The organism is Rugamonas violacea (assembly GCF_016461825.1).
GTDB lineage: Bacteria > Pseudomonadota > Gammaproteobacteria > Burkholderiales > Burkholderiaceae_D > Rugamonas.
In genome coordinates, this window is the sequence record NZ_JAEMNU010000078.1 from 1 (window position 1) to 56,636 (window position 56,636).

The window sequence follows — 56,636 nt, forward strand, 5'->3', positions numbered from 1 at the left end:
GCGCTGCTGCCGTGGAATGTGAAGGATTTGCATACCCCGGATTTAACCAGCATTCTGCCTGGCTGAATAGGTTGGGGTTCGTGGAGCGCTTACATTGATGTTCTGAAGATCGATCAATCCTTCGTGCGCGAGCTTAACATCGACGCCGATGATGCGGCCATTGTGCGCGCTATTGTCACGCTAGCCCATAGCTTGCGGTTGCAGGTGATAGCGGAAGGCGTCGAAAACGAGGAGCAGTTTGATTTTCTCAGGACCGAAGGTTGCGACCTGATGCAAGGCTATTACTACAGTCGGCCAGTCGATACAGAACGATTTGAACAATTATTGCGGCAAGACCGGCGTCTACCGACGTAGATGCGAAGACGACCACGCGGCCGGCATCGCCGTCTCCGCCGCAATGGCTTTTTCCTGTTTCTTCATTGACTGCTTGGGGGCTTGCCACGATAACGAGGGTCGGCCGGGATTCGAAAATATCCGAAACGGCGGGGCGCGTGTAACAAGCAGGTGAGCCCTTTGGAGTGAGGAAAATGAAACCGTGGTTGACCTTGGCGTTGAAGCGGGAGCTGGTGCGCGCGCCGATGCCACGAATCGCGCCGGCCCATCCTGATCGTCAGTAATCGCGCCGGTCCGGTTTGATCTCCTGCAGGATGGTGGTGGAGATCTCCTCGATCGACTTGGCGGTCGACGACAGCCAGCGGATGCCCTCGCGCTTCATCATCATCTCGGCCTCGTTGACCTCGTAGCGGCAGTTCTCGATGGAGGCGTACTTGCTGCCGGCGCGGCGCTCGTTGCGGATCTCGGCGAGGCGTTCGGCGGTGATGGTCAGGCCGAAGATCTTGCTCTTGAACTCGTACAGCGAGGAGGGCAGGCGGCCCCGTTCGAAGTCGTCCGGGATCAGCGGGTAGTTGGCCGCCTTGATGCCGTACTGCATGGCCAGGTACAGGCTGGTCGGTGTCTTGCCCGAGCGCGACACGCCGACCAGGATCACGTCGGCCGACGACAAATTCTTGTGCGACTGGCCGTCGTCGTGGGCCAGCGAGAAGTTGATCGCCTCGATGCGGTTCTTGTATTCCTCCGAGTCGACGATGTTGTGCGAGCGGCCGATGGTGTGGGTCGACTTGACGCCCAGCTCCTGTTCCAGCGGCGCGACGAAGGTCTGGATCAGGTCCATGTGCAGGCCCTTGCAGTTGCGGATCACCGCCGACAGGTCGTTTTTGACCAGGGTCGAGAAGATGATCGGCCGCTGGCCGTCGGCGGCGAAGGCCTCGTTGATCTTGCGCGCCGCGTCGTGCGCCTTGTCGATGGTGTCGATGAAGGGCAGGCGGATCTGGCGGAAGCGCAGCTCGAACTGGGTCAGCACGGCGTGACCGAAAGTTTCGGCCGTGATACCGGTGCCATCCGATACGAAAAATACCGTGCGGGCGGCGTTGGGCAAGGGCGGACGTTGTTCTTGGGTCATGGGGGTGCCGGGTTAATCGTCAATTAAGTATTGTGAATCGTCAATTTGCGCTGCAGGCTGTAAAATGTCTGCCAACAGTAAGATTGTGCTGCACGACGCTAAGAATAACAAGATTGAATGTCGGCGCCTCGCGAGAAGATTTCTATCATCAAGTAAGGGTGTCATTATGACCAGTATTTCCAACGCAGCACTGAAGGAGCAACAAGGGCAGAAAGGCGAGGCGGTCTACGTCGCCTCGTTCGAAACCTTGCGCATGACCGATGTGGAATCGGTCGGCGGCAAGAACGCCTCCTTGGGCGAAATGATCAGCCAGCTGGCCAGCGCCGGCGTGCGCGTGCCGGGCGGTTTCGCCACCACGGCGCAGGCCTTCCGCGACTTCCTGTCGTACGGCGCCAACGGCGGCAAGCCGCTGGCCGAGCGCATCGCCGACCGCCTGGTCGGCCTGAACATCGACGACGTGCGTTCGCTGGCCCAGGCCGGCGCCGAGATCCGTCAATGGATCGTCGAGACCCCGTTCCAGCCGCGCCTGGCCACGGAAATCCAAACCTTCTACGAAAAACTGGTGGCCGATTCGAGCACCGAGATGTCGTTCGCCGTGCGTTCCTCGGCCACCGCCGAGGACTTGCCGGACGCCTCGTTCGCCGGCCAGCAGGAGACCTTCCTCAACGTGGTCGGCATCGACAACGTGCTCGACGCGATGAAGCAGGTGTTCGCCTCGCTGTACAACGACCGCGCCATTTCCTACCGCGTGCACAAGGGTTTCACCCACGCCGAGGTGGCCCTGTCGGCCGGCGTGCAGCGCATGGTCCGTTCCGACCTGGGCGCGGCCGGCGTGATGTTCACCATCGACACCGAGTCCGGCTTCAAGGACGTGGTCTTCGTCACCTCCAGCTACGGCCTGGGCGAGACGGTGGTGCAGGGCGCGGTCAACCCGGACGAGTTCTACGTCCACAAGCCGATGCTGGAAAAGGGCAAGTCGCCGGTGATCCGCCGCAACATCGGCTCCAAGCTGCTGAAGATGGAGTTCACCCACGAAGCCAAGGCCGGTCGCTCGGTGAAGACCGTCGACGTGCCGGTCGAGATGCGCAACCGCTACTCGCTGGACGACAACGAAGTGGTCGAGCTGGCCAAGTACGCCGTCATCATCGAGAACCACTACGGTCGTCCGATGGACATCGAGTGGGGCAAGGACGGCCGCGACGGCAAGCTGTACATCCTGCAGGCGCGTCCGGAGACGGTCAAGTCGCAGCAGAAGGCGACCGACGCGCAGCTGCGCTTCAAGCTGAAATCGAGCGGCACCGTGCTGACTTCGGGCCGCGCCATCGGCCAGAAGATCGGCGCCGGTCCGGTCCGCGTCATCACCGATCCGGCCGACATGGAACGCGTGCAGCCGGGCGACGTGCTGGTGGCCGACATGACCGATCCGAACTGGGAACCGGTGATGAAGCGCGCCGCCGCCATCGTCACCAACCGTGGCGGCCGCACCTGCCACGCGGCGATCATCGCGCGTGAACTGGGCGTGCCCGCCGTGGTCGGTTGCGGCAACGCCACCGACATCCTCAAGGACGGCACCTTCGTCACCGTCTCCTGCGCCGAAGGCGACGAGGGCAAGATCTACGACGGCCTGCTGGAAACGGAAGTGTCCGAAGTGGCGCGTGGCGAACTGCCGCCGCTGCCGGTCAAGATCATGCTCAACGTCGGCAATCCGCAACTGGCCTTCGACTTCCAGTCGGTGCCCAACGGCGGCGTCGGCCTGGCGCGTCTCGAGTTCATCATCAACAACAACATCGGCGTGCATCCGAAGGCGATCCTGGAATACCCGAACATCGACGCCGACCTGAAAAAGGCGGTCGAATCGGTGGCCCGCGGCCACGCCTCGCCGAAGGCCTTCTACATCGACAAGCTGGCCGAGGGCATCGCCACCATCGCGGCGGCCTTCTGGCCCAAGCCGGTGATCGTGCGCCTGTCCGACTTCAAGTCGAACGAGTACAAGAAGCTGATCGGCGGTTCGCGCTACGAGCCGGACGAGGAAAATCCGATGTTGGGCTTCCGTGGCGCGGCGCGCTACCTGTCGCCGGACTTCGCCGAGTCCTTCGAGATGGAATGCCTGGCCATGAAGCGCGTGCGCAACGACATGGGCCTGACCAACGTCGAGATCATGGTGCCGTTCGTGCGTACCCTGGGCCAGGCCGAGAAAGTGGTCGACCTGCTGGCCAAGAACGGCCTGAAGCGCGGTGAAAACGGCCTGCGCCTGATCATGATGTGCGAAGTGCCGTCGAACGCCATCCTGGCCGACCAGTTCCTGCAGTACTTCGACGGTTTCTCGATCGGTTCGAACGACCTGACCCAGCTGACCCTGGGCCTGGACCGCGATTCCGGCATGGCGTTGCTGGCGGCCGACTTCGACGAGCGCGACCCGGCGGTCAAGGCGCTGTTGTCGATGGCGATCAAGGCTTGCCGCGCGCAGGGCAAGTACATCGGCATCTGCGGCCAGGGCCCGTCGGACCATCCCGACTTCGCCGAATGGCTGATGGGCGAGGGCATCGAGTCGATGTCCTTGAACCCGGACTCGGTCATCGACACCTGGCAGAAACTGGCCGCGTTGCAGCAGAAATAAGGTGCCAAACAGATATTGCCAAGTAAGAAATGGTGGGAATCGAACAAGAAGCGGTTGACGCGGGCGGGATTTGCGTTAGACTGCTTACATAGTGTCGACCAATAAAAACACCATCAATACTGACCAAATCGCAGTGAAAACCCTCGTCGCCCGTTGCGGGCAGCGGGGGTTTTTGTTTTTTAAAAGCGCATGTGTGCGCGCATCGAAGGAGGCATCATGGCGGACTGGATGACATGGCTGGTGGCGGCGGGCGTGATCGTGATTTTCGAACTGTTCACCGGCACCTTTTATTTGCTGATGATCGGCATAGGCGTGGCCTGTGGCGGCCTGGCCGCGCTGGCCGGGCTGCAAGCGCCCGGCCAGACGCTGGTGGCGGCCGTGGTCGGCGTGCTGGCCACCGGCCTGCTGTGGCGCAGCAAGTACGGCCGGCCCGAGCGCGGCGACCCGGCGCGCGATCCCAACGTCAACATGGACATCGGCCAGACCGTGCACGTCGCCGAGTGGCTGGACGGCACGGCGCGGGTGATGTATCGCGGCGCCATGTGGGATGTCGACCTGGCGCCAGGCACCCAGCCGGCGCCCGGCCAGTTCACCATCCGCGAGGTGCGCGGCAGCCGCCTGGTGGTGGCCGCCTGAGGGCGGCCCGCCGGCGGCGCCGTGCCGAGATATCGGCAATACCGTTTTCAACCTGGAGAGTACGCAATGGAAATTAGTTTAGGTAACGTCACATTCATCCTGTTCATCCTGGCCCTGGTGTTCGTGTTCAAGACCATCAACGTGGTGCCGCAGCAGCACGCCTGGGTGGTGGAGCGGCTGGGTAAATACCATGCCACGCTGGGCCCGGGCCTGAACATCGTGGTCCCCTTCGTCGACCGCATCGCCTACAAGCACATATTGAAGGAGATTCCGCTGGACGTGCCGCCGCAGGTCTGCATCACCAAGGACAACACCCAGTTGCAGGTCGACGGCATCCTGTATTTCCAGATCACCGACGCCAAGCGCGCCTCCTACGGCTCGTCGAACTACATCGCCGCCATCACCCAGCTGGCGCAGACCACCTTGCGTTCGGTGATCGGCCGCATGGAGCTGGACAAGACCTTCGAGGAGCGCGACCACATCAACACCGCCATCGTCAACGCGATCGACGAGTCGGCCGCCAACTGGGGCGTCAAGGTGCTGCGCTACGAGATCAAGGACTTGACTCCGCCGAAGGAGATCCTGCACGCGATGCAGGCGCAGATCACCGCCGAGCGCGAGAAGCGCGCGCTGATCGCCGCCTCGGAAGGGCGCAAGCAGGAGCAGATCAACATCGCCAGCGGCGAGCGCGAGGCCTCGATCGCCCGTTCCGAGGGCGAGAAGCAGGCGGCCATCAACCGCGCCGAGGGACAGGCCGCCGCCATCGTCGCGCTGGCCGACGCCACCGCCGCCGCGCTGCGCGAAGTGGGCGCGGCGATCCAGTCGCCGGGCGGCGCCGACGCGGTCAACTTGAAAGTGGCCGAGCAGTACGTGGGCGCCTTCGCCAACCTGGCCAAGACCAACAACTCGATCATCATCCCGGCCAACCTGGGCGAGATGAGCGGGCTGATCGCCACCGCGCTGCAAGTGGTCAAAACGCAAAAATAGGCAGTGAAATAGGCAGTGAAATAAGCAGTGAAATAAGCAGTGAAATAAGCAGTGCAACGCGACAAGGAGGCAAGATGTCCAAGTTATCGCAGGGTGGGGCGAACGCCGGCGCGTCCGGCGGGTCCAAACGCTACTGGTTCGGCGCCAAAACCTATGGCTGGGGCTGGGGTCTGCCGCTGGTGTGGCAGGGCTGGGCGGTGCTGCTTGGTTACATCGCGCTGATGCTGCTGGGCTGCGTGCTGTTCAATCCGGCACGCTCGGTGCTTTCGTTCCTGCTGTATGTGGGGGTGCTCAACGTGCTGTTGCTGGCGATCTGCTGGCGCACCGGCGAACCGCCGGTGTGGCGTTGGGGTCATAAAAAATAAAGGCGGCAATGCCGCCATCAACAAGGAGTGAACTATGGGAACCTGGGCAGTGGACGCCTTTGGCAACGACTACGCGCTGGACTGGGCGGAGGACCTGCGGGAGACAAAAAACCTGGAGGCGGTGGAGAGCACCCTCGACAATGTGCTCGACAACGGCGGCGCCTATCTGGAGGCGCCGTTCGCCGCGGAGGCGCTGGTGGCGATCGAGGTGATCGCCCGTCTGCAGGGCCACTGGGGCCTGCGCAGCGAGGAGAGTGCGGCGCTCGACGCCTGGGTCGAACAACGGCCGCAGAAGGCGCGGCCGGACTTGGCGGCGAAGGCGCACCAGGTGATCGAGCGCATCCTGGCCGAGCAGTCCGAGCTGCGCGAGTTGTGGACCGACAGCGAGCACTATGCCGACTGGACGGCTGCGGTGGCGGAGTTGAAGGGCCGGGTCAGTGTCGGTTGAGTAAGCAGCCAAGCAAGGAGCAGTGGTGAGCACGACCTTATACAGCGCCTCGGTGCCGGTGTTCGAGCACTATTTGTACTGCCTGCGGCAGACCTTGGACGTGGCCGAGAACCACCAGCGGCGCACCGGCAAGCCGGTGTTGCACGCTGCGCTGGCCGAAAACATGTTCGGCTTCGCCCAGCAGGTGACCATCGCCTGCGGCTTCACGCTGCGCGCCTGCTGTCCCTTGCTGGGCATCGAGGTGCCGGCGCTGGCCGGCGGCGACCAGGACTGGCCGGCGCTGAGCGCACGCATCGACGCCACGCTGGCCTTCCTGGGCCAGGTGCCGGCCGACCCAATCAACGCGGGCGAGGCGCTGGACGTGCAAACCACGGCCGGCCTGGCGACGCGCCGCTTTGTCGGGCGCGACTTCGTGCTTGCTTACGCGCTGCCGAATTTCTTCTTCCATTTGGTGACGGCGTACGCCATCCTGCGCAGCCAGGGCGTGCCCCTTGGCAAGCAGGACTTCGACGGCTACCACGAATATCCCGCCGGCTTCAGCTTCCCCGCCTAGGCCGGCCGCTGCGCTCCGGGCAAGGGCCGATCAGGCCAGCCAGCCCTGGCCGACGGCCAGCAGCACGCCGCCGACGATCAGCGCGGCCCAGAAGGGCGAGCGCGGCCAGGCGATCACACCGAGCAGCGCAATGGGAATCAGATAGCCGCCGATGATGCTGAAGAGGTGAAGGTCGCCGGCCCGCGCGGCGTTCACGGCGAGATGGCCAACCAGCATCAGCAGCGGTCCGAAGATGGTGAACCAGAAGCCGACGCGCCGCGTGTCGTTGTGGTGGAATTGGCCGACCAGGCCGTCCCGCAGGGTCTCCAGGAAGGCTTGCCGGAAACGCAGCAGCCCCATCAAAATGTGCCCCACACCCAGCGCCAGTACCGCCCAGGCCGAGGTGGCCATCCAATTGATTTGCATCGTTTTCCCCATCGTAAATTTTCCATCGTAAATTCCATCGTGGAACAGATAATTCGCTCACCATACCTTGAGGTATGGTTGGAGTCTCGCACTGCCGCTTGCGTTTGTCAATACCGTACGGTATGGTGGCGTATGGATCAACGATTAAATCGCCAGGCTTGGCTCGACGCCGGCCTGGCCACATTAGGTGCGCAGGGCCAGGAAGGCTTGACGATCATGGGCATCGCCCGCCAACTGGGCGTGACCAAGGGCAGCTTCTACTGGCATTTCGCGGACATGCCGAGCTTTAAGGCCGCCTTGCTGGAAGAGTGGGAGCGGTGCGACACAGACGGGCTGATCGACTTCGCCGGCTGGCGCGAAGTCGATGCGCACGAGCGCCTGCGCGAATTGTTGAGCGCCACGGTGGCGGGCAAGTCGCCGCTGGGACGGGCCATCCGCAGCTGGTCGCAGCACGACGTCATGGCGCGCGAAGTCCAGCAGCGGGTCGACCAGAAACGGCTGGCGTATGTGGGCGGGCTGCTGCAGCAACTGGGCTGGGGGGCGGACGACGCGGCGGCGCTGGCGCGCTGGGTGTATTACGCCGTGATCGGTTACTTCAACATGGACGGTCCGCCCATCGACGACAGGGAGATGGCGCTGTATCTGGGCACCCTGATTCCGCCGAAATAGCTGCCGCGCCTATCCAAGCAAGGCCAGCGTGTTGGCCAGGTAGTTGAAATAGCCGTGCCGCACCGTGCCGGCAAACAGCTGCCCCAGCGGCCGGTTCCGCTGGTCGAGCAGAATCGATCCGGAGTCGCCCAGCGCGCCCATGGGGCCGGTGATGATCTGGTCGAGGAAGACGGTGTCGCGGCCGAGCTGGCCGAATTGCCAGTAGTCTATCTTCACGCTGCTGTGCACCGCGACGATCCTGCCGGCCGTCTTGCCCGAGGCGCTGCCGCTCATGCAGACCAGTTGCCCCGGCACGATCTCGTGCGGCGGCGCCGGCGCGCCAAGGAGGCCGAGTCCGATGATTTCCCGGCTTCCGGCGTTGCCCGCGACGATGCGGGCGGCCGCGCTATCGACATAGTTGAGCCCGCCAAAACGGAGCGGGACATACATGGCCAGCACGCCGATTTTGGTCCGCGGCAGTCCATGCGCCTGAGCGGCGGCCGGAGCGAGGATGGGGTCGCCCAAGCGGGCCTGATTGTATAGGGCGAGCACGTGGTTGCAGCTGATGAACAGCTCGGGCGTGCCGCCGACCTTGCCCGCGCTGCGCAGGCAGCAGCCCAGCGTGCCGTACTGGCTGGCCTGGTGCGCCGCGCTCATGCCGCCGCGCAGGACGGCGCCGTATTCGATGGCGGCGCCTGGCGGCGGTTCGGTGCGCGGAGGGACGAGCATCGGCGCCTGCGGCCGCAGCGCCTCCTCGACGTCGGTGGGATAGATTTTTCCGCCCAGCCGTATGCGGGCGGGCAGTGCCTGGCCGCTGTGAAGCAGCCTTGCGGGCATTTTTCGCCGCACCAGGAAGGTGACGCAGAGCTCGTCCGATGCGATGCCGCCCACCGTTTTCAGGCCGATGCCGAAACCGCTCACGTCGGCCCGGGCGAGGTAGGCGTCCATCGCGCCGGCCAGGGCGAACTTGAGGTCGGCCATCATGATCGAGGTTCCATCTGGATGCTCCGTTGAGGTCCATCGCCGGCGGCGGATGTCGTGCGCGGCAGGGGGCGCCTGGCGGCCAGCGTTCTAGCCGGGCTTTGTGCCGACGCAGCAGAGCATGTTCACCGCCGCATAAAACCGCCCCTGTTGTTCGCTGTGCGCCAAGGCGGCGAACCAGTACGCGGCGTCGAGCGGGGCAAGCCAGCCGTGGCGCTGGGCTAGACTGGCGGCGTCCTTGAGCAGCAGGCGAACGGCGCCGCCGGCCAGGCGCACCGTCGCGCCGACGAGGCGGATGTCGGCCAGGCCGTGGCCGGCGAACAAATCGGCCAGGCCCCTGGCCGCGTAGGGGTTGGCGATGGTCTGTAAATGGCATGCCGTCAGCAGCCGTTCCAGGCCGGCGTCCGCGCAATGCACGCTGAAGGAGGGCCAGTCGGTGTCGATATACACCAGCCGTCCACCGGGCTTGGTGGCGCGCATGGCCTCGGCGAACGCCCGCAGCGCCATGACGGGCGCCAAGTGCTGCAGGAGACGTTCGCAGCGGCAACCGTCGAGCGACTGGTCGTCGAAGGGCAGGGCGCAGGCGTCGCCGTGCAGATGCCGCAGCTGGGCGGCGATATCGGCGCCGGCGGCGCGGGCGTCGGCGGCGCGCAATTGTGCCGCGTCGGCGTCCAGGCCGAACACGCGGCCCTTGTCGTTCAGCCGCAGGGCGATGGGGACGGTGTCCAAGCCGGGGCCGCAGCCGATGTCGGCATACGTTCCGCCGGCATCGCCGATCAGCGCGTCGTAGGAGCGCTGTTTGATGTGCTGTATATCGGGATTGTCGGCGGCCTCGTCCAAATAGCGGCTGGAAAAGATGCGGTTCACTGGAGGTCTCCCGTCTAGGCGGCCCAGACCTGCCACGCGCCACCGGCCGGCGTCGCCGCGTCGTCCGCCGCCGTCTCGTCGGCCATGGCCAAGCTTGGCATCGGCATGGCCGCCGCGCCGGCCCAGACGCCGGCCCAGACACCGGTGAGCGGCGGCATGGTGCATTGGCCGAGATCGGTAATCAGCGGCCCCAGCGGCGAGAGGTCGCTGCGGGTCAGGCGTTGCGGCCCCGCGTACGGGCCGACCGGCGCCATGATGGCGCCGGCGGCGGCGGCCTGGCGGGAGAACTCGTCCTGTATCCACGGGATGGCAAACGGAATCACGATGCGGTCGAAGGGGGCCAACTCCGGCCAGCCCAGCCGTCCGTCGGCGAATTTTTGCCGGATGTTGTCGAGGCCGAGTTCACGAAAGGCGTCCGAACTCAGCCACAGCTTGGCGGGATCGAGTTCGACCGTATAGACGCGCTCGACCAGCAATCCCAGCAGCGCGCTCAGGTAGCCGGACTCGGTGCCGTACTCCAGCACGCTCTGCGCCGTCTCCAGTTTCAGATTGTCGAGCATGACGGCGATGGTGCGCGGCGACGGCACATATTGCGTCGGCCCCCACAGATCCATCATCGCGTAGCCCAGGCGCCACAGGCCGGGCGGGGCGAAGGCGTGGCGCGGCACCACGGCCATGGCCGCCAGGGTCGCCGCCGAATGACCCTCGGCGCGCAGCGAGGCGAGCATTTGCTGGCGCGCCTCGGGCAGGTCCGGCAGTCCGCGTTTTTCCAGGTAGCGCAGGCAATTCAGCTCTTTCATGGTGCTCCCCTTATTTGGATGCCTGCCGGTAGGCGGCCGCGAAGACGCGCTGCGCGGCGCCGCCGCCGTGTGGGCAGAGCAGGCGGACGATGGTGTCGAGGGTGTGGGCGACGCGCGCGGCGGCCTGCACATCCCGCTGGTGAAGCGCGGCGTAGTGGCGGCGCAGGGTCAGGATCTCATCGGTGCTGAGCTGGATGTGATGGCGGATGTGTTCGATGTCCGCGTCGACGAAGACGCCGGTTTCAAGATCGGCGAATTCGGCGGCCAGGGTGACGTTGTTTTCCACCAAGCTATACACCCAGGCGCCGTTGCGGCGGATGCCGGGGTAGTGGTAGTCATGCAGGAAACGCTGTTGCTTGAACAGGCCCAGCTGCCGGCCCAGCTGGCGCGAAAACCAGTGGCTATAGGTCCAGAGCCGGTCCGGATCGAGCCGGCCGTCGTCGTCGGCGTCGGCGCGGACGGCGCGCAGCGTGGCGACCGTGCGCGCCAGCAGCGGGGCGGCGGCCTGTTGGATGATCGCCAGGCGGATCTGCCGAATCAGCGCATGGGCACCGCTGGCGTGTATGTCGCCCAGCAAGGCCGGCAGATCGAGTTCGGCGGGGCCGTAGTGCTCGAAAGCGCGGGCCAGGGCGCAGCGCAGCACGTCGCCGCGCGGCAGCGTCGCGCCGAGGCGCCGGTCGGCCTCGGCCAACACATACTGCAGGGCGAGCAAGCCGTGCCGCGCACTGTGCAGCGCGCAGGCGATGGGGTCCAATTGTTTCACCCGAACCAGCGAGCGGAAGGCCCGCAACAGGACGGCGGGCGCCGACACGCTGCCGTCCGGCATGTCGATCGGCCGGCCCGGCAGTTTCAGGGTGGCAACGGCGAGACTGGTGCGACAGCCGGCATCGCTCAGGCGTTCGGCGCAATCTTTTCGGTACAGGGCGCGGGTCAGGGACAGGCGGCCGTCCAGGCGCCGCCCGACGTTGACGAAGCCGGCCGCGCCATACGGTGTCAGACCGGTGCCGGTGAGCAGGAAGTCGGCGGCGGCCGGCCAGCCGGGCGGCGTGTCATTGCTGGAGAAAACGATGTCCGCCGCGACGCAACTGCGCCCGACGCCGGGCTCGACGAAGCGGCGCGCGGCCGGCCGCGCGCCGCTCACGTCGCCGTCGACGATGCGGCCGAGGTGTGGGCCGATCCACTCCTCGGCGCTGTGTTCCGGCTGCCGTCCTTCGGCCGTGAGCAGGCGCAGGGCGGGATGGCAATGCACCACCTGCGGTTTGTCGACCGGGTGCAACTCGACATATTCGCGCCGGTTCAGCGGCGCGGAGAGGAGCTCGTCGATGGCGGCCCCGGCCTTGCTTGCGGCCGGCGCGGGGAGGTCCGCCACGGGCGCCGGATCGGCGCGGCCGGCCTCAGCCATTGCCGCCCCGGACGGCGACGGGCGAACGGCCGAGGCCGTCAAGCCGGACGGCCGCGCCGTGCAGCGGGAAGCGCCCAAGCAGGTCGCCCAGCGTCGCTTCCAGCTGGTTGAGCGCCGCCGCGAACCTGTCCCGTTCGAGCACGGCGATGAGGTTCGGGCTGTGCGCGCGCACCTCCGGGTCCCACACCTGGTTCGGTTGGAAAAACTCATAGCCGATGCCGGCCATCAGACGGGTGCGCGGCGCGCCGGCGTAGACCATGCCGATCAGCGATTGCACGGTTGAACCGCTGGCCGCCAGCAGGAAGTGGTAGCGCAACAGGGAGTGCAGGCCGGCGCCGCCCTTGGCGTGCAGCGTGGCGCCACGGCCCAGCAGCAAGGAGGGGAATACGGCGTCGGGCAACTCGTTGCTGCAACCCATGGCCTGTTCGGCCGTCTGCGCGTCGGCGACCAGGGAGCCGCGCGTGGTCGACAGCAACTGGCCGCTGTTGCTCCTGGCGATCAGCACCGTGTTGGCGTCGTCGGCGGCGTCCCAGGCGAGCGCTGCCGGCTGCAACAGCTCGAATTCCCGGGCGGCGCGGTAGCAGCTCAGCCTTAGATTCTCGATCTCGGCGGCGTCGGCGCGGCTGGCCTGCGCTATCGTGCCTTCGTCGATGTCGATGTCAATGTGGGGGCGCGGACTGCGGCCATTCGGGGCCGGGCTGCCACGTTCTTCCGGCATGGTTGCGGGGGCCATATGCGACATATCTCCTCCAAGCGCGACGGGGGTGGCGCTGCGGCGCGCGGTGTGCGGCCGCCGGACATGTTGCCACCCCATCCGGCGATTCTGCCAGAAAGGCGCCTGCGCACAGGCCCAACTGGACGACCTTTCATCGCCATCAAGAAGCGGGCAGATTGATTCTCCCGGAGGCGACATTGTGCCTTCGCCAGGGGCGCGGCCGCGCGCCGCGGCGCAGGTGGCGAGGCGGGGCAACTTGGGAGGGGCGCGCGGCGGGGCGAACGCCGCCTTCCTTGCCGGCGGCAGGAAGGCGGCGCCGCGCCGGTGCCGCTTAGCCCAGGCCGGCCAGGTAGCGCAGGCCGCTGATGCTGGGGAAGAAGCAGTAGACGCTGCCGCGCGTGACGATGGTGCGGCCGAAGCCGTTGATCACGGTGTTGCCCGACCCCTTGGCGCCCTTGCCGGCGAAGGTGAAGGAGCTGACCGGATCGTTGACGCCGCTGAAAATGTCCTGGCCGCTGATGTTGTACACGGCGTTGCCGTCGGCCGAGCCGCCCGGCCCGGTGGCGGCCTTGACGAACTCGGCCTGGTTGTTCCACTGGCTGGTGAGGAACTCGAACTGGTTGGCGACGTTGGCGTTGATGAAGTAGCCGATCAGGCCGCGCGGGATGTTGTCGGGCTTGGCCGCGTCGTAGGCCGGGCCGTAGGGCATGGCGCGGCGCACGATGCGGTGGTGGGCGGCGTCGGTGCCGTTGACCTTGGCGTCGCGCGGATTGTTGCGGCGGATGTGCGAGCCGATCGGGCATTTCAGGCCCAGCGTGTCGTCGGTGGCGATGTCGGTGGTGACGTAGTGGAAGTTGTTGAGTTGCTCGTCGGGCAGCACCGGCCCCTGCGCCTCGGGCGCCAGCTCCAGCGGGTTGCCGTTGCGCCAGCGGCCGCAGAACTTGGCGGCGACCAACTCCGGGTCGAGGCCGGTGCTGGCGGCGTACTGCTGCAGCATGGCGTTGAAGGCGGCGACGTCCTGTTCGAGGATGCGGAAGGCGGCGTAGCTGCTGTTGGTCGACAACTGGGCCGGCGTGACGCTATAGACGCCGTTGCTCTGGTTGGCGTAGCCGAGCAGGAACTCGCCGGTGGCCACCACCTCCTGGTCGTCCGGCGCCATGCGCTTGCTGTCCGGCGCGCCCTTGACGTTGGGCTGGGCGATGCTGTCGCGGTAGTCGAAGTGGACCTTGTTGTCGGGCAGGGCGGTGGCGTCCTGGACGTACAGTTCGCGCAGGCTGCCGGCCCAGGCGGCGCGCAGCTTGGCGCTGACCGCGTCGAGCACCTGGCGCGACTCGGTGACCCAGACGCTGAGCAGCATGTGCACCTGGGCGCCGTCGCCCAGGCCGCCGAGCCAGTACTGCGGCGCGCTGCTGCCGGTGTCGCCGATGCTGTCGGCGGTGACGGGGCTGGCCGCGCCGCGCTGGAAGGCGGGGTCGAAGGTCTTCAGCTGGTCCGCGCTCAGGCCCAGCGCCGCCAGGCCGGCGCAACTGAAGCTGACGTTGAGGAAGCAGGGCGGCTTGGGTTCGACGCGCAGCGCGGTGGTGACGGCGGGCAGGCCGCCGCTGCCGTCGACCAGCGCGGCGAGCAGCGTGCGCACGCCGGCCGGGTCGCTGATGCCGAGGACGAAGTGGCGTGCCAGGTCAACGCGGTAGCCGCGCAGGATGGTGCCCTGGACGTCGGCGAAATCAATGTCAGGATCGGCCATGTTGGCTCTCCGGTGGGAATGGCTGGATGGGGGCGGGCGCCAGGGGACATCGGCTGCGCCGGTGCGGCGCCCGCGGGACGATCAGAACGCGTCAGAACGCGTCAGGACGCATCAGACGGCGGCCAGGATCTGCTGCACCGTCTGCGGGTAGGCGGCGTACAGGGTGTTGTTGGGGATGTGCTGCGAGGCGTCGTTGAGGGTGATGTAGGCCTGGAAGGCCGGCACGTTGTTGATCACCGGCGTCACTGCGGCGCCGCCGACGACGAACTTGAGCAGGGCGTCGAAGACGTCGCCCAGCTGGGTCACGAAGTCCTGAATGTAGGCGTTGAAGTCGCCGTCGTATTCGGTGACGACGCTGATGATCAGGCTGTCCGAGGTGGTCGCGCTCTTCAACTGCGGTTGCAGGTTGGCCTGCGAGCGGTCGAGCAGCAGGAAGCGGGCGAAGTGGACGGTGCCGATGTCTTCCAGGGCGGTGTCAATCTGTTTCTGCGCCTCCACCAGGGTGGCGGCGACGGCTACCAGGTTGGTGCCGGGCAGGCAGGGCATCATCAGGCTGAGCGGGCTGGTCATGATTATCCTCAAGGGTTCGTGTATCGGATCACCGACGCTACGCCTGCCGTCGGAGCCTGTCAAAAAGACCATTTCGACTGTGGCGCAAATGGCACTAATTCAATTTCGCTAGTGACTTGTGGCGTAGCACGAGGATAGTCGCTTGCGGCGGCGCCGGCGGGCGGCGGCGCGGCCACCGCCGGGCGTACTGCCCGGTGCCAGCCGGCGGGCGGCGGCGCGGACGGCAGCGTTGCTTACCCATGGGCATATGTCATGGCTTGCCGGCATGGCACTGGCTTGCGGTGCGCAAGCCGCGCCGCCGCGCTCATTGCATGTCGATGCGGCCGTACTGTCCGTGCTTCTCGTCGGTCGGTCCGGCGGTGAAGAACAGGGTGTTGCCCGGTTGGCTGTTGAGACCGTTGCCGAAGGCGATACCCCTCAGGCCGTCGACCACGATGGCGCTGCCGTCGGCCTTGCTCAGCGCGCCCTTGGCGGCGCCGGTGAGCGGATCGTAGGCGTTGATCTTGCCATCGCCGAAATTGGCCACCAGTAGCATGTTGCTGAAGCTGCCGAAGTTGGCCGGCGCCATCGCCAGGCCCCAGGGTGCGTTGAGGGCGCCGCCGACCACCAGTTGGCGGATCAGCGTGCCGCCGGTGTCGAACACGTCGACCACGCCGGCGCCGGCGCCGATGGTCTCGTCGTCACCGCTGGCAGCGCGCAGCGCGTAGGCGACGTAGACGCGGTCGCCGATGGCCTGGATGCCGAACGGCGCGTAGCCGGCCGGCAGCGTCGGGTCGACGAAGCCGCCGGGCAGGCTGACCTTGGCAAAGCTGCCGTTGAACACGTCGACGCGCTTATTGTGGAAGTCGGCCGCGTACAGGTAGTTGGCGCCGGCATAGGTGGCGATGGCCAGGCCCTTGTAGACGCTGCCGCCGGCGCCACCGTCGAACACGCTGACGGCCGCTGCCGGACTGATCGCCGGCGCCCAGGCCGAGATGATGCCGCTCTCGCCGGCGAACAGGAAGGGGCTGGCGCCGCTGATGCCGTTGGCGCTGAGACGGAAGTCGGCGCTGGCGTTGTAGACAATGCCGGTCGGCGCCGGCGGCGTGGCCACCACCAGCGACTGCGGCACGCCGTTGCCGTCGTACAGGGTGGACTTGTCGGTGCCGTTGGCGGCGACCCAGACGAAGCCCTGCGGATTGAAGGCCAGCCCCCAGCCGTTGACCAGGTTGGGGTCGGTGTGGGCGGCGGCGACGACGGCGTCGGACACCAGGCTGGTGCTGCTGAAGGCGGTCATGGTGGCGGGCGGCGTGCTGCCGGCGGGCGGCATGTAGTCGCCGCCGCCGTAGCCGCCGCCGCAGGCGAACAGGGCGATGGACAGGCCGGCGGCGAGGCCGGCCGTCAGGGTGCGGAGGGGATTGCTGAGGGTCTTCATGGCGCTTCCTTTCGACTGAGATGAGGTGTGCGTGGCCGTTGATGCCGGCGCACGGCCGAAAGGTTTCAGCGGATTGAAAAGAAACTCGCTGCGGTCTTGCGGTGCCGCACGGCTCAGAAGGAGTAGGACAGGCTCAACACCAGCGCGTTCGGTGCCGGGTCGTTGGTGTAGGAGGGCGCGGCATAGGTGGGTGCCGCATAGGCGGGCGCCGCATAGGACGGCGCCGCGGAGGAAGGGCGCTGCTGCTTGCGCGTGCGGGCCAGCCAGGCCAGTTGCAGGCTGGCGTCGCCCAGCGTGGCCTCGACGCCGAGGCGCAGGTCGGCGTTGCTGCGCTGTTGCTCGCCGGCGCCCTGCGACAAGGGCTGCAACAGGCCGAGATGGGCGATCAGCTTGAGACCATCCTGCAAAGGGTGGAAACCGTTTAGCTCGATGTAGGCGGTGCGCAACTCGCGGCCCAGGTAGCGCGGCGCCAGATAGAGGCGGGCGCTGAACCGCTCGCCGGCCAGGCCGACAAAGCCTTCCTGGTAGTCGCCGGCATGGTCGCGGCGGTAGGCGGTGGCGCTGGCGCCGGCTTCCCAGCTCCAGCCGGAGGCGAGCCGGCGCGCCAGGCCGGCGTAGGCGATGAGCTGGGCGTCGTCGCGCTCGCGCGGACGTACGCCGGCCAGTTGCGCGCCGGCATACCAGCCAGCCGCGCTGTCGTAGTTGATGACGAGCTGCGGCGCGGCGCGGCCGTCGCTGAGCGATTCGCCGCGCCAGCGGTAGTCGGAGCTGAGGGTGACGCTGGCGCTGGTCTGCGCGCTGGCGGCGCCGGCCGCCAATAGCAGCAAAGGCAGCAAGGGCAGCAAGGGCAGCAAAGGCAGCAAGGGCAGCAAGGGCAGCAAGGCGGCCGAGATCGCCAGCGACAACGGTGTCGGCAACGCCAGCGGCGGGTCGGCGCCCCATGCCACGCGCCGACCCGTGCGGCTCAGGGGTGGGAGTGGCTGCTGGCGGTGGCGGCGGTGGCGCATGAGCAGGGACAGGCGCCGGCGGCGCGGGTGATGGTGGCACAGGCGTCGATGGTAGCAGCAGCCGGGCCGGACGCGGGGTGCAGCAGGCCGTGCAATTGCGCTGGATCGGCGTCGGGGCGCAGCTCGCGCAACAGGGCCAGCATGCCGCTGACGTGGGCGGCGGCGAAGGAGTTGCCCGAGACGAAGCGCCAGCCGCCGCCCGGCGCGCTGGCGGGCACGTCGCGGCCGGGCGCCAGCAAAGGTGTGTTGCGGCCGGGCGCCAGCAAAGGCGTGTTGCGCGCGGCGGCGTGCGGCGGCTCTTGCTTTGGCGTGGACGTTGCCGCCGTCGTTGGCGTATCGTCGGTCGTGTTGCCTTTCTGCGCGACGGCGATCACGCCGGCGTGCGCGGCCGGGAAGCCGGCCGCTTCGCCCGCTGCGCCGAGCGCGCCGACCACGCTGATGCCGCGCGCCAGAGCGACGTCCAGCAGTCGGTCGAGCAGGCGGTCGGGCGGGCCGGTCAGGCTGAGGTTGATGACGCCGGCGTGGTGCAGGATGGCGTAGTTGAGCGCCTTGGCCAGTGTGAAGCTGCTGCAGTGCGCGCCGCCGCCGGGCGGCTGCCAGCAGGCGCGCAGGGCCATCAGCCGCGCCGCCGGGGCGATGCCGACGATGCCGGCGCCACCGCCGCGCGCGGCGATGATGCCGGCCACGGCGGTGCCGTGGGCCTCGGCGTTGTCGGCGTCGACGTCGGCGTCGACGAAGTTTTCCGCCAGCGCGATCTGGCCGGCCAGGTCGGGATGGTGGCGGTCGATGCCGCTGTCGACCACCGCCACCAGCACGTCGCGGCCGGTGCTGGCGCGGTGCAGCTCGGCCACGTGCCAGTAGCGTGCCGCCGGTTGCACCGGATATAGCGCGGCGAGCTGGCCGGCGCCGGGCGCTGCGGCGGCCAGTCCCTGGTACAGCGCCACCGGCTGCGCCCATTCGACGCGCGGGTCGTGCGACAGCTGGGCGGCGATGTGCTCGGCGTTGTCGCCGGCGGGGAAGGTCATCAGGTAGCAGTCCAGGCCGAGCGTCGGCATCGGCCAGTCGCCAAGCAGTGTCAGGCCGTGGCGGCGCGCCAGTTCGGTGGCGATGCGGCGGCGCGCGCTGCGGCCGCCGTCGTCGATGTAGCGGCCGCCGTAACCGGCGTCTGGACGATAGTGCGGCGCGGGCAGGCGAAGCATGACCAGCACTTGGCGCTCGGTGGCGCGGACGGCGTCGTCGCTGGCGGGCGGGGGTGGGGAGGCGGTTGCTGCGGTCGGGCTTGGTGTCGCCTCGACCTGGTCGGCGGGAGAGCCGGCCCCAGCGCCAACCCCAGCCCAAACGGCAGAGACAGCCCCAGCCCAAGCCGCAGCCGCAGCCGCAGCCGCAGCTCCGGCTCCGGCTCCGACTCCAGCTCCAGCTCCAGCTCCGACTCCGATTCCGATTCCGACTCCGCCTCCTATTCCGGCAATGGATGGCGGCAACAGCAGCGCGGCCACCAACGCGAGGAGGGCGCTGCTCACGGCAACTCTCCCACCGCCAGCGGTTCGGCCAGCACCACGGCCGCCTCGGCGCGCAGGCGGGCGCGGGCGCGCTGCGGGTCGGGAACGGCCAGCAGATAGGCATCCGTCACCGTCGGGCCGTCGACGACGCGGGCTTGGTTGACGCGGAGCAGGCGGCGCAGTTCCTTCTCGGCCGTATCCGGTTTGAAGACGACGACGAGGTTGGCAGCGCCGCCGTCGGTGTTGCCGAGCAGGCGGTAGGCCGGCGGCGCGGCGGGGCGCTCGGCGAGCAGCACGACCAGGCCGGCGATCATGGCGAACTGGGCGGCCAATGCCCACGAGGCCCATGGCGCTTGTCGGGTGAATAGAACGCGCCACCATGCCGCTGTGCGCCATCGTGCCGGCGCCATCGTTGCCGCCGTTGCCTCCTTTGGCGCCGTTGCCGGCGCGGCTGGCGCGGCCGGCGCGCGGAAGTCGAGTTGCGGCAGCAGGCGGGCCAGCGCTGCGGCCATGTCGGGCTGGCGGGACTCGTCCAGTCCAGCAGTGGCGCGCTCCGGCGAGTCGGCGCCGTCGGTGTTGGCGCCGCCGGTATTGTCGCCGTCTGGCGGGGCCGAAGCGTCATCGGACTGAAGGGTGCCTCGATGCCCATGCCCAAGTGCGGTGGCAAGCCGCCCGGCTCCGGCTGGCGCGGGTGTCGCCGGCACGGCGACGCTTGTCGCGGCACGCAACTGCCGCTCCAGCTCGACGTCGCGCCGGCATTCCTCGCAGCCGCGCAGATGCTGGTCGACCAGCGCCGCCTGCTCCGCCGTCAACTGGCCGGCGACGAACCACGGCAGCAATGCCTGCGCGCGTTGGTGGGCCTGCGCGTCCGGCCGGGCGAGGCTTGCGTTCATGGCTGTTGCTCCTTCAGTTCGCTCATCGCGCCGGCCAACAGCTCCTTCAGCTTGCGGCGGGCGTGGAACATGCGTGTCTTGACCGTGTTGAGCGGGCAATCGACTATCGCGGCGATGTCCTGGTAGGCCATGTCGTGATAGTAGGTCAGCAGCACTACGATGCGTTGCTGCATGGGCAACTGGGCCAGCGCCTCCTCCAGCGTGTGTTGCAACTGACGCTGGCTCAATTGCCGCTCCGGCTCCAAGGCCGGCGGCGCCGGGCAGGCGTCCGCCTCCGCCTCGACCGGCTCGTCGCGCAGCCGCAGGCCCTTCAAGGCCTTGCGGTAGGCGATGGCGAAGATCCAGGTCGACAGCTTGCAACTGCCGTCATAGCGCGGCGCCGTCTGCCACACCACCAGCATGGTGTCGTTGACCACCTCCTCGATCAGGGCGGCGCTGCGCGTCATGCGGCCGAGGAAACGGCTCAGGCGGGGGAAGTAGGCGCGGTACAGGGTCTCGAAGGCGCGCCTGTCCCCGGCCATGATGCGGCCCAACAGCTCCACCTCATCCAGGTTGGCGCCGGACGCGCAGGCGTCGCGGCCCTGTCCCTCGCGCATCGCCGACCTCCATGTCTGGCGCGACCGTGCGGCTGCCGTCGCTTGTTTCCGGTGAATACCTTGCTGGAGCAAAATGGTTCAAGGCCGGACGCAAAAAATCGGTCGCCGCCGCGTCATGCTAGCACCGGCCGGACCGGCGTCGCGCTCCGAGTCGGCATCCGCGCCGGAACACGCTGTTGATTCATGGTGTTTAAGGCCACCTCGAAAAAACCACCAAATTGTCGTTCCGCCGATGCGGAATGACGGTTTTTCGAGGTGCCCTTAAGCGGCACCTTTTGCCGACCCCAAAGACCATATCCACAACATAGTTCATGGGTAATGAGGCGAGCATGGCGACACGGTGACGTCCTAGGGCACGCTGCATGAGCTGATCGAACCATTCTATCCGAAGGTGGTCGACGCTGGCCGGCCGCCGATTGTTCGGCGCAGCGGTGCTTGGCCTCTCATATCTTGCGGATGTCCTATGCTGGCAGTTGATCGCTCATGTCGGATTGAACATGGCAATTTGGATAAAAGACGAATGGATCAGCGCTTTGCCAGGTGTTAGCATGACGGCCTATGAGCGACATCGACCATTCCGAGCATATCGACGAACACCTGGCGCCGCTGGCGGACTTCCTGCAACGGCATGCCCGCGTGTTGGCGCTGACCGGCGCCGGCATGAGCACGGCCTCCGGCATCCCCGACTATCGCGACAAGGACGGCGTGCGGCGCGGCCGCCTGCCGGTGCAGGGGCCGGAGTTCCGCCGCTCCGAGGCGGTGCGCCGGCGCTACTGGGCGCGCAGCATGGTCGGCTGGCCGACGCTGGCGCGGGCGGCGCCGAACGCCGGCCATCTGGCGCTGGCGGCGTTGGAGCAGGGCGGCGCGCTGGGCGGCCTGCTGACGCAGAACGTCGACGGCCTGCACCAGCGCGCCGGCAGCCGTCGCTTGATCGAGCTGCACGGCAATATCCACGGCGTGGTCTGCCTCGACTGCCATGCCGAGCATCCGCGCGCGGCGATCCAGGCGGCGTTGGTCGAGGCCAACCCGGCGCTGGCGTTGGCCTTGGCGCGGCCCCTGCCGGACGGCGACGCGCAGATCGAGCCGGACGCGCTGGACGATTTTCAGCTGCCATATTGCCGCCACTGCGGCGGCACGCTGCAACCGGATGTGGTCTTCTTCGGCGACAACGTGCCGCCGCCGCGCACCGCCGCCGCCCTGGCCATGCTGGAGCAGGCCGACGCCTTGCTGGTGGTCGGCTCCTCGCTGATGGTGTTTTCGGGTTACCGTTTCTGCAAGCTGGCGGCGGCCTCCGGCAAGCCCATCGTCGCCATCAACGTCGGCAGGACGCGGGCCGACGAGTTGCTGGCGCTGAAGGTCGAGGCCACGGCGGAGTCCGTGCTGCCGGGGCTGCTTGCGCGCTTGGGGTTGGCTGAGGCCGACGCCCGATAGCGTTGGACAAGGGGGGGCTCATGAATCGCTGGAACGCCGGCGAACCCCAACGGCACAAGCCGGGGTCAGACCCGGCCGGGTCTGACCCCAGCTCTCCGCCGCAGGGCTTCGCCAGCCTCTCCGGCGCTTTGAGGAAGGCAAAAAGCCGCGCCACTTTGGCATTTGTCTAAGTTCCGCCCGCCGTTTGCGCTATACCTGTGCTGATACGGGAGGCCCTATGGATATCAATAACCTGAACGAAGCCTTTGCCGGCGGGCAGTTTCACTTCGTCGTCAGCGACGGCGCGCGGCCCATCCACATCGAGGTCTACGTCGACGGCGCGCCCGTGATGCGCGAGGACTGCGACGATCCGCCTTGCCACGAGATGGTGTTCATTCCGTCCGGCACGCGCGGCGCTGAGCTGTGGGTGGTGGCGCGCGACGCCAACGGCACCCTGGCGCAGCGCACCTTCCGCGTCGGCGACGCCGATCCCAGCGCGGGCGGCGTGCTGGTGGCGGCGGGCCGCTGAGCGCGGGGAGGCGACATGGAACATTTTCTCGGCGAACTGTCCACGCTGACACCCGGCACACTGGCGGCCCTGGCCGCGCTGGCCGGCGCCAGCGGCGCGGTGTTGGCGGCGCTGATCGGCAAGCTGCTGGTCACGCCCATGCTGGGCGCGCGCGACCGCCAGGACCGCGAAGCGGAGTGGCGCAAGCACGCGTTGGAACTGACCAAGCTGGACCTGGAGCGCAAGCTCAAGTCGGGACGCGACCTGCGCGCCCAGCCGCTGCGACCGAGCATCCTGGACTTTCTGGCCAACTATCGGGATCTGCAAGAATTGGGCAAGAGCTCGCCCAAGGATTTGTACACCACCATCCTGACCAAGCGGGTGGCGGGGCGGCCGGCGCCGGCGCCGCCGCTCGACTACGACGAGGTCGACTAGTCGGGCCGGCGCCGGCCGCGCCCGCCGAGGGAAATCAGTTGCGCAGCAGCATGGAGCGCACGATGCCCTCCTTGGCCAGCACGTAGTCGTGTCCGGCCAGCACGAAGTTGGTGTTGGGCTGGATCACCTTGATGTTGATGAACACCATGTCGCTGGTCTCGGCGTAGGAGCCGACCACGATGGCCTGGGCGTGGTGGGTCTGCGCCACGTCGCCGATCTCGCGGGTGAGCATCAACTCGCCCTGGTTGCGCTTCATGTAGACGCTGTTGCGCAGCTTCATCTCCAGCATGTTCAGGCCGCCTTGCGACAGCCGGGTGGAGATCTCCTCCGACACCAAACGGCCCAGCGTGGTGGTCTGCTCCAGCGCGTCGATGTTGACCACGGTGGCCATGATCAGCGGCTTGTCGGCGGTCAGTTTGCCGCTCAGCTGGGCCAGCAGGGTGTCGGCCGCCTTGTAGTTCGAGGCGATGAATTGATTCGACGAGATGGTCGAATAATTCGGCTCGTCCTTCGGCGTGGTCGAGCAGGCCGCCAGCAACAGCGGCAGGGCCAGCACGGACAGGGACACCAGTTTTTTCGTCATTTAGCGTTCTCCGCGCAGCTGGTAGGTCTTGCTCAATTGGGGCAGCTCGGGTTCCTTGTCGATGATGCCGTACAGCACGCGGTCGCTATCGGTCACGTAGTAGGCCGAGGTGTTGCGCGCGAAGTAGCGGTACTGGTCCGACACGGACAGCGTGACGATGAGCTCGGTGCGCGGCGTGGCGCCGGGCGCGAACTGGTCGTTGAACCAGGAGTAGGCGTCGTGGGCGCCCACACTGGCGGCGGCGGCCAGGGCCAGCGGCGGTTCGATCTCGGTCAGCACGAAGACGCCGGCGGCCAGCGCGCCGTGCTCGCCGTGGTAGCGGTATTGCGGCCGGTCGGCGGTGAAGGTGACGGCCTGCACGTCGAGGTCGATCTTCAGCGAGCCGGCGGCCGATTTGGACACGGTGTAGCCGTCGTTGACCAGCGAGGTGATCAGTTGGGTGGTCACGGCCCGTTGGAAGGGGCTGGGGTTGGGCACCTCGTTGATGAACAGCGGACGGGGCGGGTTCTTCTTCAGCTCGGCCAGCATGCTCGCTTCGATATGCCCGGCGATCGTGCCCCAGTGGCTGGCCGCCTGGAGTTTGACCTGCTTACTGGCGGGGAAGTTTGTCGCCTGGGGGACGGGCGAGTAGCGCGCCGCACATCCGGCCAAGATCAGGCCGGCCACTATCGCTGCTCCGGTTTTCAGCACCATCATGCCCTCGTCAAAGTCTAAAGTGAACAGCCCATTCTACGCCCGGCTTGGCGGGGCGAAAAAGGGTAATTTCCTCCGGCCAGTGTAGCACGGATGTTTCTATTTGGAAATTCACAGCAGAACAAAAGCTTGCGGTTTGTGCGCCGTGGCCACGGTAAACCGCGCGCGGGCGCGGCGCGGCGGCGCGGTCCGACGGCGTGGCCCGGCCGGTGCGGCCGCTAGCGGCGGTTTTGCTTCATCGCCGAGGCGACTTCGCGGGCGCCGTCGCGGTCGCGCTCGGTGGCGCGCTTGTCGTGCATCTTCTTGCCCTTGGCCAGGCCGATCTCGCATTTGACGCGGCCGCCCTTGTAGTGCAGGTTGAGCGGCACCAGGGTGTAGCCGGAGCGCTCGACCTTGCTGATCAGTTTGTCCATCTCGGCGCGGTGCAGCAGCAGCTTGCGGGTGCGCACCGCTTCCGGGTGGATGTGGGTGGAGGCGGTCGGCAGGGCGCTGACGTGGGCGCCGAACAGGAACAGCTCGTCGCCACGGATGGTGACGTAAGCTTCCTTGATCTGCACGCGGGCGTCGCGGATGGCCTTGACTTCCCAACCCTCCAGCACGATGCCCGCTTCGAAGCGGTCCTCAATGAAGTAGTCGTGAAAGGCTTTTTTGTTATCAGCTATGGTCATGAGATGGTAAATAGTAGGCGCGGGTCGGTTAAACTACTGTTTCGCGCCAAAAGTCGCGAATAATTCAACATCATAGCAAACGGTTACGCAATGGCAGTAGTACATAAATCGGTTTTCCTGGGATACAGCGCGCAGCAAATGTTCGATCTGGTGGCTGCGGTCGAGGATTATCCCAAATTTCTGCCATGGTGCGGCGGCGTCGAGGTCAAGCAGCGCGGCGAGAACACCGTGGTGGCCAGCCTGGGCATCCACTACCACGGGGTACGCCAGAGTTTTACCACATCCAACGTCAACACACCGTCGACCGGCATCAAGATGCGGCTGGTGGACGGTCCTTTCAAGGCCCTCGACGGCACTTGGACCTTCAAGGCCCTGCGCGAGGACGCCTGCAAGATCGAGCTGGACCTGCATTACGAGTTCTCCAACATCATACTGGAACAACTGATCGGCCCGGTGTTCGGCATGATCGCCAACAGCATGGTCGATTCCTTCTGCAAGCGGGCGGAGACGGTGTATGGCTGAGCAAATCCACGTGCAGGTGTGCTACGCCGGCGCCACGGCGCAATGGCTGCGCGACTTGACGGTCGCCGCCGGCACCACCTTGGGGCAGGCGATCGCCGCCAGCGGCCTGCTGCTGGAGGCGCCGGAGATCGACTTGGCGGCCATGCCGGTCGGCATCTTCAGCAAGAAGAAGACGCTCGACACGGTGCTGCGCGAACACGACAGGGTGGAAATCTACCGCCCGCTGATCGCCGACCCGAAACACGCCCGCCGCCGGCGCAAGGTGGCCACGGCCTGAGTTCGCTGCATTACCGGATAAAACTAGGGCGCGCCACCGGCAAACGGTGGCGCGCCCTAGTTGTTTGTGCCGTGGCCGTCGCTTAGAAACGGTGGCGCAGGCCGGCGGTGAATTGCTTGTTGCCGCTGCCCGGCTCCTCGCTGTTGCCCTCGGTGTAGGCGGCGCCGTTCTGGTTGCGGATCAGCGCGTAGGACGTGTAGACGTCGGTGCGCTTCGACAACGCATACATATACGCCAGAGCGAACTGCTGGGCATCCTGGTTCAGCGCGGTCTTGTCGTTCTTGCGCACATAACTTGCCACCACGGTGCTGGCGCCCAGCGGTACGGACAGGCCCAACAATAAGGAATCGCTGTCCTTCGACGCCACCGGCGCCTTGCCGCCGAAGGTGGCCGCCGTATTGTTCAGCGCTGAGCTGTTCAGGCCCTTGTCGACGCCGAAGCCGAAGTAGGCCTTGGCCGCGCCGAAGTCGTAGTTGGCGCCGAGCAGGGTGTTGCGCGCCGACTCGGTGTTGACCACACTGGCCGTGTCGTTGTTGCGATGGTGATACGCCAGGCGCAGCGTCAGCGGGCCGTTGCTGTAACCGACAGAACCGCCCATGGCGCGGCCGGCCGCGTTGTCGCCCGCCACCTCGCCGGCCGCGTACATGGCGTCGGCGCTGAAACCGTTGACGGCGTTGCTGCGGTAGAGGATGGCGTTGTTGGCGCGGAAGGCCGTCGCCGCCATCAGGTTGTTCGAGCGGGCGATGCCGTTGCGCAAGGGATCGACCACGGTGTTGAGGGTGGTGAACAGCGGCGTGTCCTGCAGACCCAGCGAAACGGCGCCGAAGTTGCCGCGCAGGCCGACCGCGCTGTTGCGGCCGAACAGGGTGTTGTTCTGCGTCGAACTGCCGTTGTCGGCGTGGATGCCGCCTTCGAGCACGAAGAAGGCCGCCATGCCGCCGCCCAGGTCCTCGCTGCCGCGCCAACCCCAGCGGCTTTGCGTGGCCATGCCGCTGGTCAGCCGGGTCGACGTGCCGGCGACGCCGCCACGGTCCTGCGAGATGCCGACGTCCATCACGCCATAAAAGGCGACATTGCTTTGTGCCGCGGCCGGGCCGCAGAAAATCAGGGCGAGCGCCGCCGCCGCAGGAATGCGTTGTTTCATACAAATGTCTCCGAAAAGGAAGGGGATGTCTCAACGCCCGTCGTTCCCGCGTAGGCGGGAACCCATGCGCCGCATGCTATCAAGTGCGGCATGGATTCCCGCCCGCGCGCTGTCCACCGATGCGGCGTGACGACGTCGAGCCGTTGGGAAAAATCAGTGTGCCGGCAAGGGTGCCGGGGCGGCCGGCTCGGGATCGGGAATCGGTTCGATCTTGCCGAGCACGAAGACGAAGGAGATGATGCCGATCACCAGGATCACACCGGCCACCAGGAAGGCGTTGGCGAAGGAGTTGGTGGCGCCGACGATCAGGCCGGTGACGATCGGGGCGGCCGCGCCCATCAGGTTGTTGGCGAAGTTCATGATGCCGCCGATGGTGCCGGCGCCGCCCTTCGGCGCGATCAGCGAGGGCAGCGACCAGCCGACCGGCGCGGCCGAGGCCAGGCCGCCCAGGGCGATCGAGATCCAGACGATGGCCCAGACCGGATCGGTGGTCTGGGTGGCGCCGAACACGGCCAGGCCAAACAGCATGCCGATGATCAGTACGCTTTTACGCACCACCGACTCGTCCTTGCCCTTGGCGATCAGATGGTCGATCAGCCAGCCGCCGACGAACAGGTCGGTGACGGTGGCCACGGCCCAGGGAATGGCGGCGAAGCCGGCCGATTTCAAAATGCTCATGTGCATGGTCTGCACCAGGTAGCCGGGCAGCCAGGTGAGGAACAGATAGAAGGAGTAGCCGTAGGCGGCGAAGCCGATGGTCAGGCCCCAGACCTTGGACTTGGTCAGCAGATAGCCGAGCATGCTGACGGCGCCCGTTTCGGACGGGCCTTCCGGCGCGGCGCCGCCGGACTGGATGTAGTGCAACTCCTCCTTCGACAGCTTGGGATCGGCGCTCGGGTCGCGGTACAGCAGGAAGAAGGCGATGAAGTAGGCGAAGCTGAGCACGGCGGTCAGGCCGAAGCCCCAACGCCAACCGAAGGTGACGATGGTGACGGCGATCAGCGGCACGCCGATGACGTTGGAGAACTTGGCGGCGGCGTCGAAGATCGCCGTGGCCATGCCGCGCTCGCCGCGCGGGAACCAGTAGCCGGTGGCCTTGGAGCTGACCGGAAAGGCCGGCGCCTCGGCCACGCCGAGCAGGATGCGGGCGACGAAGATGCCGGCGAAGCCGCTGGAGAAGGCGGTGATGGTCGAGGCGACACCCCACAGGAAGGCGCCCCAGCGGCCGACGCGGGTGGGGCCGAAGCGGTCGAGCACCATGCCGACCGGAATCTGCAACAGCGAGTAGGACCAGGCGAAGGCGCTGAACAGCAGGCCCAGCTCGACCGGCGTCAGGTCGAACATCTCCTTGATCTGCGGCGCGGCGACGGACAGGCCGATGCGGTCGATGTAGTTGATCAGCACGCCCATGCCGAGCAGGGCGCCGATGCCCCAGCGGCGTTTGGGGATTTTCTTGTTCTGTGTGACGGTGTTCATGGTGTCTCCTTGTGGATTATAGGATGGCGGACTAAGCTGGCTGGGCGGCCGATTGCAGGATGTCGGCGACCAGTTGCTGCGGCGTGCGGGTCAGGTCGAGCAGCACGCCGGCCTCGTCGGCTTGCAGCGGTTCGAGGTCGCGCAACTGGCTGTCGAGCAGCGACGGCGGCATGTAGTGGCCGACCCGGGCCGCCATGCGCTCGGCGATGACCGCGCGCGCTCCGCTCAGGTGGGCGAAGCGCAGGCCGGGATCGCCGGCCCGCAGCAGGTCGCGGTAGCGCCGCTTCAGCGCCGAGCAGGACAGCACCAGGCCGCGTTGCTGTGCTGCGGCCTGGGCGATGCGTTGCTGCAGGGCCAGCAGCCAGTCGGCGCGGTCGCTGTCGGTCAGCGGCGTGCCGGCGGCCATTTTGGCGACGTTGGCGGCGCTGTGCAGGCTGTCGCCTTCGAGGAAGTCGACGTCCAGCGCGGTGGCCAGGCCCAGTCCGATTTCACTCTTGCCGCAGCCGCTGACGCCCATGACGACCCAGCGTGCTTGTCTCGTTGTTGTGCTCATGTCTCGTGGCTATCGTGGTGAGGTTGCTGTTGTGTTGCCGTTGTGATGAAATGTTAGCGCTAACATTGAGATCGGAGTTTAGTCCGTGGCCTGAATTTGTAAAGGAGATTCGATGCTGCGACGCAGCAAGCCAAACTCGGGGACGACCCTGTCGAGCGGGGCGCCGGGACCGTCCCGTCATAGGAGGTTGTGGTGCTTGGGTGGGGCCTTGGATGCGCGCTGGCGTGGTGTGGATGGCCATGTCCAGTTGGCGAAAACGTTGTGCGTTCGCCACGCCGCTTGTCATAGCTGGAAGAATGGTCTTGGCGTTCTCAGCGGCCCGCCGTACACCCAGCGGCGTCAATCTAGGGTCGGACCCGGCGGGTCCGACCCTGGCTTTAAGGTGTTGGGTGTTGGTCGCGTTAGCGGCCCCTTGGCCGTAGCGACAATACTCAGGCGCTCTCGCGCGCCATCAGCGTGAAGCCCAGGTCGATCTGCGTCGCCGCCGGCGTTTCGCCCTTGATGACGGCGCGCAGCAAGGTGGCCGCCTCGAAGCCGATCTGGTAGCGCGGCGTGCCCACCGTGGTCACCGACGGGTTGATCCAGGCCGAGGCGGGCAGGTCGTTGAAGCCGCACACGGCCAGCCGGCCCGGCACGGCGATGCCGAGGCGCTGGCACTGGTAGATGGCGCCGTGGGCCAAGTCGTCGTTGCAGCAGAACACGGCGTCGCAATCGGGCGCCTGCGCCAGCATGCGCTCGACCAGCTCGGCGCCCAGCGCGATGGTGGACGGATCGGGCACCATCAGCTCCAGTTGCGTGTCGGCCAGGCCGGCCTCGCGCATGGCCAGGCGGTAGCCGTCGGCGCGCTTGAGGGTGCGCTCGTCGAGCTGGGCGCCGATGAAGCCGATGCGGCGGTGGCCCTTGTCGATCAGGTAGCGCGTCATCGCCCGGCCGGCCTGCACCTGCGAAAAGCCGACCGACAGCTGGGCCGGGTCGTCCGACATGTCCATCATCGAGACGATGGGCACGCGCGACGAGGTCAGCATCTGGCGCACGCGCGGGCTGTGGTTCAGGCCGGACAACAGGATGCCGTCCGGATTCGATTGCAGATAAATGCCGAGCAGCTTCTCCTCCTCGGCGTCGGAGTAGCGCGTGTTGCCGATCAGGATTTGATAGTTGTCGGCGTCGAGGGCGTCCTGGATGCCGGCCAGCACCTCGGTGAACACCGCGTTCGACAGCGACGGCACCAGCACCGCGATCACCTTCGACTCGGCGGAGGCGAGGGCGCGGGCGGCGCGGTTGGGCACATAGCCGAGCTCGGCCACGGCCTGTTCGACCCGGTTGCGCAGCGTTTCCGACACCAGGTCGGGCTGGGTGATGGCGCGCGAGGCCGTCATCGTCGCCACGCCGGCCAACTGGGCCACGGCGGCGAGGGTGACGCGGCCGCTGGCGCGGCTCTTGGTTTGCTGAGTCTTGGTCATGCCTGGAATGAATTGTTGGTCGATTGCCATATCATAGAGGCAATCGGCGCGCGCCGCAGCAGTAAAGTAGGCGCTTCGAATCAGTCTGGATTGGTCGTGCCGCGTCGGCGGTCCGTCGCGCAGGGGGAATTCCTGCCGTGCTAGGCATCATGCGGCGTATGGGTTCCCGCCTGCGCGGGAACGACGGGTTTTGGCGACGGCCATGTTATTGGCACTGCGCCAGCACCTGCTGGTTTTTCTTCGCCGACTCGACCCGCTCGGCCTCGCTCATGAAGCCGCGCTCGCCGTTCTTGTCGTAGGTGCTCATGCGACTACCCTGGTCGAGGGCGCGCTGGTTGTTGCGGGCGTTCGCGCAGTTGGCGGCGATCTCGGCCTTGTGTGCATTGTCCTCGCCGGCCTTTTGCGCCGCCAAGGCCGCGTCCGCCTTGCGCTTGTTGTAGGCGGCGTTGCGTTCGGCCAGCGTTGGCGTTGGCTTGGCGGCGGGGGCGGCGGCATCTGCGGCCGTGGCCGCGCCGTCGCCATCGGCCCCGGTCTCAGCTCCGGCTCCGGCTCCAGCCCCAGCCCCAGCCCCAGCCCCAGCTCCAGCTCCAGCTCCAGCCCCGGTCTCGCTTGGCGCCACTGCCGTCGGGTTGAACTTCTCCTTGCCGGGCGCCTTCAGGATGCGCTTCTCCGGCACCGACGGCGGCGGCGGCCGGTCCGACAGTTGCTTGACCCCCTTGTCGTCGATCCACATGTACTGCGCCGTCGCCAGGCCGCAGGTCGCCAGCAGCAGGCTGCCCGCCAGCCACGCCGCCCGGCGCGGCCGGCTCAACGCCGTCGCCGTCGCCGTCGCCGTCGCCAAGGCCCACGCCGTCGCCATCGCCCATGCCGTCGCCATTGCCCACGCCCACGCCGTCGCTATTGCCAACGCCAACGCCGCCGCCGCCGCCGCCGCCGCCAACGCCGCCGGCCTTGCCCTTGCCGGACCTGCTGTTCTGTCTGCTTTCATGCTGTGCTTTCGCGAAGGACGGGGCTGTTGCCTGCCACTGATTTCGCCACGATTCCCGCCGAGTGTCAATCGCCATGCGGCCTGCCGGGGGGATTTTTCCAAGATGCAAGGACGGCGCCCCGGATTTTCTGTATAATCTGCTTTTGCGCCAATAGGAAATGCTATGCGTCTACTTCAAAAAGCACTCACGTTCGATGATGTGCTCCTCGTCCCAGCGTACTCGAATGTTCTGCCTGCCGATACGTCTCTCAAAACTCGCCTGACCCGCAACATTTCGTTGAATATCCCCTTGCTGTCCGCAGCCATGGATACCGTCACCGAAGCCCGTCTGGCGATCGCCATGGCGCAAGAGGGTGGCATCGGCATCATCCACAAGAATCTGAACCCGAAAGACCAGGCCCGCGAAGTAGCCCGCGTCAAACGTTTCGAGGCCGGCGTGTTGCGCGACCCGATCACCATCCCGCCAGAGATGAAGATCCGCGACGTCATCAAGCTGACCGAACAATACGGCATCTCCGGCTTCCCTGTGGTCGAAGGCAAGATCGTCGTCGGCATCATCACCAACCGCGACCTGCGTTTCGAACAGGAGCTGGACGCCGAAGCCCGCGCCAAGATGACCCCGCGCGACAAGCTGGTCTACGTGATGGAGGGCGCCGACACGGTCGAAGCCAAGCGTCTGATGAACAAGCACCGCCTCGAGCGCGTGCTGGTGGTCAACGAGGCCTTCGAACTGCGCGGCCTGATCACCGTCAAGGACATCCAGAAATCGACCGAGCACCCGCTGGCATCGAAAGATTCCCAGGGCAAGCTGCTGGTCGGCGCCGCCGTCGGCGTTGGCGTCAAGGATGAGGAACGCATCGAGCTGCTGGTCGCCGCCGGCGTCGACGTGCTGGTGGTCGACACCGCCCACGGCCACTCGCAAGGCATCCTCGACCGGGTACGCTGGATCAAGACCAAGTTCCCCCACGTCGACGTCATCGGCGGCAACATCGCCACCGCCGCCGCCGCCAAGGCGCTGGTCGAATACGGCGCCGACGCGGTCAAGGTCGGCATCGGCCCCGGCTCGATCTGCACCACCCGCATCGTCGCCGGCGTCGGCGTGCCGCAGATCACCGCCATCTCCAACGTCGCCGACGCGCTGGCCGGCACCGGCGTGCCCTGCATCGCCGACGGCGGCATCCGCTTCTCGGGCGACATCTCCAAGGCCCTGGCCGCTGGCGCCTCGACCGTGATGATGGGTTCGATGTTCGCCGGCACCGAAGAGGCGCCGGGCGAAGTGATCCTGTACCAGGGCCGCAGCTACAAGTCGTATCGCGGCATGGGCTCGCTGGGCGCGATGTCGGACGGCTCGGCCGACCGCTACTTCCAGGACGCCACCATGAAGGCCGACAAGTTCGTGCCCGAGGGTATCGAAGGCCGCGTCGCCTACAAGGGCAGCGTGCTGGCGATCATCTTCCAACTGGTCGGCGGCGTGCGCCAATCGATGGGTTACTGCGGTTGCGCCACCATCGACGAGCTGCGCGAGAAGGCCGAGTTTGTCGAGATCACCTCGGCCGGCATGCGCGAATCGCACGTCCACGACGTGCAAATCACCAAGGAAGCGCCGAACTACCGTTCCGGCGACTAAGCCTCGAACGCCGGCGGCGCAGTGCTCCGCCGGCGTTGTCAGTTTTGCGGCGCGGACCGGTCCGGTCCCGCCTCCAGCGCGGCCCGCGCCTTGTGTGCGGCGGGCCGGCTATTCCGCAGCGATATCATCATTTTTAAAGCATCCAACCCATGCACTCTAAAATCCTCATCCTCGATTTCGGCTCCCAAGTCACCCAGCTGATCGCCCGCCGCGTGCGCGACTCCGGCGTGTTCTCCGAAGTGTATCCCTACGACGTCAGCGACGAGTTCGTGCGCAACTACGGCGCCGCCGGCGTGATCCTGTCGGGCAGCCACAGCTCGACCCTGGAAGGCGACGCGCCGCGCGCGCCGCAGGCCGTGTTCGAGCTGGGTGTGCCGGTGCTGGGCATCTGCTACGGCATGCAGACCATGGCGGCCCAGTTGGGCGGCAAGACGGAAAACGGCTTGGTGCGTGAATTCGGCTACGCCGAGATGCGCGCGCGCAGCCACACCAAGCTGCTCGACGGCATCAACGACTTCGTCACCGACGAGGGCCACGGCATGTTGAAAGTGTGGATGAGCCACGGCGACAAGGTCACCGAGCTGCCGCCCGGCTTCGTGCTGATGGGCGACACGCCAAGCTGCCCGATCGCCGCCATGGCCGACGAGGCGCGCCGCTTCTACGCGCTGCAGTTCCATCCGGAAGTGACCCACACCCAGCAGGGCAAGGCCATGCTGGGCCGCTTCGTGCACGAGATCTGCGGTTGCAAGTCGGACTGGAACATGCCCGATTACATCTCCGAGGCGGTCGAGAAGATCCGCGCCCAGGTCGGCACCGACGACGTCATCCTCGGCCTGTCCGGCGGCGTCGACTCGTCGGTGGCCGCCGCGCTGATCCACCGCGCCATCGGCGACCAGCTGACCTGCGTCTTCGTCGACCACGGCCTGTTGCGCCTGGACGAGGGCAAGATGGTGATGGACATGTTCGCCAAGAACCTCGGCGTCAAGGTCATCCGCGTCGACGCGGAAGACCAGTTCATGGGCCACCTGGCCGGCGTCAGCGACCCCGAGCAGAAACGCAAGATCATCGGCCGCGAGTTCGTCGAAGTGTTCCAGGTCGAGTCGGGCAAGCTGGTCAACGCCAAATGGCTGGCCCAGGGCACCATCTACCCGGACGTGATCGAGTCGGCCGGCAAGGGCAAGAAGGGCCAGACCATCAAGAGCCACCACAACGTCGGCGGCCTGCCCGAGACGATGAAGCTCAAGCTGCTCGAACCGCTGCGCGAACTGTTCAAGGACGAGGTGCGCAAGCTGGGCGTCGCCCTGGGCCTGCCGCACGACATGGTTTATCGTCATCCGTTCCCAGGTCCGGGCCTGGGCGTGCGCATCCTCGGCGAGGTGAAGAAGGATTTCGCCGACCTGCTGCGCCGCGCCGACGCGATCTTCATCGAAGAGCTGCGCAACACGCCTTACGAGTTCGTCGCCGGCCAGGCCGTCGACCAGGAGCAGATTCCGCTCAACTGGTACGAGGCGACCAGCCAGGCTTTCGCCGTGTTCCTGCCGGTCAAATCGGTCGGCGTGATGGGCGACGGCCGCACCTATGAATATGTGGTGGCGCTGCGCGCCGTGCAGACCCAGGACTTCATGACGGCGCACTGGGCGCACCTGCCGCACGCGCTGCTGGGCAAAGTGTCGAACCGCATCATCAACGAAGTGCGCGGCATCAACCGTGTGGTTTACGATATTTCGGGCAAACCGCCGGCGACGATCGAGTGGGAATGATTTTCGGTCCGGCAAAGTAAGGCCGGGCCCGATGATTCAAACGACTAAGCCCCTGATTTTCAGGGGCTTTTTCTATGGGAAATACTCCTTTGAGAGGAGCTGGAATTGAAGTGTCCGCATGGAAATATTTCCATGCGGGACTCTTGCTTTTCATGATATTATCCGTTGCGCAATTTTATTTAAAAATAAATGCCCGGTAAGCGCTGTTCAAGATGAGTAGGATGAACAAGGCCAGGTGAGCTCACGATTTCCATCGTGGGTGGATAAATTTTCTGGCGCTCCCGTTATGACATCAGGCATGTTCGCATTCTGCCGTTTCCATCTGCTGCGATTGTTTCACGCCCAACCCGTTCTGTCGCTTGTCGTCATGTTCAACGGCGTGGCGGCGCTGGCGGCGCTGCTGATCTGGATGGGCGAAACGCATGCCGTCGCTTCGGCCCAACAGCAGTTGCTTCAATTGCGCGGCCAATCGCAGCGGCTCGAGGCCGGACAGCGCGCCGCCCCGCCCGCCAAGCCAATCGCTCCGGTATTGCCGTGGTTCGACAGCGCCAGCCTGGTCGGCCAGTTCAGCCATATCGCCGGCGAGGCCAAGTTGCCGCTCGACGAGGTCGCCTATGTATTGGAGGAGGGCGGCAACCAGCCCTATTTGCGCTATCGGGTGACGATGACGGTGTCGGCGGCCTATCCGGTCATTCGGCGCTTCGCCGACGACGTGGCCGCCACCGCGTCCAACGTCGATCTCGACACCATCGCCTGCCAGCGCGCCGACGTCAGCACTCCGGTGCTGAGCTGCGAGCTGGCGTTTTCGGCGTTTTTCCGCAAGGACGGCCATGGATAAGGCGGCGCGCGTTCGTTGGGCGGTCCTGCTGTCCTGCCTGGCCGCGACCATCGGCGCGATTTTTCTCCCGCAAGGGCCGGTGGCGGGGCGGGCGGCGCCGGCGCCGGCGCCACGTGTCGCCACGACGCTGCCGTCCAACGTCGCCACGTTCGCCGAGGCCTCGGAGCCGGAACCGGCCGACGTGCCCGATGGCGACCCGTTCGCGCCGCGCGGATGGCAGGCGCCGCCGCCACCGGCGCCGGTGGCCTACAGCGCGCCGGCCCCGGTGGCGACGCTCGATTTGACGCCGCCCGGCCCGCCGCCGCTGCCGTTCCGCTTCGTCGGCCGCATGAGCGACGGCGCCGAATTGCTGGTCTACCTTGCGCGCGGCGAGCAGGCTTACGCCGCGCGGCCCGGCGAGGTGCTCGACGGCACCTACAAGGTGGCGGCCATCGGCCCGGCGCAGATCGAATTCGAGCATATTCCGACCGGCGCGAAACAGTCGCTGGCTTTCCCCGTAAGCGAACAGTAAATCCATGAACCTTTCATCTATCTTGCGCCATGGCCGCCGGCGCGCCGGCATGGTGTCCGTCCTGCTGCTGGCCGGTTGCGCCGCCGACATGCGCCACCGGGAGGGCATGGATGCGCTCAGCAACCACGACTATCCGCTGGCCATCGAACGCTTGGCGCAGGCGACGGAACTGCGGCCCAAGGACGTGACCCTGCGCAACGATTGGCTGCGCGCGCGCGAAACCTCGACCAGCAAGTTGCTCGAGCTGGGTGCCCGGGCGCACGTCGAGGGCAAGACCGCCGACGCCGAGCGGGCCTTTCGCACCGTCCTGAAATACGACCCCGACAACGCCCGTGCGCTGGCCGGACTGGAATCGCTCGCTACGGCCTCCCGCGCCGACGCCGACGCGGCGCTGGCGCGCCAGGCGTTCAAGCGGGGCGAGCTGGCGCTGGCCACCGAGCTGGCCGGCCGGGCCTTGCGCGCCGCGCCCATGCAGGCCGAGGCGCGCGCCGTGCGGCGCGAGATCGAGACCGTGCAGGCGCAGGAGATGCTGGTGATGCCGACCCTGGGCGGGGTCTACAAGAAGCCGATCAATCTGGAGTTCCGCGACGCCAGCATCAAGATGGTGTTCGACTCGCTGTCGCGCACCACCGGCATCAACTTCATCTTCGACCGCGACGTGAAGGGCGACCAACGCACCACCGTGTTCCTGAAGAAGACCACGCTGGACGATGCCATCGACGTGATCCTGTCGACCGGCCAATTGGAAAAAAAGATCCTCAACGCCAGCAGCGTTTTGATTTATCCCAACACGCCGGCCAAGACGCGCGAATATCAAGACCTGGTGGTCAAGGTGTTCTACCTGGCCAACGTGGAGGCGAAGCAGGCCGCCAGCATGCTCAAGACGGTGTTGAAGATCAAGGATGTCTTCGTCGACGAGAAGTACAACATGCTGGTGCTGCGGGAAAATCCGGAATCGATCGCGCTGGCCGAGAAGCTGATCGCCTTGCACGACCTGGAGGAGCCGGAAGTGATGCTCGACGTCGAGGTGTTGGAGATCAACCGGTCGCGCCTGCTCAACCTGGGCATCCAGTGGACCAACCAGTTCACCGTCACGCCGCTGGGCGTAACCAACTCAGGCACGGCAAGCGGCAGCGGAACGGGCAGCAGCAGCGGCGCCTCGGGCACGGGGACCTCGACGATGAAGTTGAGCGATTTGAAATCGCTCAACTCAGCCAGCCTGGGCATCACGGCACCGAGCGCCACGATCAGCCTGCAGAAGACCGACGGCGACGCCAAGCTGTTGGCCAACCCGCGCATCCGCGTGCGCGACCGCGAGAAGGCCAAGATCCTCATCGGCGACAAGGTGCCGGTGGTGACCACCACCAGCAGCGGCACCTTCGTCACCGAGAACATCCAGTACCTCGACGTCGGCCTGAAGTTGGAGGTGGAGCCGGACATCCATCTGCGCGACGAGATCGGCCTCAAGCTGGCGCTGGAGGTGAGCTCGTTGGTATCGTCGGTGAAGACCAACAATGGTTCGCAGGCCTACCAGATCGGCACCCGCAACTTCAACAGCGCGCTGCGGTTGAAGGACGGCGAGACGCAGATTCTCGCCGGCCTGATCAACGACGAGGACCGCTCGTCCGGCAACCGCATTCCACTGCTGGGCGACTTGCCGGTGCTGGGACGTCTGTTCGGCAGCCAAAACGACAACCGGCAGCAGACCGAAATCGTGTTGTCGATCACGCCCCACCTGATCCGCAACATCCAGCGCAAAAACGTCGGGGCGGAATCGTTCTGGTCCGGCACCGAGGCGGCCCTGCACAACAAGCCGCTGCTGTTGCGCAGCTTCGACGCGGCCGCCGCGGGCGTGGCCGGCAAGCCCGGTGTCACGGCGGACAACGGCAATCCGACGGCCGCCGCGCCGGTGCCGCCACCGAGCGCGCCCAACGCGCCCAAGCTGACCTGGCAGGGGCCGGCCAGCGCGAAAATGGGCGAAGTGGTGACCCTGACGCTGAACATGGACAGCCCCGAGCTGTTGCGCGCCGCCTCGCTGCAACTGGCCTTCAACCCGGCCGAGCTGCAGATCCTGTCGGTGCAGGAGGGCGACTTCTTCAGCAAAGCCGGCAAGAGCACCTTCAGCAACGTGGTCGACGGACCTGGCGGACGCGTTTCGATCGGCGCCGGTGCCGGCGAGGGCAACGGCGTAAAAGGAGCGGGGCGCGTGCTGACGCTGACCTGCAAGGCGATCCCCGGCCAGAACGCCATCGACAGCACCACGCTGAGCGTGATCGCGGTGACACCGATCGGCGGCCAACTCGCCGTCGGCCGGCCCGGCCTGCCGATCGTGCATACCTTGACGATCGCGCCATGACGGCGCTGGCCGGCACGCGCGGAGCGGAGGGCTTCAGCCTGATCGAGCTGCTCGCCTCGGCGGCGATTGTCGGCCTGTTGGCGTCGATCGCCGTGCCCTTCATCGAGACCACGGTGCGGCGGCAGAAGGAGCAGGCGCTGCGCGTCGCGCTGCGCGACATCCGCCAGGGTCTCGACGCCTACCGCCAGGCCGGCGTCGCCGGGCAACTGACCATCGCCAGCGGCAAGAGCGGTTACCCGCCGTCGTTGACCGAATTGACAGCCGGCCTGCCGGACCAGAAGCGGGCCAACGCCAAGCTGTATTTCCTGCGGCGGATTCCGCGCGACCCATTCTGCCCCGACGCCGGCGTGGCGGCCATCGACAGCTGGGGCCTGCGCAGCTTTGAATCGTCGGCCGAGCAGCCGAAGAAGGGCGACGATGTCTACGACGTCTACTCGACGTCGACCCAGACCGGCCTGAACGGCGTGCCCTACAAGGAGTGGTGACCATGCGCAAAGTACGCGGCTTCACGATGATCGAACTGCTGGTCACGCTGGCCATCATCGCCATGCTGGTGACGCTGGCCGCGCCGCGCTATTTCGGCAGCATCGAGCGCACCAAGGAGGACGTGCTGCGCGAGGACCTCTACATCCTGCGCAACGCCATCGACCACTATTATGCGGACCGGAACGTCTATCCGGCCGAACTGAAGGATCTGGTGAAGGAGAAGTATCTGCGCAGCCTGCCGGTCGATCCGTACACGCAGAGCGCCAACAGCTGGAAGGTCGTGGCGGCGACCGATGCCTCCCTCGGCGTGGTGGCCGACGTCAAGAGCGGCGCGCCCGCCGTTGCGCGCGACGGCAGCAAAGTGGCGGACTGGTGAACCATGCGGCGCGAACAAGGATTCAGCTATGTGGTGGTGATGTTCTTGGTGGCGATCGTCGCTCTGCTCACCGCGCGCGCGTTGGAGAACGTGCTCACCACCGCGCGGCGCGACAAGGAGGCCGAACTGCTGTGGGTGGGACGGACCCTGCGCGACGCCATCGGCGACTACCACCGCAGCACGCCGGGCTCGGACAAGAAGTACCCCAAGAAGTTGGCCGATCTGCTGGACGACAAGCGCGACTCCGGCGCGCCGCGCCGCTCCCTGCGCAAGGTGTATCGCGACCCGATCAGCGGGGCCAAGGAATGGGGCGAGGTGAGGACGGAGAACGGCGAGCTGATTGGCGTGTTTTCGCTGTCGACGCAGCGGCCCTTGCGGCGCAAAGCCGTCGGGCCGGACCTGCCCGGCTTCGACGACGCCGAGAGTTATCAGCAATGGCGGTTTATCTATGAGGCGAATTGATTCGGTGTATATGAATGTGGACATGAGGACGGGCGCGCCCGGACCGGCGCGGCAACGCGGCTTTACCATGCTGGAGCTGCTGGTGGTGCTCGCCATCATCGGCCTGCTGGCGTCCTTTGTCGGGCCGCGCTACTTCGCCCAGATCGGCAAGTCGAAGAGCCAGATCGCGCGCGCCCAGATCGACCTGTTCGACAAGGCGGTGATCCAGTATCGCATCGACGTCGGCAACTATCCGACGCAGGAGCAGGGCCTGGTGGCGCTGGTGGCGCCGCCCAAGGGCGAAGGCCTGTGGCGCGGTCCCTACCTGAAGAAGGCCGTGCCGCTCGATCCCTGGGAGCACGCCTACAGCTACAAGATCCCCGGAACGGACGAGCGGGAGTTCGAGATCGTCTCGTTCGGCAGCAGCGGCGTGGCCGGCGGCAGCGGTGAAGACGCCGATGTCGCCAATTGGCAATAGGGGGACGGGGAAATGCGGTTTCGCGCCAAAGTATTGAACCAACTGATGACGGTGGAGCACGTCGACGTCGACGCCGCCAGCGAGGCGGAGGCGCGCCGCTTTCTTGCCTCGTCCGGCGTGCGCGTGCTCGACCTGCGGCCGGCGCGCGCCGGCCTGAAGCGCAGGGGCAAGCCGAAGGCCTTCAACCTGGCGGTGTTCAACCAGCAGTTGCATTCGCTGCTGGACGCCGGCCAGACCGTGGTGGACGCCATCGAGGTGCTCGGCCGCAACGACAAGCGCGGCCGCAACCGCGCCATCTACGACACCGTGCTGCTGGCGCTGCAACACGGCAACCAGCTGTCCGACGCGATGGCGACGCTGCCATCGGTATTCCCGCCGCTGTACGTCGCCATGGTGCGCGCCAGCGAGACCACCGGCACCGTGCGCGCGGCGATCCGCCGCTTCATGCTGTACCAGCGGCAGATCGACGAGATCCGCGGCAAGCTGAAAGCGGCGGCCACCTATCCCGCCATCCTGCTCAGCGTCGGCTTCCTGGTGATCAGTTTCCTGCTGATGTATGTGCTGCCGCGCTTCAGCGCCGTCTACGACGACGCCGGCCAGAGCCGGCACGGCGCGGCCGGTTTCGTCCAGCTGTGGGGTGGCTTCGTGCGCAACAACACCACGCTGGCCTGGTCGGTCCTGCTGGCCGGCAGCGGCGCCGTGGCGGCGCTGGCGATGCATCCGGCCTTGCGCGCGGCCGCCTACCGCAAACTGTTGACCATGCCGTGGATAGGCGAGCGGGTGCAGGTGCTGCAACTGGCCCGGCTCTACCGCACGCTGGGCATGCTGCTGCGCAGCGGCGTCAGCGTGCTGCAGGCGATGCGCATGACGCAGGCCTCGATGCCGCCGGCGATGCACGCCGACCTGACGGCCGCCGCGCGCGGCGTCAGCGAAGGCAAGGCGATGTCGCTGGTGATGGCCGAGTACGGCCTGAGCACGGAGGTGGCGCAGCGCCTGCTGGTGGCCGGCGAGTCGTCCGGCAACCTGGAGGAAATGATGGAGCGGATCGCCGATTTCTACGACGAGGAGACGGCGATCTGGATCGACACGGCCGGCCGCCTGATCGAGCCGGCGCTGATGCTGGGCATCGGCGTGATCGTCGGCGCCATCGTGCTCATGCTCTACAGTCCGATTTTTGATTTGGCCAACATCGTTTGATGTGGCAATGATTGTGAAACCCACTATGTTGAATTTGACCACACTGGGCGACGCCATGCGCGCCGCCGTGCCGCGCCAGAACTGGCTGTCCCTGCTGGCCGAGCGGCTGGCGTTGCCCGAGACGGAGGCGCTGGTCGCCACGGCCGACGCGCTGGCCCTGCCGTACCTGGACGCCGTCACCCTGGCGGCGCTCAGCCCGGCGTTCGAGCTGGCCGGTTACGCCGACATGGTCGAGCGCCTGCTGCTGGTCGGCATGGACGGCGCGGGGCGCCTGATCGCCGTGCTCGGCCTGCCGCTGGACGCCGACGCCGGCGCCTGGCTGGCCCGCTTCGCGCTGCAGGAGATCCACCTCGGCGATCCACGCGCCATCCACGCCCGGCTCGAATCGCACGAGGCGATGTTCAGCGCGGTGGCCGACGCGGTCGGCGTGGAGCAGGCCGCCGAGCTGGCGCGCGACGCCAGCGCCGACATGACGCTGACCTCGATCCAGGGCGAGGCCAGCCCGGCGGTGCGGTTGATCAACTCGACCGTGTTCGACGCGCTGCGCCTGGAGGCCAGCGACATCCATCTGGAGTCGCTGCCGCAGGGGCTGGTGATCAAGTTCCGCATCGACGGCGTGCTCAACCGCATTGCGGCGGTCAACAACCCGGCGCTGGCCGAGCAGGCGATCGCCCGCATCAAGGTGCTGGCCGAGCTCGACATCGGCGAAAAGCGCATCCCCCAGGACGGCCGCTTCCGCGTCGCCGCCAAGGGGCGCGACATCGACATCCGCGTCTCCATCATGCCCAGCATCCACGGCGAGGACGCCGTACTGCGCGTGCTCGACAAGAAGGCGCTGACCGACAGCGTGCAGCGGCTGACCCTCGACTCGCTCGGCTTCGACAGCCAGACCATCCACCTGCTGCGGCGCCTGGCCGCCGAGCCCTACGGCATGATGCTGGTGACCGGCCCGACCGGCAGCGGCAAGACCACCACGCTGTACGCCGCGCTGACCGAGATCAACCACGGCGAGGACAAGTTCATCACCATCGAGGACCCGGTCGAGTACCAGCTGCCCGGCGTGCTGCAGATTCCCGTCAACGAAAAGAAGGGTTTGACCTTCGCCGTGGGGCTGCGCTCCATCCTGCGGCACGACCCGGACAAGATCCTGGTCGGCGAGATCCGCGATCCGGAGACGGCGCAGATCGCCGTGCAGTCGGCGCTGACCGGCCACATGGTGTTCACTTCGGTCCACGCCAACAACACCTTCGACGTGATCGGCCGCTTCATGCACATGGGTGTCGACCCGTACAACTTCGTCTCCTCGCTGACCGGCGTGGTGGCGCAGCGTTTGCTGCGGCAGAACTGCCCGCACTGCAACGAAGCGGTGACGCTGGACGCGCAACTGCTGGCCGAGTCCGGCATCGCCGATCCGCAGAACTACCGCTTCCACGCCGGACGCGGTTGTGCGCAGTGCCGCAACACCGGCTACAAGGGGCGGCGCGCGGTGGCCGAGGTGCTGCGGCTGACCGACGAAATCCGCGAGATGATCATCGCGCGCGCCTCGATCCGCGCGCTGAAGGCGCAGGCGCGCAAGGAGGGCACGCGCTTCCTGCGCGATGTCGCGCTGGAACTGGTGCGCGCCGGCCACACCACTTTGCAGGAGGTGAACCGTGTCACATTTGTGGCCTGAAACGATCAGCGTCGGCCTGTTCGCCGACCAATGCTGGCTGCGCCGCGGCCGCACCCTGAGCCTGGCCGATGGGCACGGCCAGGCGGCCGCGCCGGAGCGCTTGCTGTCGTCGTTGACGGAGCTGTTGGCCGGCCAGCCGCAGGCCGCCCTCAAACGCGCGCGGCTGCATGTGCTGGTGGCCGACAGCGCCGCCGCGATCACCGTCTTGCCCTGGCAGGAAGCGCTGAGCGGCGCCGACGAGTGGCGCGCCTACGCCCACGCCTGCTTCGAGCGCCAGGGACAGGCGCTCGACGACGGCTGGGCGCTGCAGACCGGCTTCCGTCATTTCAGGGGTGCCGGCCTGGCTTACGCCATGCCGCAAGCCTGGCTGGGCGAGTTGCTGGAAGTGGCCGGTCGGGCCGGCCTGCGGCTGGCCAGCGTGCTGCCGGTATCGGCCGCCGCGTACTGGCGCCACGGCGGCACGCCCGGTGCCGCGCCCGACCTGTTGCTACTGGCCGAGGCGCACCGCATCACCGGCCAGTTGTGGGCGCGCGGCCGCCTGCTGGGTGTCGATGTGCAGCCGGTGATCGGCGGCGTCCATGCCACCGGCGCGCGGCTGCTGCGCCGCATGAGCGCGCTTCAACCAAACATCGGATCGGTGCAATGGTGGTCCTCGGCTGTCGGCGGGGAGGAGCCACCGCTGGCTTTTATTGGCGAGACTTTGGCCGAGGCCCGGCTGGTACGGCTGGCGCGGGAAGTGTGGAGCTAAGGAATGATGGACATGCACAATTACTTGAAGCCGCGTCCCCGTTTTGTGGTGTTGCTGGTTGGCGCCGCGCTGGTGCTGGGCATCCTGGCGATCTACGCCGCCGCCATGGCGGTCGGGCGGCACACGCAGGCCGACGCGATCGTGCAGCAGGCCGAACGCTTGCGCGTCGCACAGGTGGTCAAGCCGACACCGGTGCCGAGCAGGACCGAATTGGAAGAGCAAAAGCGCTGGGCCGTATTCAAGCTTGAGCGCGATTTCTCCTGGGCGCCGCTGTTCAACGCGCTGCAGGTGGCCGGCAATCCGAACATCGAATTGCTGGAATTCCAGCCGGACAAGGCCGGCGGCCGCGTCATGCTGCGCGGCGAGGCCAGGGACGAGGAGGCGTTGATTGCCTTTATGGAGACGCTGGCGGCGCAGCCGCTGTTGCGCAACGTGCATCTCAGCCACCGCAAGATCAAGCGGCGCGATCGGCTGGTCACGGTGGCCTTCGAGATCAAGGCGGCGATGCGGCGCGATAGCTCGGTCTCACCGGCAAACTGAACAGGCAGGGGCAGCGGCGGTGTATTTTAATTCGGTCTCCAATGAAATATTTCATCTGTAATATATTTCCATATGGATATATTTATGTTACTATTTTCCCAATTCTACTTTTTTGGCAATTTTTCTCCTGCGTATGGAGTGATCCTGTGAAGAAAGAAATTGGGTAGGTTTTCCTGAACTCGCCGCGTGGTTTGCGCAAGTTTATAGGTCAAATATCTCCAGAAGAAAAGATTTCATCGCACTTTTGGCGAGGCCTGCTTGCGCCCGCTGAGAGTGTGCCGCCGCCGCTTTGCCAGTCCACACAACTATCTCCATGTCCACCACCATGAACAGCCATCCGACTCCGCACACCCGCCGCCATCCATTGCCGACGGTATCTTCGATTGCTGGAATGTTGTGCCTGCTGGTGCGCATGGCCTTGTTGCTGCTGCTGGGGGGCGGGCAGTTGGCCCACGCGCAGGCCGGCGCGCCGGTGCCGACCATCTCCTCGCCGTTGCAGGGGGCGAAGTACTCCGCTCTGAGTTCCGCCGCGACCCTGAACTACTCGGGCAGCACGACGATTGACGCCGGTGCCAAGATCGTCAAGCTGGAGGTGTATGACGGCACCAGGCTGATCCGTTCGGGCGGGGCGGTCACGACGTTGACCTTCGCTCTCGGCACGGCGTTAGGGAAGCACCGGGTCGAACTGCGCGCCACCGACAGCTTGAAGCGGGTCGGCAGCGCCTTCGTCGATTTCGAGGTCATCGCCGCCGTGGCGCCGACGGTGCGCATGACGGCGCCTTCGGCCGGTCAGAGTTTCGCCATCACCAGCGGGGTGACGGTGCCGGTGACGGTGAGTGGAGACGCGACTGCCTTCAACGACGCCAGGATCACCCGCATCGATGTCATGGAGGGCGCCGTCAGCCTCGGCAACGCGCTGGGCGACACAATAAATGCGGTGGTGCCACTCGATCTGGGGCCGCACATCCTTCACCTGCGGGCCACCGACGGCATCGGTAAGACGACCACGACCACGCCAGTGACCGTCAACGTGACGGCGCCGGCGCCGACGGCCGTGTTCACCAGTCCGGCGCCCAACAGCATCGAATTGGCGGCGGACAAGACGGCGACGGTGGAACTGACCGGTGTGGCGACCGTCGATCCGGCGGCGGCGGTGGCCACGCTGGAGGTTTGGGAAGGCACGGTAAGAAAATTTTACGCTTCGAACAAGAGCCCAAACTTGGCTGGGAAGGTGGTGTTCCCGCTCGGCCCGCATAGCGTGGAGTTCCGCGTCACCGACAACCGGGGCATGACCGCCAAGGCGTATACCAACTTCACCGTGCAGGCCGCGTTGCCGGCCACCGTGACGATGACTGCGCCACGCGACGGCAGCAGTTTTGCCCTCACCAGCGCGTTGACGGTGTTGGTGCCGGTGAGCGCCAGCGCGCGCGGCGCGGGGGCGGCGACGATCGAAAAGATCGAAGTGCTCGACAACAACGTGCCGCGCCTTACCGTCGACGGCGATAGCGTCAACGATGCCGTCCCCTTGGCTTACGGCCCGCACGTGGTGAAACTCAGGGTGACCGACAGCATCGGCAAGGTGACCCTCTCCGAACCGGTGGATGTGCTGGTGACGGCGCCCGATCCGGCGCCGGAGTTGACGCTGCCGGTCAAGGACGATACCTATCTGACGCCGACCGCGACCGCGAACGTATTGATGAACGGTAAGCCCAACCTCAGCGGCGGGGCCATGCTCAGGATGGTTGAATTTTATGAAGGTGGCAAGCGGATCTACATAACGCCGACCGCCGTGCCGCCGGCGAACCCCATCGTCCCGACCATGAACGTGCGGCTGGCGTTCGCCGTCGGCCTGCACACGGTCGAGGCGCGGGTGACCGACAGCCGCAACAAGAAGGGCAGCGATGTCGTCACCTTCACGGTGGCCGACGCGCCGCCGGCGCTGCTGGCGATGTCGTCGCCGGCCAACGGCGCCAGCTTCGCCATCACCGCAGGCACGATGGCGGGCGTGCCGTTCAAGGCGACGGCACGCTCGGTCAGCAGCGCGACCATCGCGCGGATCGACGTCCTGGAAGGCGCCCGCGTGGTGCACACCGTCAAGGGCGACAGCCTGGACGAACTGGTCGATCTGCCCTTGGGCGAGCACAAGCTGCAATTGCGCGTCGTCGACAGCGTCAACAAGATGACGCTGGGCGAAGAGCTCAACATCAGTGTGACGGCGCCGGCGCCGGAGCCCAGCTTCGCCGCGCCGGATCCGGACAGCATCTTCCTCGCGCCTATCCCCACGGGCGCCATTGTCGAGCTGGTCGGCCTGGCCAACCTGGCGCCGGGCGCCGGCGTGTCGCGTCTGGAGTTCAAGGAAAACGCGACGGTGTTCGCGGTGTCGGCGGCGGCATCGGCCACGCTGACCAGCAAGCGCACTTTCACGATCGGCAAGCACACGGTGGACTTCAACGTGACGGACAACCGCGGCATGAAGGCCAGCACCAGCATCAGTTTCGAGGTCGTGCCGGCCTCGCCGGCGATCGTGACGCTGGCCGCGCCGCTCGACGGCAGCAGTTATCCGGTATCGACCGGCACGACCGGGCCGGTGCAACTGACCGGCGGCGCGGTGGCGGTGGGCGAGGCGACGATCGCCAAGCTGGAGGTGCTCGACACCAACAACCGGATAGTGCATACGGCCTTGAAGGTCGACAAGCTCGACATCACCTTGAACCTGGCTGCCGGCAAGCACGCGTTGCAGATCCGCGCCACCGACAGCGTCGGCAAGGTCGCGCTGAGCACGCTGGCGAACATCATCATGACGGTGCCGGCGCCGATCGCCACGCTCGACGGGCCGGACGACGGCAGCAAGTATTTCACCGCCGGCGCGACGGCCAATGTGACCATCAGCGGCAGCGGCACGGCCTATAACGGCAGCACGATCGGCAAGATCGAACTGCTCGACGGCGGGCAGCTGATCGCCTCCAGTGCCGGTCGCCTGTTCAACCAGGTCAAGCCGCTGGCCGTCGGCCGGCACGCGCTGCAACTGCGCTCCTACAACAGCCTGCAGCAGACCGCGCTGAGCGAGGCGGCCAACATCGAGGTGGTCGCGGCGACGGTGGGCAACGACGCCCAGTTCGTGTCGCAAACGGTGCCGGCGGCGATGCGCGCCGGCCAGCCCTATAACGTGGTGGTCAAGATGCGCAACACCGGCACGCTGGCCTGGCAGGACGCCGGCGGCTACCGCCTGGGCGCGCAGAACCCGGCCGATTCGCGCACCTGGATCAGCACCGGCCGCGCCCACGTCAGCGGCGTGGTGGCGACCGACCAGGTGGCCACGTTCACCATACCCGTCACCGCGCCGAGCAAGCCGGGCAGCTACAATTTCCAGTGGAAGATGGTGAAGGAGGGCGCCGGCTGGTTCGGCGCCAACACGGAGAACCTGGTGGTGGTGGTGGCGGCCGGCGCCGGTCCGAGCGCCAGCCTGCAGGTATCGCCGAGCAATGTGCGGATGGTCGGCAGCACGCCGGCGACGCTGAGCTTCAGCGGCAGCGGCGCCGAGCCGGGCCGCAAGATCGTACGACTTGACCTGTACCGCGACGCCGGCGACGGCTATGGCGCGGCGGTCAACACCATCGCCGGCGGCACCGCCAGCCTGAGCCTGAACGTCAAGCGCAACGAGACGGGCGGCGTGTACCGTTACAAGCTGCGCAGCACCGACGACCTGGGCGTGTCGACCGACTCCGAGCCGGTGTTGGTCAACGTGACCGACAGCCCGCTGCTGGGCATGGTCAAGGGCGTGCGCATCGACGCACAGAACAAACCGCAACTGGTGGGCTGGATGTGCCAGGCCGGCATCAGCCAGCCTTTGGTTTATCAAGTGTTGTTGGATGCGCCGACCGTGGCCACCAACGGCATCGTGCTGACCAGCGGCACGGCCAACCTGGGCGACGAACCGGATAGCGCGAACGTCGAAGCGCAGTGCGGCACGCCCGGCGCCAAGCACTTCTTCAGCGTCGATCTGAGCGCCTATACCGGCGAATACAGCGGACGCTCGATCTATGTGCAAGCCAAACCGGGGCCGGTGGTCCAAGCACCGGCGGCGCGCAGCGCGATGAGGGCGCAGGGCGGCCGCAGCTTGGCGCAAGCCCAGGGCACCGCGCCCGCCGCGCAAGCCCTGGCGGCCGCCGCCGCCGATGTGCCGCCGGCCGTCATGCCGTGCGAGGACCGCACCTGCACCATGCCGGGTAGCCTGCGCATCGCGCTGACCACGCCGGGCAAGAGCGAAAAATTCCTGGCGCCGGCCACCGTCTTCATGAGCGCCCAGTTGAGTGGCGGGGAGGGCCCTTACGACGAGGTGGCCTTCGCCGTTGACGGCCAGTGGAGCGCCGGCGCGCCCGACACCGTTGTCGGCCGCTATTTCGCCAGCCAGAAGGATCTGGCCGCGCGCACCACGCCGTATCTGATCCAGGCCAAGGTGCGCCAAGGCGACATGACGATCTTCTCTGAAACGAGACCAATCCTGATCGGCGCCGCGCCAGTCCTCACGCTGACTCCAACCGCACCGAAGGATGGGGCGAAGTACGGTATTGGCGTGCCGATTACCTTGAGCGTTACCGCAGTCGATTCCGCCACCGCCATTCAATCCGTGAAATTCTATGCCAACGATGCGCTGATTGGCGTTGCTCTTAATGGCAGTGGCAGCTGGATTGCCAGTTGGACCGCAACCATCGCCGGTCCGTATGTGATCACTTCGCGCGCATTCGACGGCAAAGGTGTTCAATTGTTGCAGTCCGCTGCGGCGAACATTGTCGTGTCCACCGACCCGATTGGTGGGGGCGATCCAATTGCCATTGCCATCGATGTTCCGTATTTGGACAAGTTGGATGCCGGAACCCTACCCGGTAGTTTGAATGTGGGCTCCAACGGTAAGGCAAGCTACGACATTGCATTGGTGGTACCGCCAGGCACCGCCGGCGTACAACCGAGCCTATCGCTTAATTACAGTGGCGCGTCGCCGAACGGTCTGCTTGGCCTCGGGTGGAGTTTAAGCGGGCTGTCGAGTATTCAACGTTGCGGCAAGACGATCGCGCAAGATGGAGTCAATGGTCGGATCAGTTTTGATCACGCTGATCGTCTGTGCCTGGATGGACAGCGACTGGTGTTGGTGAACCAGGCCATGAGTGATGACAACTATTGGTCCGACAATGCGGAGTATCGCACGGAGATTGAAAGTTTTAGTCGCGTCAAAACTCAAAAAATCAATGGCCTGCGCAGCTTCCGTGTCGAAGCCAAGGATGGTCGCATCATGACCTACGGTAGCACGGAGACCAGTTATGTAAAAGCGATACTGGGTTCGCCCAACAGCGGGGAGGCGGCAAAGCAATCTCCTCCGCAAGAGAAAACCGGCCCTCAGTCTTGGGCGCTCGACAGCGTAGTCGATCGTATGAACAACTACGTCAGCTTCGTCTACGAGCAAGACAAGTATGGGGAGCATCGGCCCAAATTTATGCGCTATGGCGGCAACGGAATGCCCGCCCACGCAGGTATCGTGTTCGACTATGAGGAGCGGTCGGATATCTGGACCCGCTATATCGACGAGACGCGGAACGACCTGCGTATGCGTCTTTCACGCATAACCACGTATGTCGGCAGCAATTTGAATGGCGAAATAGCCACCGGTGGCAGTAAGGTCCGTGAATATACGCTCGCGTATGAGCAGAGTCCGACCAGCGGTCGTAGCCTACTCAACGCGGTTAAAGTGTGTGCCCGCAATCCCCAGACGTCGGCAATGGAGTGTCTGCCCGAAACCAGTTTCTCGTGGGGAAAGCCGGATCCGCTCAAGAAGCCCGGGTTTGCCAGCAAAGGTGCATGGCCCGGCGCGCCGGTCTTGACCACATGGAATCGCGTAGGTGGCCGGAATGTGTCGACGAACCACGCCGATTACTTTGCCTTTAGCGATTTCGAGAATCATGGCTTTACCGACGTGCTGGAAAAGCGCGTTGCGTCGCCTATCCCGGCCGATGACGGCTCCCAGGACTCGAGCGAAAAGGAGTCGCGCAACAAGATCGCTCCGGGAACCTTGAGAGCTAAGTATCGCTATTTCCACAATACGGGAAACGCGTTTTCCGAGCATGAATACAACATCGACGTCGAGGGATCTCATCCTGAGTTTGTCGTTCTCAATATTGGTGATTTCAATGGGGACGGTGCGCCGGACTTATTGGTCGACACCAGTCGCGGCGCCAAAGTATGTTTGTCGCCGCTGGGCCGTCCTGAGGGCGCGGGCACTGCCGGATCGATGATCACTTTCGTTTGCAATGGACAACGGGCACTCGGCCAAAACAAGGATGTCGAGCTTCCTTATGTTGTCGATATCGTTGGCGATGGACGCTCGGCGTACTACGGCAGCCAGATTCGAAGCGGTGGTGCCGAGGTGTGCTGGTCCAAGGGCTGCGTTGTCGATAAAAATGCACCGAACTATGTGATTTCCAGCGGCATTAATTTGCCGCAGGAGCTGCGCTCTTCGCTGCGCGACCATGTTGCAATGACCGAAATGGTGGACTTCGCTGGCGTTGGTAAGCCATATGAGGTCCGTTGGTCCGAGACCCAAATGGTTGACAAGGGTGATCCAAGCGATTCGGGCGAAAAATTTTATGAATGGAAAAATCCGTCGGGGTATGTCGCCATCACCGGTTTTGGCACGCCCGACGGCAGCTCGCCGATTGCCAATGTGTTGGGATATGCCTATCCGGAAAACAAGCCTTGCATCATTTCCTTGTCTTGCCAGCCGTATTATTTCGATACGCCATCTTTGAACTCTGGACTGTCAGCGGACTTCAATGGTTCGGGCCAGAGCGGCTTGGTGTTTGGATATGCGGGTCAGGACAGCACCGGCGTTCATTTGAAATTGCCCGATTTGACAGTCTGTCTGTCGACCGGCCGGGCACTGGATTGCCGTGTTCGGCAAAAGTATAGCGGCAGCGACTACGCGTCCGTTCTCGCCGTCGGCAACTTTATCGGCGATGGCCAACCGTCGATCCTTGTCGGTACCGTGCAGACCTTGGCCGGTGGCTATCAGCATCGCACTGGCGACCTGCAGATGTGCAGGTTGCTTGGCGACGACACCAGTGGCGGCACGTCCAAAAACGACAGTAATATCGTGTGCGAGCCATGGAGCGGTGTGAAGCCGCCCCTTAACCCAACATCTGACCTCGCCGCGCGAGACCAGGTGTATTTCATGGATCTGCTTGGCACGGGACGCATGCAATTGGTGTATTACCATGTTGGTCAGTTTGACGGGAACAATGAGCTGAAGGGTGATTATTGGGAGCTTTTGGAACCAATCGATTTGGCCAAGGATAAAGAGGCGCTGGACCAGGTTGTCAGCGTGAAGAATGGCTTGGGCCTGGTTTCTTCTGTTGAATTTGTTGATGGTGTTGCTGCCGGGGTAGTCGGCGCCGGCCGGACTGGCGTGATGGCCTATCCTATGCGCGCCGTCACCAGCCCGAACCGGGTTGTTGGCAAGCTGCGGACCGGCACCGGAGCCGGCGCCGACCGAACCATGGCTTATCAATACCTGGACGGGGCCATGGATCTCAGTGGCCGTGGCCTGCTTGGTTTTGCCAAAGTCATTACCACGGACGAGCAAAGCAGTATCGTGACAACGACCGAGTACAGCCAGGCTTGGCCGTTTAACGGCATGGTCAAGTCGAGCAAAGCCGTTTGGAATGGCGTGACTCTGACTGATGTGCAGAACGCTCCGATGATCGCGAGACCTGTCCCACAGGCCAACGGCAGCAGTACGTCCTTCCCGTATGTTGAGCAGTCCAAAGCGGAGCGGCGCGATCTGGATAGCAGCGAGTTGGGCACGACCTTGACGCAGAACCACTATGACGACTGGGGAAATCTGGACAAGCAAACGGTGACAAGTAGCGCCAGCGATGGCGCGGTGTTCATCAACGATACCGCGACCAACTTCCGCAATGACGGCGCGCGTTGGTTGCTGGGATTGCCGACATCGATAGTCAAGACGCGTACCGAGCCGTTGGCAACCGCTGTTGCACGCGCGCTTGCCCGTGACTACGATCCGGTCACAGGATTGCTGTCGTCCGAGGTCCAACAGCCCGGCGACCCGAAGTATCAGCTGACGACGAGCTATGATCGCTCCGGCAACGCGTTTGGTCTGGTTGGCACGGTCACGCAGACATGGTTCGATCCCTATGAGAACGTAGGCAAGAGCCGCACGCTCAGTGCGATCACCTACGATGCGAATGGCCGCTTCATCAGCACGCTCAAGAACGCGGCTGGCCACCAGGAAACGCACTTCAACGATCCGGCAACCGGGGCTCGGACCATGCTGGTCGGGCCGAACGCACTTGCCACTCGTTGGGAAGTCGATGGTTTCGGGCAAGCACGGCGGGAACTGCGTGCCGACGGCAACGAGACGCGCACCTACTCCAAGCAATGTGACTTCTCCTGTCCCGTGAACGCGGCGATGGTGCAGATCAACGACACCTTCCACGGCACGAAACGAAGCGGCGTTCCCAAAATGATCTATGCCGACGCGGCGGGCCACCCGCTGCGCTCGCAGACCTGGGGATTCGACGGGCGGATCATCGTCGCCGATGCCACTTACGATAGTTGGGGGCGTCTGTCGAGGAGCGACCGGCCGCACTTCGCCGATGAAACGGCGCAGATGGACAATCTGCAAGGCTACGACGAGCTGAGTCGTGTCGTCAGCGTGACAACGATTGATGAAGCAGGCCGCTTGCAGGAGGCCAAAACCGAGTACCGCGGTTTCAAGACGGTGTTGACCAACGCCCGACAGTTCACGCGCACGGAGCTGCGCAATGTTGTTGGCCAGATGAAGAAGGTCACCGACGCCAAGAACGGTGTCGTGGAGTTCGACTACGACCCGTTCGACAACTTGCGCAAGACGATCGATGCGAAGAAGAACGTCATCACGGTCGAGTATGACTTGTTGGGACGCAAGATCGAGCTGAGGGATCCCGACCTTGGCTGGATCGGCTACAAGGTCGATCCGCTGGGCCGCACCTGGTCGAGCACCACGCCGCGGCAGCGCGCGTCCCAGCAGAGTACCCGGACCGAATTCGACGTGCTGGACCGCATGATCGGACGCTATGAGACCGACCTGGAAAGTCACTGGGTGTTCGACACGGCGCCCACCGGCGTGGGGCAGCTGGCCGAGGCGTACACGCAAACAGGGCAGGGCCGGGACTACGACCGCGTGCACACGTATGACGACAGTGGACGTCCGTTCGAAACGACGCAGCAACTGAGCGACGCCAAATACACCAGCCGCACCGAGTATGACGCCTGGGGCCGTGTCGCCAAGCAGACGTATCAGCGGGGCGCCGACGGCGCCAAGGTGTTTGGGCTGCGTTACAACGGCTTCGGCTATCTGGCGCGGCTGGAGCGGGGCGATCTCGTGTTGTGGGAAGTATCGTCGCAGGACGCGGCGCAGCGCCCGACGCGTGTCGCGTTGGGCAACGGCCTGACGCAGAGTCGCGACTTCAATCCCGTCACCGGCCTGCTGGAGAACGGCACCTTGCAGACGGTGGGCGCTGCCTTGCGCCTGCAGGAGGGCTACCATTACGACGTGCTGGGCAATGTGCAGAGTCGCTCGCAGTTTTGGGACGGGGTCGGATTCCACGAGGAGTTCAGCTATGACGCGCTGAACCGTCTGGAGTCGAGCACGGTGGCGCAGACCAAGCAGGTGTTCGAGTACGACGCGGTGGGCAATTTCACCAGGAAGTCGAACGTTGGCGCCGGCGCCTACCAGTACGGACCGGCCGGCGGCAAGGCGGCGGATCCCCACGCGCCGGGGCCGAACGCGGTGTTGGGCATCCCCGGCATCGCCGGCGCCTTCGAGTACGACGACAACGGCAACCTGCTGAAGGGGGCGGGGCGGGAGGCGAGCTGGTTCAGCTTCGACATGCCCGAATGGTTGAAGAACGGCACGAGCAAGTCGAGCTTCGTCTATGGTCCCGAGCACCAGCGCGTGCGGCAGGAGCGCAGCGACGGGACCAAGCTGATCTACGCCGGCGCGCAGGAGGTCGAAAACAGGAGCGGCCCGGTGACGGTCAAGACCTATTGGCCGATGGGCATCGGGATGGAGGTCGAGCGGGAGGGCGGCGCGACCGAGCTGAACTGGATCCACCTGGACCGCCTGGGCAGTCCGATCGCGATCAGCGACCAGGGCGGCAACGTGGTGGAAAAGCTGGCCTACGACGCGTGGGGCAAGCGCCGCCAGCTCGACGGCCGTCCGGTGAACGGCACGGCGACGCCGGATTCGATCGACGGGAAAGTGGACAACCGGGGCTTCACCGGCCATGAGATGCTGGACCAGCTGGACTTGGTGCATATGAATGGCCGAGTGTATGATCCCTTGATCGGCAAGTTCCTGTCGGCCGACCCGCTGGTGACGGATCCGTTTGACGGGCAGAATTACAACCGTTATTCCTATGTGCTGAACAATCCGACCAATCTGACCGATCCGAGCGGTTTTTGCTATGTGCCAACCGGATCGTCCATCTGTAAACGTACGGGCACAAGGGGCGGGGATCCAGTTACAGTTATTTCTGATGGGGCGTTATCGCCGAATCGGGCATCAGACGCGAAGTCGGTTGAAACCAGCCCGTCCGCCACAGGCAACTACCACGCCGAAGGTTCCGTGAATGCCAAAAACTTCGGAGCGGCAAACAATGCACCTGCCACTCAGTCGTATATTGGAATGGGGGAAGACGGAGTTCCATATCGTTACGAAGGACCCGCTGCAGAGCCCAAGTCTACGTCCCAGAAAATCAAAGATGGCGTGGGTGATTTTGTTGAAGGTGCCATGCACGCTGCGGAAGGGATTCCCGGAGAGGGAATTGCTTTTGCTGGAGTTGTTAGGATTACCCGTGCAGCAAATTCGACCGTAATCGGGGCGCTAGAAAGAGGTGCTAGTGGCTTGTCGGGGCTGTGGTTTGGCGAAATGCGAACGGCCTTGATGACGGCACAGGATTCTTACAAAGGTAGTACGGTTATTGGTCATGCTCTTTCAAAGCATGCTGGACGTAATCCGCAGATATGGGGACGGATTTCCGGTTCAATGAAGACTTGGAACGACCAAGCAATGAAGCAATTTAGAGAGATCGTTCGTGCACCTGGAGAATTTCAGGAAAAGGCTTATGATGGAATTAAGTTCCTTGAAAAGCGTTTAGAGGACGGCCGAGGTGTTCGACTCAATATGGACTCGACATTTAAAGGCTTTATTGATTAAGGAACTCATGCGAAATACTTTCGAAATTATATTTGAAAATGTATCTGAGCCTAGTGTGGACGGGCTCGTTAACGAGCTGTTGTCGCACGCGAAAGATATCGAATCGATTGAACTCTCGGAGGAGGGTACGTCAGAAAATAGCGATGTGTTTGGCCGAGAAAAATTGACCAAACTGTTGCTGGCTAAAGAGGCGCTGACGGCGATGATTCGTGTACGACGGTTTTTCGTAAATGCGGTTGTACTCGATGTTGCCTTGGTGAGAGTGGTCAAATACGAAAATACTGTCGATGTGGACATTAGCTTTGACATCGAAGAGGAAAAAAATCCAGTTTCGATAATGAGTTCCTTACATCCGTATGCCTTGGAACTGGCGAGCTCTTTCTCGGTCGGAAACGTGTACGGAGGACTGGAGCCCGCAGACGACTGTGCGACTCGATATTTTACTAACTTGGAATTGGGGCCTTTACCCCACAGCGATAAATAGATTCGGCAAACAATATTGGAGTTGCCGGTGCAAAAGCAGCAGCACCTAGCGATGGACGTGCGCTAGCAGAACTAAATATCCCTAAGGTAGTTGTACAAGGCTATCTCCGTGCGATGGCAGATTTTGCGGACAACAATCGCGGCATATACGGATGGGGTTGAGCAGTCGGGCTAGCTGAGTCGTGTCGTCAGCATGACAACGATCGATGAAGCAGGCCGCTTGCAGGAGGCCAAAACCGAGTACCACGGTTTCAAGACGGTGTTGACCAACGCCCGGCAGTTCACGCGCACGGAGCTGCGCAATGTTGTTGGCCAGATGAAGAAGGTCACCGACGCCAACGGTAGTTGTCAACAAAGTTGTCGCGTCACTTCATGCAGCCAGCTTCACTAATTCAGGTTCAGCCCGTTCCGGATTGAGCCAAACCTCGTCCTTCAATTTCTGTAAGCGCTCCACGAACCCCAACCTATTCAGCCAGGCAGAATGCTGGTTAAATCCGGGGTATGCAAATCCTTCACATTCCACGGCAGCAGCGC

The 56,636-nt window shown here is 65.4% G+C and carries 51 protein-coding genes; 29 read left to right on the forward strand and 22 right to left on the reverse strand.

The window, feature by feature from the left end; genetic code table 11:
- Window positions 1–102: 102 nt before the first annotated feature.
- Window positions 103–354 (forward strand): EAL domain-containing protein, encoded by a 252-nt coding sequence (locus H7U20_RS14750; protein WP_370593157.1) that lies wholly within the window; start codon window positions 103–105, stop codon window positions 352–354.
- Between the two features lie 256 nt (window positions 355–610).
- On the opposite strand, the gene ppsR is transcribed toward H7U20_RS14750, so the two are convergent.
- The gene (gene ppsR / locus H7U20_RS14755) at window positions 611–1,459 is read right to left on the reverse strand and encodes a posphoenolpyruvate synthetase regulatory kinase/phosphorylase PpsR (protein WP_199759909.1); all 849 of its coding nucleotides are present in this window, start codon (window positions 1,457–1,459) and stop codon (window positions 611–613) included.
- A 166-nt stretch (window positions 1,460–1,625) separates the two neighbouring features.
- Here ppsR and ppsA point away from each other — a divergent pair, with 166 nt between their 5' ends.
- From ppsA to H7U20_RS14785, 6 genes are all read left to right on the forward strand, one after another.
- A complete protein-coding gene (ppsA, locus tag H7U20_RS14760; RefSeq protein WP_199759910.1) occupies window positions 1,626–4,076 on the forward strand; it encodes a phosphoenolpyruvate synthase in 2,451 nt (816 codons plus the stop codon).
- A gap of 216 nt (window positions 4,077–4,292) precedes the next feature.
- On the forward strand, window positions 4,293–4,712 hold the full coding sequence (locus tag H7U20_RS14765) for an NfeD family protein (protein WP_199759911.1): 420 nt from the start codon (window positions 4,293–4,295) through the stop codon (window positions 4,710–4,712).
- A gap of 66 nt (window positions 4,713–4,778) precedes the next feature.
- Window positions 4,779–5,699 (forward strand): SPFH domain-containing protein, encoded by a 921-nt coding sequence (locus H7U20_RS14770; RefSeq protein ID WP_199759912.1) that lies wholly within the window; start codon window positions 4,779–4,781, stop codon window positions 5,697–5,699.
- Window positions 5,700–5,773: 74 nt separating this feature from the next.
- On the forward strand, window positions 5,774–6,064 hold the full coding sequence (locus H7U20_RS14775; protein ID WP_199759913.1) for a hypothetical protein: 291 nt from the start codon (window positions 5,774–5,776) through the stop codon (window positions 6,062–6,064).
- Between the two features lie 34 nt (window positions 6,065–6,098).
- A complete protein-coding gene (locus H7U20_RS14780; protein WP_199759914.1) occupies window positions 6,099–6,512 on the forward strand; it encodes a DUF4259 domain-containing protein in 414 nt (137 codons plus the stop codon).
- Between the two features lie 25 nt (window positions 6,513–6,537).
- Window positions 6,538–7,065 (forward strand): DUF1993 domain-containing protein, encoded by a 528-nt coding sequence (locus tag H7U20_RS14785; RefSeq protein WP_199759915.1) that lies wholly within the window; start codon window positions 6,538–6,540, stop codon window positions 7,063–7,065.
- 30 nt (window positions 7,066–7,095) lie between these two features.
- On the opposite strand, the gene H7U20_RS14790 is transcribed toward H7U20_RS14785, so the two are convergent.
- Complete coding sequence (locus H7U20_RS14790; protein WP_199759916.1) at window positions 7,096–7,470, reverse strand: DUF6463 family protein; 375 nt, start codon at window positions 7,468–7,470, stop codon at window positions 7,096–7,098.
- A gap of 132 nt (window positions 7,471–7,602) precedes the next feature.
- Between H7U20_RS14790 and H7U20_RS14795 the strand changes: the two genes are divergently transcribed.
- A complete protein-coding gene (locus H7U20_RS14795; protein ID WP_199759917.1) occupies window positions 7,603–8,139 on the forward strand; it encodes a TetR/AcrR family transcriptional regulator in 537 nt (178 codons plus the stop codon).
- A gap of 9 nt (window positions 8,140–8,148) precedes the next feature.
- Here H7U20_RS14795 and H7U20_RS14800 read toward each other — a convergent pair whose 3' ends face one another.
- The 12 genes from H7U20_RS14800 to H7U20_RS14855 all read right to left on the reverse strand — a co-directional run bounded on the left by H7U20_RS14800 (window position 8,149) and on the right by H7U20_RS14855 (window position 20,606).
- Window positions 8,149–9,102, reverse strand: coding sequence for a hypothetical protein (locus H7U20_RS14800; RefSeq protein ID WP_199759918.1), 954 nt, complete (start codon window positions 9,100–9,102; stop codon window positions 8,149–8,151).
- Window positions 9,103–9,189: 87 nt separating this feature from the next.
- The gene (locus H7U20_RS14805; RefSeq protein WP_199759919.1) at window positions 9,190–9,966 is read right to left on the reverse strand and encodes a methyltransferase domain-containing protein; all 777 of its coding nucleotides are present in this window, start codon (window positions 9,964–9,966) and stop codon (window positions 9,190–9,192) included.
- Window positions 9,967–9,980: 14 nt separating this feature from the next.
- Window positions 9,981–10,766: a protein-L-isoaspartate O-methyltransferase family protein gene (locus H7U20_RS14810; protein ID WP_199759920.1), complete on the reverse strand. Its 786-nt coding sequence runs from the start codon at window positions 10,764–10,766 to the stop codon at window positions 9,981–9,983.
- 10 nt (window positions 10,767–10,776) lie between these two features.
- Window positions 10,777–12,135, reverse strand: a complete 1,359-nt coding sequence (locus H7U20_RS14815) for a hypothetical protein (RefSeq protein WP_233410769.1) — start codon at window positions 12,133–12,135, stop codon at window positions 10,777–10,779.
- A gap of 25 nt (window positions 12,136–12,160) precedes the next feature.
- The gene (locus H7U20_RS14820) at window positions 12,161–12,901 is read right to left on the reverse strand and encodes a hypothetical protein (protein WP_199759922.1); all 741 of its coding nucleotides are present in this window, start codon (window positions 12,899–12,901) and stop codon (window positions 12,161–12,163) included.
- Between the two features lie 313 nt (window positions 12,902–13,214).
- Complete coding sequence (locus H7U20_RS14825; protein ID WP_199759923.1) at window positions 13,215–14,627, reverse strand: Dyp-type peroxidase; 1,413 nt, start codon at window positions 14,625–14,627, stop codon at window positions 13,215–13,217.
- A gap of 111 nt (window positions 14,628–14,738) precedes the next feature.
- Window positions 14,739–15,197 carry a hypothetical protein gene (locus H7U20_RS14830; RefSeq protein ID WP_199759924.1) on the reverse strand — a complete coding sequence of 153 codons (459 nt, stop codon included), beginning with the start codon at window positions 15,195–15,197 and terminating at the stop codon, window positions 14,739–14,741.
- A 304-nt stretch (window positions 15,198–15,501) separates the two neighbouring features.
- A complete protein-coding gene (locus H7U20_RS14835; protein WP_199759925.1) occupies window positions 15,502–16,611 on the reverse strand; it encodes a TIGR03118 family protein in 1,110 nt (369 codons plus the stop codon).
- Window positions 16,612–16,724: 113 nt separating this feature from the next.
- Window positions 16,725–17,558 (reverse strand): TorF family putative porin, encoded by an 834-nt coding sequence (locus H7U20_RS14840; protein ID WP_199759926.1) that lies wholly within the window; start codon window positions 17,556–17,558, stop codon window positions 16,725–16,727.
- A 17-nt stretch (window positions 17,559–17,575) separates the two neighbouring features.
- Window positions 17,576–18,817, reverse strand: coding sequence for a S8 family peptidase (locus H7U20_RS14845; RefSeq protein ID WP_199759927.1), 1,242 nt, complete (start codon window positions 18,815–18,817; stop codon window positions 17,576–17,578).
- A 317-nt stretch (window positions 18,818–19,134) separates the two neighbouring features.
- Window positions 19,135–20,010 (reverse strand): zf-HC2 domain-containing protein, encoded by an 876-nt coding sequence (locus tag H7U20_RS14850; protein ID WP_199759928.1) that lies wholly within the window; start codon window positions 20,008–20,010, stop codon window positions 19,135–19,137.
- Window positions 20,007–20,606, reverse strand: a complete 600-nt coding sequence (locus H7U20_RS14855; RefSeq protein ID WP_199759929.1) for an RNA polymerase sigma factor — start codon at window positions 20,604–20,606, stop codon at window positions 20,007–20,009. Before H7U20_RS14855 ends, H7U20_RS14850 begins: the two co-directional genes overlap by 4 nt.
- A 558-nt stretch (window positions 20,607–21,164) precedes the next feature.
- Between H7U20_RS14855 and H7U20_RS14860 the strand changes: the two genes are divergently transcribed.
- From H7U20_RS14860 to H7U20_RS14870, 3 genes are all read left to right on the forward strand, one after another.
- Entirely contained in the window at window positions 21,165–22,037 is an 873-nt protein-coding gene (locus tag H7U20_RS14860) for an NAD-dependent protein deacetylase (protein ID WP_199759930.1), read from the forward strand.
- A gap of 217 nt (window positions 22,038–22,254) precedes the next feature.
- Window positions 22,255–22,545 carry a hypothetical protein gene (locus H7U20_RS14865; protein WP_199759931.1) on the forward strand — a complete coding sequence of 97 codons (291 nt, stop codon included), beginning with the start codon at window positions 22,255–22,257 and terminating at the stop codon, window positions 22,543–22,545.
- A 15-nt stretch (window positions 22,546–22,560) separates the two neighbouring features.
- A complete protein-coding gene (locus H7U20_RS14870) occupies window positions 22,561–22,959 on the forward strand; it encodes a hypothetical protein (protein ID WP_199759932.1) in 399 nt (132 codons plus the stop codon).
- Between the two features lie 34 nt (window positions 22,960–22,993).
- On the opposite strand, the gene H7U20_RS14875 is transcribed toward H7U20_RS14870, so the two are convergent.
- From H7U20_RS14875 to smpB, 3 genes are all read right to left on the reverse strand, one after another.
- A complete protein-coding gene (locus H7U20_RS14875; protein ID WP_199759933.1) occupies window positions 22,994–23,542 on the reverse strand; it encodes a FlgO family outer membrane protein in 549 nt (182 codons plus the stop codon).
- The gene (locus H7U20_RS14880) at window positions 23,543–24,238 is read right to left on the reverse strand and encodes a hypothetical protein (RefSeq protein WP_233410771.1); all 696 of its coding nucleotides are present in this window, start codon (window positions 24,236–24,238) and stop codon (window positions 23,543–23,545) included. It abuts the gene before it with no gap.
- 215 nt (window positions 24,239–24,453) lie between these two features.
- On the reverse strand, window positions 24,454–24,903 hold the full coding sequence (gene smpB, locus H7U20_RS14885) for an SsrA-binding protein SmpB (RefSeq protein WP_199759934.1): 450 nt from the start codon (window positions 24,901–24,903) through the stop codon (window positions 24,454–24,456).
- 90 nt (window positions 24,904–24,993) lie between these two features.
- Between smpB and H7U20_RS14890 the strand changes: the two genes are divergently transcribed.
- Both H7U20_RS14890 and H7U20_RS14895 read left to right on the forward strand, forming a co-directional pair.
- The gene (locus tag H7U20_RS14890) at window positions 24,994–25,425 is read left to right on the forward strand and encodes a type II toxin-antitoxin system RatA family toxin (RefSeq protein ID WP_199759935.1); all 432 of its coding nucleotides are present in this window, start codon (window positions 24,994–24,996) and stop codon (window positions 25,423–25,425) included.
- Window positions 25,418–25,702 carry an RnfH family protein gene (locus H7U20_RS14895; protein WP_199759936.1) on the forward strand — a complete coding sequence of 95 codons (285 nt, stop codon included), beginning with the start codon at window positions 25,418–25,420 and terminating at the stop codon, window positions 25,700–25,702. The genes H7U20_RS14890 and H7U20_RS14895 overlap by 8 nt, the downstream gene beginning before the upstream one ends.
- An 82-nt stretch (window positions 25,703–25,784) precedes the next feature.
- On the opposite strand, the gene H7U20_RS14900 is transcribed toward H7U20_RS14895, so the two are convergent.
- The 5 genes from H7U20_RS14900 to H7U20_RS14920 form a co-directional block, all read right to left on the reverse strand.
- Complete coding sequence (locus tag H7U20_RS14900; protein WP_199759937.1) at window positions 25,785–26,846, reverse strand: porin; 1,062 nt, start codon at window positions 26,844–26,846, stop codon at window positions 25,785–25,787.
- Between the two features lie 153 nt (window positions 26,847–26,999).
- The gene (locus H7U20_RS14905) at window positions 27,000–28,322 is read right to left on the reverse strand and encodes an MFS transporter (protein ID WP_199759938.1); all 1,323 of its coding nucleotides are present in this window, start codon (window positions 28,320–28,322) and stop codon (window positions 27,000–27,002) included.
- A 31-nt stretch (window positions 28,323–28,353) separates the two neighbouring features.
- On the reverse strand, window positions 28,354–28,875 hold the full coding sequence (locus H7U20_RS14910) for a gluconokinase (RefSeq protein WP_233410772.1): 522 nt from the start codon (window positions 28,873–28,875) through the stop codon (window positions 28,354–28,356).
- 431 nt (window positions 28,876–29,306) lie between these two features.
- Window positions 29,307–30,335 carry an HTH-type transcriptional regulator GntR gene (gene gntR / locus H7U20_RS14915; RefSeq protein ID WP_199759939.1) on the reverse strand — a complete coding sequence of 343 codons (1,029 nt, stop codon included), beginning with the start codon at window positions 30,333–30,335 and terminating at the stop codon, window positions 29,307–29,309.
- 205 nt (window positions 30,336–30,540) lie between these two features.
- Window positions 30,541–31,212: a DUF4124 domain-containing protein gene (locus tag H7U20_RS14920; protein WP_233410773.1), complete on the reverse strand. Its 672-nt coding sequence runs from the start codon at window positions 31,210–31,212 to the stop codon at window positions 30,541–30,543.
- 274 nt (window positions 31,213–31,486) lie between these two features.
- Here H7U20_RS14920 and guaB point away from each other — a divergent pair, with 274 nt between their 5' ends.
- The 16 genes from guaB to H7U20_RS15000 all read left to right on the forward strand — a co-directional run bounded on the left by guaB (window position 31,487) and on the right by H7U20_RS15000 (window position 56,493).
- Window positions 31,487–32,950 (forward strand): IMP dehydrogenase, encoded by a 1,464-nt coding sequence (gene guaB / locus H7U20_RS14925; RefSeq protein ID WP_199759940.1) that lies wholly within the window; start codon window positions 31,487–31,489, stop codon window positions 32,948–32,950.
- 149 nt (window positions 32,951–33,099) lie between these two features.
- Complete coding sequence (gene guaA / locus H7U20_RS14930; RefSeq protein ID WP_199759941.1) at window positions 33,100–34,710, forward strand: glutamine-hydrolyzing GMP synthase; 1,611 nt, start codon at window positions 33,100–33,102, stop codon at window positions 34,708–34,710.
- A 286-nt stretch (window positions 34,711–34,996) separates the two neighbouring features.
- On the forward strand, window positions 34,997–35,548 hold the full coding sequence (locus H7U20_RS14935; RefSeq protein ID WP_199759942.1) for a hypothetical protein: 552 nt from the start codon (window positions 34,997–34,999) through the stop codon (window positions 35,546–35,548).
- Entirely contained in the window at window positions 35,541–36,059 is a 519-nt protein-coding gene (locus tag H7U20_RS14940) for a hypothetical protein (protein WP_199759943.1), read from the forward strand. The genes H7U20_RS14935 and H7U20_RS14940 overlap by 8 nt, the downstream gene beginning before the upstream one ends.
- Window positions 36,060–36,063: 4 nt before the next feature.
- Window positions 36,064–38,415 (forward strand): secretin N-terminal domain-containing protein, encoded by a 2,352-nt coding sequence (locus tag H7U20_RS14945; protein ID WP_199759944.1) that lies wholly within the window; start codon window positions 36,064–36,066, stop codon window positions 38,413–38,415.
- Complete coding sequence (locus H7U20_RS14950) at window positions 38,412–38,900, forward strand: type II secretion system protein (protein WP_199759945.1); 489 nt, start codon at window positions 38,412–38,414, stop codon at window positions 38,898–38,900. Before H7U20_RS14945 ends, H7U20_RS14950 begins: the two co-directional genes overlap by 4 nt.
- A 2-nt stretch (window positions 38,901–38,902) precedes the next feature.
- Window positions 38,903–39,277 carry a type II secretion system protein gene (locus H7U20_RS14955; protein WP_233410774.1) on the forward strand — a complete coding sequence of 125 codons (375 nt, stop codon included), beginning with the start codon at window positions 38,903–38,905 and terminating at the stop codon, window positions 39,275–39,277.
- A gap of 3 nt (window positions 39,278–39,280) precedes the next feature.
- A complete protein-coding gene (locus tag H7U20_RS14960; RefSeq protein ID WP_199759947.1) occupies window positions 39,281–39,739 on the forward strand; it encodes a type II secretion system protein in 459 nt (152 codons plus the stop codon).
- 22 nt (window positions 39,740–39,761) lie between these two features.
- On the forward strand, window positions 39,762–40,196 hold the full coding sequence (gene gspG / locus H7U20_RS14965) for a type II secretion system major pseudopilin GspG (RefSeq protein ID WP_199759948.1): 435 nt from the start codon (window positions 39,762–39,764) through the stop codon (window positions 40,194–40,196).
- 33 nt (window positions 40,197–40,229) lie between these two features.
- The gene (locus tag H7U20_RS14970; RefSeq protein ID WP_199759949.1) at window positions 40,230–41,393 is read left to right on the forward strand and encodes a type II secretion system F family protein; all 1,164 of its coding nucleotides are present in this window, start codon (window positions 40,230–40,232) and stop codon (window positions 41,391–41,393) included.
- Between the two features lie 25 nt (window positions 41,394–41,418).
- Window positions 41,419–43,065 carry a GspE/PulE family protein gene (locus H7U20_RS14975; protein ID WP_233410775.1) on the forward strand — a complete coding sequence of 549 codons (1,647 nt, stop codon included), beginning with the start codon at window positions 41,419–41,421 and terminating at the stop codon, window positions 43,063–43,065.
- Window positions 43,046–43,813 carry a hypothetical protein gene (locus H7U20_RS14980; RefSeq protein ID WP_199759951.1) on the forward strand — a complete coding sequence of 256 codons (768 nt, stop codon included), beginning with the start codon at window positions 43,046–43,048 and terminating at the stop codon, window positions 43,811–43,813. Before H7U20_RS14975 ends, H7U20_RS14980 begins: the two co-directional genes overlap by 20 nt.
- Before the next feature lie 12 nt (window positions 43,814–43,825).
- A complete protein-coding gene (locus H7U20_RS14985; protein ID WP_199759952.1) occupies window positions 43,826–44,353 on the forward strand; it encodes a PilN domain-containing protein in 528 nt (175 codons plus the stop codon).
- Window positions 44,354–44,666: 313 nt separating this feature from the next.
- A complete protein-coding gene (locus H7U20_RS14990) occupies window positions 44,667–55,619 on the forward strand; it encodes an Ig-like domain-containing protein (protein ID WP_199759953.1) in 10,953 nt (3,650 codons plus the stop codon).
- A 7-nt stretch (window positions 55,620–55,626) separates the two neighbouring features.
- Window positions 55,627–56,103 carry a hypothetical protein gene (locus H7U20_RS14995; protein ID WP_199759954.1) on the forward strand — a complete coding sequence of 159 codons (477 nt, stop codon included), beginning with the start codon at window positions 55,627–55,629 and terminating at the stop codon, window positions 56,101–56,103.
- Window positions 56,104–56,295: 192 nt separating this feature from the next.
- Window positions 56,296–56,493 (forward strand): hypothetical protein, encoded by a 198-nt coding sequence (locus tag H7U20_RS15000; RefSeq protein ID WP_199759955.1) that lies wholly within the window; start codon window positions 56,296–56,298, stop codon window positions 56,491–56,493.
- Window positions 56,494–56,636: the final 143 nt, after the last annotated feature.

Bases quoted from the DNA above. Each gene is read 5' to 3' on its own strand.
- H7U20_RS14765 (WP_199759911.1), top strand. From the start codon at position 4,293: ATGGCGGACTGGATGACATGGCTGGTGGCGGCGGGCGTGATCGTGATT.
- gspG (WP_199759948.1), top strand. From the start codon at position 39,762: ATGAGGACGGGCGCGCCCGGACCGGCGCGGCAACGCGGCTTTACCATG.
- H7U20_RS14795 (WP_199759917.1), top strand. From the start codon at position 7,603: ATGGATCAACGATTAAATCGCCAGGCTTGGCTCGACGCCGGCCTGGCC.
- H7U20_RS14860 (WP_199759930.1), top strand. From the start codon at position 21,165: ATGAGCGACATCGACCATTCCGAGCATATCGACGAACACCTGGCGCCG.
- smpB (WP_199759934.1), bottom strand. From the start codon at position 24,903: ATGACCATAGCTGATAACAAAAAAGCCTTTCACGACTACTTCATTGAG.
- H7U20_RS14855 (WP_199759929.1), bottom strand. From the start codon at position 20,606: ATGCGCGAGGGACAGGGCCGCGACGCCTGCGCGTCCGGCGCCAACCTG.
- guaB (WP_199759940.1), top strand. From the start codon at position 31,487: ATGCGTCTACTTCAAAAAGCACTCACGTTCGATGATGTGCTCCTCGTC.
- H7U20_RS14900 (WP_199759937.1), bottom strand. From the start codon at position 26,846: ATGAAACAACGCATTCCTGCGGCGGCGGCGCTCGCCCTGATTTTCTGC.
- H7U20_RS14865 (WP_199759931.1), top strand. From the start codon at position 22,255: ATGGATATCAATAACCTGAACGAAGCCTTTGCCGGCGGGCAGTTTCAC.
- H7U20_RS14940 (WP_199759943.1), top strand. From the start codon at position 35,541: ATGGATAAGGCGGCGCGCGTTCGTTGGGCGGTCCTGCTGTCCTGCCTG.
- H7U20_RS14990 (WP_199759953.1), top strand. From the start codon at position 44,667: ATGTCCACCACCATGAACAGCCATCCGACTCCGCACACCCGCCGCCAT.
- H7U20_RS14985 (WP_199759952.1), top strand. From the start codon at position 43,826: ATGCACAATTACTTGAAGCCGCGTCCCCGTTTTGTGGTGTTGCTGGTT.
- H7U20_RS14875 (WP_199759933.1), bottom strand. From the start codon at position 23,542: ATGACGAAAAAACTGGTGTCCCTGTCCGTGCTGGCCCTGCCGCTGTTG.
- H7U20_RS14955 (WP_233410774.1), top strand. From the start codon at position 38,903: ATGCGCAAAGTACGCGGCTTCACGATGATCGAACTGCTGGTCACGCTG.
- H7U20_RS14975 (WP_233410775.1), top strand. From the start codon at position 41,419: ATGTTGAATTTGACCACACTGGGCGACGCCATGCGCGCCGCCGTGCCG.
- gntR (WP_199759939.1), bottom strand. From the start codon at position 30,335: ATGACCAAGACTCAGCAAACCAAGAGCCGCGCCAGCGGCCGCGTCACC.
- ppsR (WP_199759909.1), bottom strand. From the start codon at position 1,459: ATGACCCAAGAACAACGTCCGCCCTTGCCCAACGCCGCCCGCACGGTA.
- H7U20_RS14770 (WP_199759912.1), top strand. From the start codon at position 4,779: ATGGAAATTAGTTTAGGTAACGTCACATTCATCCTGTTCATCCTGGCC.
- H7U20_RS14775 (WP_199759913.1), top strand. From the start codon at position 5,774: ATGTCCAAGTTATCGCAGGGTGGGGCGAACGCCGGCGCGTCCGGCGGG.
- ppsA (WP_199759910.1), top strand. From the start codon at position 1,626: ATGACCAGTATTTCCAACGCAGCACTGAAGGAGCAACAAGGGCAGAAA.
- H7U20_RS14850 (WP_199759928.1), bottom strand. From the start codon at position 20,010: ATGAACGCAAGCCTCGCCCGGCCGGACGCGCAGGCCCACCAACGCGCG.
- H7U20_RS14835 (WP_199759925.1), bottom strand. From the start codon at position 16,611: ATGAAGACCCTCAGCAATCCCCTCCGCACCCTGACGGCCGGCCTCGCC.
- H7U20_RS14820 (WP_199759922.1), bottom strand. From the start codon at position 12,901: ATGGCCCCCGCAACCATGCCGGAAGAACGTGGCAGCCCGGCCCCGAAT.
- H7U20_RS14910 (WP_233410772.1), bottom strand. From the start codon at position 28,875: ATGAGCACAACAACGAGACAAGCACGCTGGGTCGTCATGGGCGTCAGC.
- H7U20_RS14845 (WP_199759927.1), bottom strand. From the start codon at position 18,817: ATGCTTCGCCTGCCCGCGCCGCACTATCGTCCAGACGCCGGTTACGGC.
- H7U20_RS14790 (WP_199759916.1), bottom strand. From the start codon at position 7,470: ATGCAAATCAATTGGATGGCCACCTCGGCCTGGGCGGTACTGGCGCTG.
- H7U20_RS14905 (WP_199759938.1), bottom strand. From the start codon at position 28,322: ATGAACACCGTCACACAGAACAAGAAAATCCCCAAACGCCGCTGGGGC.
- H7U20_RS14810 (WP_199759920.1), bottom strand. From the start codon at position 10,766: ATGAAAGAGCTGAATTGCCTGCGCTACCTGGAAAAACGCGGACTGCCG.
- H7U20_RS14995 (WP_199759954.1), top strand. From the start codon at position 55,627: ATGCGAAATACTTTCGAAATTATATTTGAAAATGTATCTGAGCCTAGT.
- guaA (WP_199759941.1), top strand. From the start codon at position 33,100: ATGCACTCTAAAATCCTCATCCTCGATTTCGGCTCCCAAGTCACCCAG.
- H7U20_RS14830 (WP_199759924.1), bottom strand. From the start codon at position 15,197: ATGACCAGCCCGCTCAGCCTGATGATGCCCTGCCTGCCCGGCACCAAC.
- H7U20_RS15000 (WP_199759955.1), top strand. From the start codon at position 56,296: ATGACAACGATCGATGAAGCAGGCCGCTTGCAGGAGGCCAAAACCGAG.
- H7U20_RS14935 (WP_199759942.1), top strand. From the start codon at position 34,997: ATGACATCAGGCATGTTCGCATTCTGCCGTTTCCATCTGCTGCGATTG.
- H7U20_RS14950 (WP_199759945.1), top strand. From the start codon at position 38,412: ATGACGGCGCTGGCCGGCACGCGCGGAGCGGAGGGCTTCAGCCTGATC.
- H7U20_RS14800 (WP_199759918.1), bottom strand. From the start codon at position 9,102: ATGATGGCCGACCTCAAGTTCGCCCTGGCCGGCGCGATGGACGCCTAC.
- H7U20_RS14870 (WP_199759932.1), top strand. From the start codon at position 22,561: ATGGAACATTTTCTCGGCGAACTGTCCACGCTGACACCCGGCACACTG.
- H7U20_RS14780 (WP_199759914.1), top strand. From the start codon at position 6,099: ATGGGAACCTGGGCAGTGGACGCCTTTGGCAACGACTACGCGCTGGAC.
- H7U20_RS14895 (WP_199759936.1), top strand. From the start codon at position 25,418: ATGGCTGAGCAAATCCACGTGCAGGTGTGCTACGCCGGCGCCACGGCG.
- H7U20_RS14890 (WP_199759935.1), top strand. From the start codon at position 24,994: ATGGCAGTAGTACATAAATCGGTTTTCCTGGGATACAGCGCGCAGCAA.
- H7U20_RS14960 (WP_199759947.1), top strand. From the start codon at position 39,281: ATGCGGCGCGAACAAGGATTCAGCTATGTGGTGGTGATGTTCTTGGTG.
- H7U20_RS14945 (WP_199759944.1), top strand. From the start codon at position 36,064: ATGAACCTTTCATCTATCTTGCGCCATGGCCGCCGGCGCGCCGGCATG.
- H7U20_RS14920 (WP_233410773.1), bottom strand. From the start codon at position 31,212: ATGGCGACGGCATGGGCGATGGCGACGGCGTGGGCCTTGGCGACGGCG.
- H7U20_RS14825 (WP_199759923.1), bottom strand. From the start codon at position 14,627: ATGGCCGATCCTGACATTGATTTCGCCGACGTCCAGGGCACCATCCTG.
- H7U20_RS14880 (WP_233410771.1), bottom strand. From the start codon at position 24,238: ATGATGGTGCTGAAAACCGGAGCAGCGATAGTGGCCGGCCTGATCTTG.